Annotated in this window: 56 protein-coding genes (2 of these 56 cut by a window edge); 29 read left to right on the top strand and 27 right to left on the bottom strand. The window is 59.4% G+C overall.

Translation table 11 applies throughout. The annotated features are described in order from the left end of the window. Both ACAM27_RS04565 and ACAM27_RS04560 read left to right on the top strand, forming a co-directional pair. Window positions 1-1006: the 3' portion of a pyridoxal phosphate-dependent aminotransferase gene (locus ACAM27_RS04565; RefSeq protein WP_369612622.1), read on the top strand. 290 nt of this gene lie to the left of the window's left edge; the window shows 1006 of its 1296 coding nt (coding positions 291-1296); its start codon lies off the left edge, out of view; the stop codon is at window positions 1004-1006. 52 nt (window positions 1007-1058) lie between these two features. Further along, the gene (locus ACAM27_RS04560) at window positions 1059-1883 is read left to right on the top strand and encodes an inositol monophosphatase family protein (protein WP_014422779.1); all 825 of its coding nucleotides are present in this window, start codon (window positions 1059-1061) and stop codon (window positions 1881-1883) included. 165 nt (window positions 1884-2048) lie between these two features. Here ACAM27_RS04560 and slmA read toward each other — a convergent pair whose 3' ends face one another. The 9 genes from slmA to ACAM27_RS04515 all read right to left on the bottom strand — a co-directional run bounded on the left by slmA (window position 2049) and on the right by ACAM27_RS04515 (window position 10547). Continuing rightward, window positions 2049-2636, bottom strand: a complete 588-nt coding sequence (gene slmA, locus ACAM27_RS04555; protein ID WP_014422780.1) for a nucleoid occlusion factor SlmA — start codon at window positions 2634-2636, stop codon at window positions 2049-2051. A gap of 69 nt (window positions 2637-2705) precedes the next feature. Continuing rightward, on the bottom strand, window positions 2706-3515 hold the full coding sequence (locus tag ACAM27_RS04550) for a thiazole synthase (protein WP_014422781.1): 810 nt from the start codon (window positions 3513-3515) through the stop codon (window positions 2706-2708). A 59-nt stretch (window positions 3516-3574) separates the two neighbouring features. After that, window positions 3575-3775, bottom strand: coding sequence for a sulfur carrier protein ThiS (gene thiS, locus ACAM27_RS04545; protein WP_041655650.1), 201 nt, complete (start codon window positions 3773-3775; stop codon window positions 3575-3577). Window positions 3776-3792: 17 nt separating this feature from the next. Continuing rightward, window positions 3793-4191 carry a DUF423 domain-containing protein gene (locus tag ACAM27_RS04540; protein WP_014422783.1) on the bottom strand — a complete coding sequence of 133 codons (399 nt, stop codon included), beginning with the start codon at window positions 4189-4191 and terminating at the stop codon, window positions 3793-3795. Beyond that, a complete protein-coding gene (locus ACAM27_RS04535) occupies window positions 4178-4981 on the bottom strand; it encodes a symmetrical bis(5'-nucleosyl)-tetraphosphatase (RefSeq protein ID WP_222198241.1) in 804 nt (267 codons plus the stop codon). Before ACAM27_RS04535 ends, ACAM27_RS04540 begins: the two co-directional genes overlap by 14 nt. Further along, a complete protein-coding gene (gene rsmA, locus ACAM27_RS04530) occupies window positions 4974-5804 on the bottom strand; it encodes a 16S rRNA (adenine(1518)-N(6)/adenine(1519)-N(6))-dimethyltransferase RsmA (RefSeq protein WP_011786918.1) in 831 nt (276 codons plus the stop codon). The genes ACAM27_RS04535 and rsmA overlap by 8 nt, the downstream gene beginning before the upstream one ends. Then, window positions 5801-6811, bottom strand: coding sequence for a 4-hydroxythreonine-4-phosphate dehydrogenase PdxA (gene pdxA / locus ACAM27_RS04525; RefSeq protein ID WP_222534028.1), 1011 nt, complete (start codon window positions 6809-6811; stop codon window positions 5801-5803). The genes rsmA and pdxA overlap by 4 nt, the downstream gene beginning before the upstream one ends. Beyond that, entirely contained in the window at window positions 6808-8151 is a 1344-nt protein-coding gene (locus tag ACAM27_RS04520; protein WP_011786920.1) for a peptidylprolyl isomerase, read from the bottom strand. The genes pdxA and ACAM27_RS04520 overlap by 4 nt, the downstream gene beginning before the upstream one ends. Before the next feature lie 62 nt (window positions 8152-8213). After that, entirely contained in the window at window positions 8214-10547 is a 2334-nt protein-coding gene (locus ACAM27_RS04515) for an LPS-assembly protein LptD (RefSeq protein ID WP_222534074.1), read from the bottom strand. A 238-nt stretch (window positions 10548-10785) separates the two neighbouring features. On the opposite strand from ACAM27_RS04515, the gene ACAM27_RS04510 reads away from it, so the two are divergent. Genes ACAM27_RS04510 through ACAM27_RS04500 form a run of 3 tightly spaced genes read left to right on the top strand, consistent with a single transcriptional unit; the run spans window position 10786 to window position 13267 of the window. After that, window positions 10786-11826, top strand: a complete 1041-nt coding sequence (locus ACAM27_RS04510; RefSeq protein WP_014422789.1) for an aminoglycoside phosphotransferase family protein — start codon at window positions 10786-10788, stop codon at window positions 11824-11826. A gap of 2 nt (window positions 11827-11828) precedes the next feature. Beyond that, complete coding sequence (gene murU / locus ACAM27_RS04505; protein ID WP_222534029.1) at window positions 11829-12515, top strand: N-acetylmuramate alpha-1-phosphate uridylyltransferase MurU; 687 nt, start codon at window positions 11829-11831, stop codon at window positions 12513-12515. Then, a complete protein-coding gene (locus tag ACAM27_RS04500) occupies window positions 12512-13267 on the top strand; it encodes a DnaJ domain-containing protein (RefSeq protein ID WP_011786924.1) in 756 nt (251 codons plus the stop codon). The genes murU and ACAM27_RS04500 overlap by 4 nt, the downstream gene beginning before the upstream one ends. Here ACAM27_RS04500 and ACAM27_RS04495 read toward each other — a convergent pair. Further along, window positions 13264-14229 (bottom strand): DUF3530 family protein, encoded by a 966-nt coding sequence (locus ACAM27_RS04495; protein ID WP_369612621.1) that lies wholly within the window; start codon window positions 14227-14229, stop codon window positions 13264-13266. The genes ACAM27_RS04500 and ACAM27_RS04495 overlap by 4 nt on opposite strands. Before the next feature lie 98 nt (window positions 14230-14327). Here ACAM27_RS04495 and rpe point away from each other — a divergent pair, with 98 nt between their 5' ends. The 13 genes from rpe to ACAM27_RS04430 all read left to right on the top strand — a co-directional run bounded on the left by rpe (window position 14328) and on the right by ACAM27_RS04430 (window position 28620). Next, window positions 14328-15014, top strand: a complete 687-nt coding sequence (gene rpe, locus ACAM27_RS04490) for a ribulose-phosphate 3-epimerase (protein ID WP_011786926.1) — start codon at window positions 14328-14330, stop codon at window positions 15012-15014. Further along, entirely contained in the window at window positions 15011-15700 is a 690-nt protein-coding gene (locus ACAM27_RS04485; RefSeq protein WP_369612620.1) for a phosphoglycolate phosphatase, read from the top strand. Before rpe ends, ACAM27_RS04485 begins: the two co-directional genes overlap by 4 nt. Window positions 15701-15936: 236 nt before the next feature. Next, the gene (trpE, locus tag ACAM27_RS04480) at window positions 15937-17424 is read left to right on the top strand and encodes an anthranilate synthase component I (protein WP_011786928.1); all 1488 of its coding nucleotides are present in this window, start codon (window positions 15937-15939) and stop codon (window positions 17422-17424) included. Between the two features lie 16 nt (window positions 17425-17440). Continuing rightward, complete coding sequence (locus tag ACAM27_RS04475; RefSeq protein WP_153740216.1) at window positions 17441-18019, top strand: aminodeoxychorismate/anthranilate synthase component II; 579 nt, start codon at window positions 17441-17443, stop codon at window positions 18017-18019. Window positions 18020-18037: 18 nt separating this feature from the next. Continuing rightward, the gene (gene trpD, locus ACAM27_RS04470) at window positions 18038-19066 is read left to right on the top strand and encodes an anthranilate phosphoribosyltransferase (protein WP_278802742.1); all 1029 of its coding nucleotides are present in this window, start codon (window positions 18038-18040) and stop codon (window positions 19064-19066) included. A 162-nt stretch (window positions 19067-19228) separates the two neighbouring features. Further along, window positions 19229-20041 (top strand): indole-3-glycerol phosphate synthase TrpC, encoded by an 813-nt coding sequence (gene trpC, locus ACAM27_RS04465; protein WP_222562245.1) that lies wholly within the window; start codon window positions 19229-19231, stop codon window positions 20039-20041. Window positions 20042-20068: 27 nt separating this feature from the next. Further along, a complete protein-coding gene (locus ACAM27_RS04460; RefSeq protein ID WP_222179571.1) occupies window positions 20069-21436 on the top strand; it encodes an MATE family efflux transporter in 1368 nt (455 codons plus the stop codon). Window positions 21437-21517: 81 nt separating this feature from the next. Then, window positions 21518-23350, top strand: coding sequence for an IucA/IucC family siderophore biosynthesis protein (locus ACAM27_RS04455; RefSeq protein ID WP_114433732.1), 1833 nt, complete (start codon window positions 21518-21520; stop codon window positions 23348-23350). A 25-nt stretch (window positions 23351-23375) separates the two neighbouring features. After that, entirely contained in the window at window positions 23376-25139 is a 1764-nt protein-coding gene (locus tag ACAM27_RS04450) for an IucA/IucC family siderophore biosynthesis protein (RefSeq protein ID WP_369612619.1), read from the top strand. Window positions 25140-25173: 34 nt separating this feature from the next. Beyond that, window positions 25174-26475 (top strand): AMP-binding protein, encoded by a 1302-nt coding sequence (locus tag ACAM27_RS04445; RefSeq protein ID WP_369612618.1) that lies wholly within the window; start codon window positions 25174-25176, stop codon window positions 26473-26475. Then, window positions 26472-26741, top strand: a complete 270-nt coding sequence (locus ACAM27_RS04440; protein WP_014422799.1) for a phosphopantetheine-binding protein — start codon at window positions 26472-26474, stop codon at window positions 26739-26741. The genes ACAM27_RS04445 and ACAM27_RS04440 overlap by 4 nt, the downstream gene beginning before the upstream one ends. Further along, entirely contained in the window at window positions 26738-27748 is a 1011-nt protein-coding gene (locus tag ACAM27_RS04435) for a DUF6005 family protein (protein WP_369612617.1), read from the top strand. The genes ACAM27_RS04440 and ACAM27_RS04435 overlap by 4 nt, the downstream gene beginning before the upstream one ends. Next, the gene (locus ACAM27_RS04430) at window positions 27745-28620 is read left to right on the top strand and encodes a sugar phosphate isomerase/epimerase (protein WP_222448579.1); all 876 of its coding nucleotides are present in this window, start codon (window positions 27745-27747) and stop codon (window positions 28618-28620) included. Before ACAM27_RS04435 ends, ACAM27_RS04430 begins: the two co-directional genes overlap by 4 nt. Here the strand turns inward: ACAM27_RS04430 and ACAM27_RS04425 are convergent. The 11 genes from ACAM27_RS04425 to ACAM27_RS04375 form a co-directional block, all read right to left on the bottom strand. Further along, the gene (locus tag ACAM27_RS04425; RefSeq protein ID WP_222448578.1) at window positions 28596-28886 is read right to left on the bottom strand and encodes a DUF2218 domain-containing protein; all 291 of its coding nucleotides are present in this window, start codon (window positions 28884-28886) and stop codon (window positions 28596-28598) included. The genes ACAM27_RS04430 and ACAM27_RS04425 overlap by 25 nt on opposite strands. Window positions 28887-28909: 23 nt before the next feature. Then, window positions 28910-29695: an ABC transporter ATP-binding protein gene (locus tag ACAM27_RS04420; RefSeq protein WP_014422803.1), complete on the bottom strand. Its 786-nt coding sequence runs from the start codon at window positions 29693-29695 to the stop codon at window positions 28910-28912. Further along, entirely contained in the window at window positions 29692-30789 is a 1098-nt protein-coding gene (locus tag ACAM27_RS04415) for an iron ABC transporter permease (protein WP_022993157.1), read from the bottom strand. The genes ACAM27_RS04420 and ACAM27_RS04415 overlap by 4 nt, the downstream gene beginning before the upstream one ends. Beyond that, window positions 30786-31934: an iron ABC transporter substrate-binding protein gene (locus ACAM27_RS04410; protein WP_369612616.1), complete on the bottom strand. Its 1149-nt coding sequence runs from the start codon at window positions 31932-31934 to the stop codon at window positions 30786-30788. The genes ACAM27_RS04415 and ACAM27_RS04410 overlap by 4 nt, the downstream gene beginning before the upstream one ends. A gap of 8 nt (window positions 31935-31942) precedes the next feature. Further along, window positions 31943-33916, bottom strand: a complete 1974-nt coding sequence (locus tag ACAM27_RS04405) for a TonB-dependent receptor domain-containing protein (protein WP_369612615.1) — start codon at window positions 33914-33916, stop codon at window positions 31943-31945. 87 nt (window positions 33917-34003) lie between these two features. Beyond that, the gene (locus tag ACAM27_RS04400) at window positions 34004-35353 is read right to left on the bottom strand and encodes a histidine kinase sensor domain-containing protein (protein WP_222534040.1); all 1350 of its coding nucleotides are present in this window, start codon (window positions 35351-35353) and stop codon (window positions 34004-34006) included. Next, window positions 35350-36054 (bottom strand): response regulator transcription factor, encoded by a 705-nt coding sequence (locus ACAM27_RS04395; protein WP_222534041.1) that lies wholly within the window; start codon window positions 36052-36054, stop codon window positions 35350-35352. The genes ACAM27_RS04400 and ACAM27_RS04395 overlap by 4 nt, the downstream gene beginning before the upstream one ends. A gap of 70 nt (window positions 36055-36124) precedes the next feature. Further along, a complete protein-coding gene (locus ACAM27_RS04390; RefSeq protein ID WP_222534042.1) occupies window positions 36125-36742 on the bottom strand; it encodes a DUF4202 domain-containing protein in 618 nt (205 codons plus the stop codon). 109 nt (window positions 36743-36851) lie between these two features. After that, on the bottom strand, window positions 36852-37469 hold the full coding sequence (locus ACAM27_RS04385; RefSeq protein WP_222534043.1) for a glutathione S-transferase family protein: 618 nt from the start codon (window positions 37467-37469) through the stop codon (window positions 36852-36854). Window positions 37470-37546: 77 nt separating this feature from the next. After that, window positions 37547-38284 (bottom strand): alpha/beta fold hydrolase, encoded by a 738-nt coding sequence (locus ACAM27_RS04380; RefSeq protein WP_222534044.1) that lies wholly within the window; start codon window positions 38282-38284, stop codon window positions 37547-37549. Between the two features lies 1 nt (window position 38285). After that, a complete protein-coding gene (locus ACAM27_RS04375) occupies window positions 38286-39386 on the bottom strand; it encodes a M14 family zinc carboxypeptidase (protein WP_041656518.1) in 1101 nt (366 codons plus the stop codon). A gap of 144 nt (window positions 39387-39530) precedes the next feature. Between ACAM27_RS04375 and ACAM27_RS04370 the strand changes: the two genes are divergently transcribed. After that, entirely contained in the window at window positions 39531-40364 is an 834-nt protein-coding gene (locus ACAM27_RS04370; protein ID WP_011786950.1) for an ABC transporter substrate-binding protein, read from the top strand. On the opposite strand, the gene ACAM27_RS04365 is transcribed toward ACAM27_RS04370, so the two are convergent. Next, a complete protein-coding gene (locus ACAM27_RS04365) occupies window positions 40340-41317 on the bottom strand; it encodes an META domain-containing protein (protein WP_011786951.1) in 978 nt (325 codons plus the stop codon). The genes ACAM27_RS04370 and ACAM27_RS04365 overlap by 25 nt on opposite strands. 129 nt (window positions 41318-41446) lie before the next feature. Further along, window positions 41447-41884: an META domain-containing protein gene (locus ACAM27_RS04360; protein WP_011786952.1), complete on the bottom strand. Its 438-nt coding sequence runs from the start codon at window positions 41882-41884 to the stop codon at window positions 41447-41449. Window positions 41885-41993: 109 nt separating this feature from the next. Between ACAM27_RS04360 and ACAM27_RS04355 the strand changes: the two genes are divergently transcribed. The 7 genes from ACAM27_RS04355 to ACAM27_RS04325 all read left to right on the top strand — a co-directional run bounded on the left by ACAM27_RS04355 (window position 41994) and on the right by ACAM27_RS04325 (window position 48244). Next, complete coding sequence (locus ACAM27_RS04355) at window positions 41994-42731, top strand: glutathione S-transferase family protein (RefSeq protein ID WP_011786953.1); 738 nt, start codon at window positions 41994-41996, stop codon at window positions 42729-42731. 111 nt (window positions 42732-42842) lie between these two features. Continuing rightward, the gene (locus tag ACAM27_RS04350) at window positions 42843-43829 is read left to right on the top strand and encodes a sterol desaturase family protein (protein WP_023009511.1); all 987 of its coding nucleotides are present in this window, start codon (window positions 42843-42845) and stop codon (window positions 43827-43829) included. Continuing rightward, window positions 43795-44757 carry an alpha/beta hydrolase gene (locus ACAM27_RS04345; protein ID WP_226538117.1) on the top strand — a complete coding sequence of 321 codons (963 nt, stop codon included), beginning with the start codon at window positions 43795-43797 and terminating at the stop codon, window positions 44755-44757. The genes ACAM27_RS04350 and ACAM27_RS04345 overlap by 35 nt, the downstream gene beginning before the upstream one ends. Then, a complete protein-coding gene (gene modA, locus ACAM27_RS04340) occupies window positions 44754-45521 on the top strand; it encodes a molybdate ABC transporter substrate-binding protein (protein ID WP_023009509.1) in 768 nt (255 codons plus the stop codon). The genes ACAM27_RS04345 and modA overlap by 4 nt, the downstream gene beginning before the upstream one ends. Beyond that, window positions 45521-46201 (top strand): molybdate ABC transporter permease subunit, encoded by a 681-nt coding sequence (gene modB, locus ACAM27_RS04335; RefSeq protein WP_022993172.1) that lies wholly within the window; start codon window positions 45521-45523, stop codon window positions 46199-46201. The genes modA and modB overlap by 1 nt, the downstream gene beginning before the upstream one ends. Beyond that, complete coding sequence (gene modC, locus ACAM27_RS04330) at window positions 46198-47277, top strand: molybdenum ABC transporter ATP-binding protein (protein ID WP_011786957.1); 1080 nt, start codon at window positions 46198-46200, stop codon at window positions 47275-47277. The genes modB and modC overlap by 4 nt, the downstream gene beginning before the upstream one ends. An 85-nt stretch (window positions 47278-47362) precedes the next feature. Continuing rightward, complete coding sequence (locus ACAM27_RS04325; protein ID WP_011786958.1) at window positions 47363-48244, top strand: alpha/beta fold hydrolase; 882 nt, start codon at window positions 47363-47365, stop codon at window positions 48242-48244. An 89-nt stretch (window positions 48245-48333) separates the two neighbouring features. Here the strand turns inward: ACAM27_RS04325 and ACAM27_RS04320 are convergent, their stop codons facing one another. Beyond that, a complete protein-coding gene (locus tag ACAM27_RS04320; RefSeq protein WP_222534046.1) occupies window positions 48334-49242 on the bottom strand; it encodes a vWA domain-containing protein in 909 nt (302 codons plus the stop codon). Window positions 49243-49511: 269 nt separating this feature from the next. After that, window positions 49512-50153: a cAMP-activated global transcriptional regulator CRP gene (gene crp / locus ACAM27_RS04315; protein WP_007153756.1), complete on the bottom strand. Its 642-nt coding sequence runs from the start codon at window positions 50151-50153 to the stop codon at window positions 49512-49514. A 249-nt stretch (window positions 50154-50402) separates the two neighbouring features. Here crp and ACAM27_RS04310 point away from each other — a divergent pair, with 249 nt between their 5' ends. The 3 genes from ACAM27_RS04310 to ACAM27_RS04300 all read left to right on the top strand — a co-directional run bounded on the left by ACAM27_RS04310 (window position 50403) and on the right by ACAM27_RS04300 (window position 52854). Further along, window positions 50403-50825 carry an OsmC family protein gene (locus ACAM27_RS04310; protein WP_011786961.1) on the top strand — a complete coding sequence of 141 codons (423 nt, stop codon included), beginning with the start codon at window positions 50403-50405 and terminating at the stop codon, window positions 50823-50825. 233 nt (window positions 50826-51058) lie between these two features. Then, window positions 51059-51850, top strand: a complete 792-nt coding sequence (gene speD / locus ACAM27_RS04305) for an adenosylmethionine decarboxylase (protein ID WP_011786962.1) — start codon at window positions 51059-51061, stop codon at window positions 51848-51850. Window positions 51851-51999: 149 nt separating this feature from the next. Next, window positions 52000-52854, top strand: coding sequence for a pirin family protein (locus tag ACAM27_RS04300; RefSeq protein WP_222534075.1), 855 nt, complete (start codon window positions 52000-52002; stop codon window positions 52852-52854). Here the strand turns inward: ACAM27_RS04300 and ACAM27_RS04295 are convergent, their stop codons facing one another. Further along, window positions 52855-53721 carry a phosphoribulokinase gene (locus tag ACAM27_RS04295; protein WP_222534047.1) on the bottom strand — a complete coding sequence of 289 codons (867 nt, stop codon included), beginning with the start codon at window positions 53719-53721 and terminating at the stop codon, window positions 52855-52857. Window positions 53722-53747: 26 nt separating this feature from the next. Further along, window positions 53748-56875 carry the 3' portion of a DUF1631 family protein gene (locus tag ACAM27_RS04290; RefSeq protein ID WP_011786965.1) on the bottom strand. Its footprint extends 622 nt past the window's final position, so the window shows 3128 of its 3750 coding nt (coding positions 623-3750); the start codon falls outside the window, past its right edge — the gene reads right to left on this strand; it ends in the stop codon at window positions 53748-53750.

The raw sequence follows: 56875 nt of genomic DNA, 5'->3' as shown, positions 1-56875 counted from the left end.
AGACGTGCTGATCGGCCCGGGCTCCAAAGAGCTGCTGTTCATGCTGCAGCTGGCCTACTACGGCGACCTGCTGATACCGCGCCCGAGCTGGGTGTCTTATGCGCCCCAGGCCCGCATCATCGGCCGTTCGGTACACTGGCTGCCGACCCACGCCGAGAACAATTGGCAGCTGACCGCCGAGGAACTGGACATCATCTGCCGGGACGACCCGTCACGCCCGCGTATCCTGATTCTCAACTATCCGTCCAACCCGACCGGATGCACCTACACCGACGATCAGCTGCTGGCCATCGCCAACGTGGCCCGCAAGTACAAGCTGATCCTGCTCTCAGACGAGATCTACGGAGAAGTTCACTTTGAGGGCAAGCACAAGTCCATTGCCCGCTACTACCCGGAAGGCACCATCATCAGCACCGGCCTGTCCAAGTGGGCCGGCGCCGGCGGCTGGCGCCTGGGTACCTTTATCTTCCCGCCCGAGCTGAGGCCACTGCAGGACGCCATGGCGATCATCGCCAGCGAAACCTACACGGCGACCAGCGCCCCCATCCAGCACGCTGCCATTGCTGCTTTCAATGGTGGTGAGGATATTGAGGAATATCTGGTTCAGTCGCGCCGGGTGCTGAAAGTGGTGGGTGAATACATGCATCGCCGTCTGACCGACATGGGCGCTGTGGTTCAGAAGCCCGAAGGTGCGTTCTACCTGTTCCCGGACTTCTCCGGTTTCCGCGACCAATTGGCCCGCAAGGACATCAAGACTTCCCAGGCCTTCTGCACCGCCCTGCTGGAGAATACCGGCGTCGCCATCCTACCCTCCAGTGATTTCGGCTTCGTACCGGATCACCTGGGCGCCCGCCTGGCGTTTGTCGATTTCGACGGTGCCGCGGCCCTGAACCTGGCCGGTGGCGATTACGCCGACCAGGAGCTGGATGACAGCTATATCCAGCAGGCCTGCCCAAGACTGGTGCTGGCCATGGATAAAATGGAGAAGTGGCTGAAGAGCCTGTAAGCCTGCCGTGCTAGACTGGCACCCTCACAGTTTCAGAAACCGCGGGGGTGCCATGTCTGACTCAGTTTCTCTCCAGGAAATCGCCGATTTCACCGAAGCCCTGGCCCGCGAAGCCGGCGAATTGATCCGCCACGAGCGGGAAGAAAACACCCTGCGCACCGACTACAAACACCAGACCGAACTGGTCACCCACGCCGACGTGATGGCCGACGAATTCATCACCGGCACCATCCGCGAACGCTTCCCCCACCACCGCATCCTCTCCGAGGAAACCATGCCGGATCTGTCCCAGGCGGAAGAGCTGGAAACGCCATTGTGGATAGTCGACCCCATCGACGGCACGGTGAACTACGCTTACGGCCATCCCCAGGTTGCGGTGTCCATTGCCTACGCCGAGAAGGGCAAAGTGCGGGTGGGCGTTGTGCACGCGCCGTTTCCCGGCGAGACCTTCCGGGCCACCGAGAGCGAAGGCGCAACCCTGAACAACCAGCCTATCCGCCACAGCGGCGCGACCGACCCCAGGCAATCGCTGTTCGCCACCGGTTTTCCGTACACCAAGGACAACCTGGAACCGCTGGTACGCCGCTTGGACGCCATGATTCACCAGTGCCGCGACCTGCGCCGGATCGGCTCAGCCGCTCTGGACATCTGCTGGGTGGCCTGTGGCCGGCTGGACATCTACTACGAAAACGTCAGCCCCTGGGACTTCGCCGCCGCCCGTCTGATCGCCAAAGAAGCTGGCGCTACGGTAGGCCATTTCGGGGAAGTTCCGGAGGGCTATCCGGCGGATCTCTATGGACGGGATATTCTCATCTCGGCGCCGGCCGTGTGGGCGCCAGTGCGCTCAATTCTGCGGACTGCTTCCGGATACGAGTAAGGTTGGATAATATCGCCAACACCTAGCCTGATATTTTGGAGTTAGGCATGGGCTGGGATGGCCGGAGAGAAGCGCACATGGATGTGCTTGTAGCGGTTCTGCGAAGGTAAACCCCAGTCACAACAGGCAGTCCACTGGAAGGCTAGGTGAACGAAACTCCACGGCTCAACCCCAGACCGCCTCAGACACCAGCCCCCAGGCCTCGTCGAAATCACTCGTCGGCAAGCGCGAAAACGAAGAGCGCACAAAGCGCTGAATCCGGCCTTCCACGAACACCATGACAAAGTCCGCACCACGGGCCGCCGTGGTTCTGGGCCGCAGGCCCTGACGGATTTCACCTTCTTTCAGGGCCTGGCGAATCTGGGTTTCCAGCCGCTCGAAAAACTGGGATGCCCGCTTTCTCAGGGATTCATCCTCCCCCATCAGCGCATCGCCAGTCAGCACACAGCACAGGCCCGGATTACGCTCGGCAAACACCAGCACCAGATGCGACAGCTGCTGCAGGCGCACGCGCACATCCTCCTGTTCCTGCAGAATCACCTGGCAACGGGAAAAAACCGCCTCCTCGGCAAATTCGATCAGCGCCTCAAACATTTTGCGCTTGCTGGGAAAATGCCGGTACAAGGCCGCTTCGGTAACGCCCACGGTTTTGGCCAGGCCAGCCGTGGTGATTCGGGCACCGGGATCGCTTTGCAACAGCTCGACTAGCGCCTGGAGAATAGACTCCCGGCGACTGGGTTTCTGGTTGGTCATGACAGGACTACAGCGCTCTGAAATTCTGGTTTTGGTTTTATATGCCCTCCCCGGCAAGGGAGGGACTTTTCAGAAAAAAGTGCCGTCGATCGGTGACGAGGCACTGGCATACAGTTTCTTGGGCATACGGCCGGCGAGGTAGGCTTCACGGCCGGATTCGATGGCCAGACGCATGGCATTGGCCATTCTGATCGGGTCTTTGGCCTGGGCGATCGCGGTGTTCATCAGCACGCCGTCACAGCCCAGCTCCATGGCAATGGTAGCGTCTGAGGCCGTACCGACGCCCGCATCCACCAGCACCGGCACCTTGGCGTTCTCGACAATCAGCCGGATGTTGTAGCGGTTCTGGATACCCAGGCCGGAGCCAATCGGCGCACCCAGAGGCATGATGGCCACGCAACCCATTTCTTCCAGGCGCATGGCCAGCAAAGGGTCGTCCGAGCAGTACACCATCACCTTGAAGCCATCCTCGATCAGCTCTTCAGCCGCGAGCAGGGTTTCCGGCATGTTGGGGTACAGGGTCTTGTGTTCGCCCAGCACTTCCAGTTTGACCAGATCGTGGCCATCCAGCAGCTCCCGGGCCAGCTTGCAGGTACGGACTGCATCTTTGGCGGTGTAGCAGCCGGCGGTATTGGGCAGGATGGTGTAGCTTTCCGGGGAAATCACGTCCAGCAGGTTGGGTTCATCCGGGTTCTGGCCCAGGTTGGTACGGCGTACCGCCACAGTCACGATCTCGGCGCCACTGGCCTCGATAGCATGACCGGTTTCCATCAGATCGTGATATTTGCCAGTGCCCACCAACAAGCGGGACTGGTACACCTTGCCGGCGATTTCCAGGGGTTTGTCTTCGGGGAGCTGAATCTCTGGTGTCTCTGTCATAACCTGCCTGAGTTATCTGGATAAAGTAAGAGCGGGAACCGCCTGGCTCTGATGAGGTATCAACCACCACCGATGGCGTGGACCACTTCCACCCGGTCACCTTCATTCAGGGTGAACTGCGGGTGCTGGCTGCGGGGTACAATGTCTTCGTTTACCTCCACCGCCAGGCGTTTCCCGGTCAGGGTGAGTTGTTCTATCAGGGCGGCAATGGTCGCTCCGCTTGGGAGTTCCATCGGCTCGCCATTCACCTGTACCAACATGGTTACCATTGCCTCCGTTACTTCTTCAGGGCTGCGACAATCAGCAACACCCAGCCCACCATAAAGCAGACGCCGCCCACCGGTGTCACCGGACCCAGCCAGTGGATTCCTGTCAGAACCAGCAGGTAGAGACTGCCACTGAACAGCAACATCCCGGCAAGCCAGAAGCCACAGGACAGGGTCAACAGCTTTCGCGGCAGGCCAAGCGCCGGCATCAGACTCGCGGCCACCAAAGCCAGGGCATGGTACATCTGGTAGCTGACAGCCGTCTGGAATACCTCAAGGCCGCGTTCGGATACCACATGGCGCAGGCCATGAGCACCGAAAGCGCCAGCCATAACGGCCAGCAGGCCGGCGACGGCGCCGGCGACAAGTGCCCAGCGTACAATCCGGGTTCCGGGGTCAGCCGCAGTCACAGTGGATTTTCTCTCCGGTATCGAGATTCATCATGGTCAGGGCGCCGCCCCATACACACCCGGTGTCCAGCCCGATAAACCGGTCGCTGCCGGTGTTGCCTTCCAGAGCAGCCCAGTGGCCAAACACCACTTTTACATCGTCCTGACGGGGATAGGTAAACCAGGGGGCATAGCCCTCAGGCGCCTGATCGGCCGACTCTTTGGTAGCCAGTTCCAGGCGGCCGTCGCTGGCAATAAAACGCATGCGGGTAAAATAATTGGTAATCACTCGCCAGCGATCCATACCGGTGAGGGTATCACACCAGGTTTCAGGCTGATTGCCATACATTTGGCTGAAATATTCGCTCGCCTGGTCGTCCCGGATCACGGCTTCCACTTCCCGGGCACAGGCCACGGCCTGCTCCACACTCCAGATGTGCGGCAGACCGGCATGGGCCATCACCAGGTTTCGGCCGGCGTCGTGCACGCACAGATGCTGCTGGCGCAGCCACTGGATCAGCCGGTCGTGATCCGGTGCGTCCAGAATGTCATGCAACGTATCCTTGCGCTTCGGGCTGTGGCCGCCAAGCGCGACCGCCAGCAGATGCAGGTCGTGGTTGCCCAGTACCACAACGGCGGCATCGCCCAGGCTTTCGATGTAGCGCAGGGTTTCCAGTGATGACGGGCCGCGGTTAATCAGATCACCGGCCACCCAGAGCCGGTCACGGGACGGCGAAAAATCAACCTTCGCCAGCACATCCCGCAGGCGATCGTAGCAACCCTGAATATCGCCGATGGCGTAGTCAGTCATCACTTACCTCGTTGTCATCTGCCTGCAGCTTACCAGTGTCTGCCAGCAAATCCGCAATCCTGACATAGTCGGCCAGGCCCAGGTTTTCCGGGCGCAGGCCATCGTTGATTCCGAGGGACTGCAGCTGTTCTACGGTAACCATGGCCGCCAGCGCCTTGCGCAGGGTTTTTCGGCGGGCATTGAACGCGGTGCGTACCACTGCCTGCAGCGTTTTCAGGTCTTTCGCGGGGTACGGCAGTTCCTTGTGGGGCACCAGGCGGACAATGGCAGAGTCCACTTTCGGGGCCGGACGGAAGGCGCCAGGGCCTACTTCGAACAGCGGCTGCACCTTGCAGAAATACTGGGCCATGATACCCAGGCGGCCGTAATTGTTGTCGCCCGGTACCGCCGCCAGCCGCTGCACCACTTCCTTCTGCAACATGAAATGCATGTCCTGCACCACACCGCTCTGGGACAGCAGATGAAAGATCAGCGGGGTGGAGATGTTGTAAGGCAGGTTGCCGACAATGCGCAAAGGCCGGTCACTCACCAACTGGCTGAAATCGAAACTGAGGGCATCGGCCTCGTGAATCCGGAATTCCGGGTAGTTGAAGAACTTGGTGCGCAGCACCGGAATCAGGTCCCGGTCCAGTTCCACCACCTGCAAACGGGGATTGATGGCAAGGATTTCTTCGGTAATAGCCCCCAGACCGGGGCCGATTTCAACAATCGAGTCTTCCGGCTTGGGATTGATCGCGCGCACGATGCGTTCTATCACACCGGGATCATGCAGGAAGTTCTGGCCAAACCGTTTACGGGCCTGGTGCCCGTGTTTGTTGCTCATGAGAGTTCTCCGGCCCCTGTGGCTTTACGGCACTGGGCCATCTGCTCGCCCACACGGATAGCGGTATGCAGGCTGCCGGCATCGGCCTTGCCCGTGCCAGCCAGATCCAGGGCAGTGCCATGGTCAACCGAGGTACGGACAATGGGCAAGCCCAGGGTGATATTAACGGCCCGGCCAAAGCCCTGGAATTTCAGTACCGGCAGGCCCTGATCGTGATACATGGCCAATACCGCATCGGCATTGTCGAGCCAGTGCGGGGTGAACAGGGTGTCCGCCGGCAACGGCCCGGTCAGTTGAATTCCCTCGGCCCGCAGCTGTTCGAGGGTCGGCTCAATCACCTCAATTTCTTCCCGCCCCAGATGGCCCCCTTCACCGGCGTGGGGATTCAGGCCAGCCACCAGAATGCGCGGCTGATCAATACCAAAAAAGGCTTTCAGGTCCGCATTCAGAATGCGCGTCACCTGAATCAGCCGGTCCGGTGTAATGGCCGCAGAAACGTCTTTCAGGGGTAAGTGGGTGGTTACCAATGCCACCCGGAGTTCTTCCGTGGCCAGCATCATCACCACCCGTTCCACGCCACACAGCTCCTGCAGGAATTCGGTATGGCCACTGAAGACGATGCCGGCTTCGTTAATAACGCCCTTGTGCACAGGCGCGGTCACCATGCCGTCGAAATCGCCATTCAGGCAACCCCGGGCGGCGATGGTCAGGGTGTCCAGGACGTACTGACTGTTACCCTTATCAAGCCGGCCGGCCACCGCGGAACCACAACCTTCAACATGTCGTACCGATAAATGACCCGCCCGGGTTGCTGCCGCTACACCTGGCTGCCAGTCATGCAGCTCAATCTGGAGCCCGAGCTGACTGGCCCTGTCTCGTAGCAGTTCGCGGCTGGCAATCACCACCAGGCCGGCGTCCCGGCTCCCGGTTGCCAGTTGCAGGCACAGTTCCGGGCCGATGCCGGCCGGTTCGCCGGCAGTGAGTGCCAGGATCACCGGTGTGCTCATGACGGGTTTGCTTCCTCGCTCTCCGGGTTCATATCGGCATATTCACCCTTGAACTCAACAAAGGCTTCGTCCCGAATCTCACGCAGCCAGTTCTGCAATTCCAGCTCGAATTTCCGCATATAGATGGCCTGACGAGCCTGGGACTCGCGATTCTGTTCGGTCACGTCCTGGCGCCGGCGCTCCTCCACCTGCAGGATGTGCCAGCCAAACTGGGACCGGAAAGGCCCGAAATATTCGCCCACCTGCGCCTGATTCATGGCTTCTTCAAAAGCGGGCACCATCTGGCCCGGGCTTACCCAGCCAAGATTACCGCCGTCCGAGCCGGAGACCGGATCGTCCGAGCGTTCACGGGCCAGATCGGCAAAGTCGGCGCCATCCTGCAACTGCTGGTAGATCTCGCGAATGCGCTGCTCCGCCTGCACATCGGTCACCGCTTCGGAAGGCCGTACCAGGATATGCCGGACCCGGTGCTGCTGGATGAATTGCTGCTGCTCACCGCCGCGCTTGTCCATCACCATCACCAGATGAAAACCACTGTTGTTTTCCAGCACCTGCGAAGGCTCACCAACTTCCAGATCCGGTACCACCGGTGCGACCAGTGAGGGCAACTGGCTTTCAGATCGCCAGCCCATGTCGCCCCCTTCCAGGGCGTTGCTGGCATCGGATTCGGCAACCGCTACTTCCCGGAAGTCCCGACCGTTGGCAATCTGCTGGCGCAAGGCCTGTGCTGTCTCCCGGGCCTCATCCACCGACGCTTCGCTGGCCGGGTCGTCAACTTCGATAAAGATATAGGCCAGACGGTATTCGGCATCGGTACTGCCGTTGGCTTGCTGGGCCTGGAGATAGTTTTCCACTTCCCGGTCGGTAACGCGTACCCGGTTACCTACGCGACGCTGCTGCACCCGGCTGGTCAGCATTTCATTGCGGATCTGCTCCCGGGCCTGCTGATAGGTCACCCCTTCTTCCGCCAGCTGGCCTTCGAATTCGGCCAGGGTCATGCCGTTGCTGCGGGCAATATTGGCCAGGGTCTCGTTCAGCTCGTTGTCGCTGATGCGCATGCCCATCTGGTCGGCCATCTGCAGCTGCAGGGATTCCTGAATCAGTTGGTCCAGTACCCGCTGCTCAAGCAGTTCCCGGGGCGGCAGACCAGTGCCCTGCGCACTCAGGCGACCGACAATGGTATTGATACGGGCGTCCAGCTCACTCTGGAGGATCACCTCGTCATCCACGATCGCAACCACACGGTCCAGCAGTTTTCGTTCGGCCTGAGCAGTCACTGACAGCACCACCATGGCCAGTGTCAGCAGAATTGTCAGTCCGTGGCGGACAGTCGCCTTCATAATCACCTCTTGGTTTGTAAAATCGTGATCGCAGCCGGGTCGGCCTGCAGATTCGGGTTCGTTCAACGGCGCGGGTTTCCGAACCTCCGGCGCTCGCGCTCGTCGTAGCCGTAGATGGCGTCCGCGATGTTGTCGGATGCACCGCCACTGCCGCCCAGACCTTTCAGTTCAATCCGGAACAGCAAGCGGGTGTCCAGTTCTTCGTCATCAGTCAGGTAGTTCTGGTGCACCACCTGAAAACTCCAGCAGCAGTTGTTATATTCCAGACCGGCAAGGGTGCCCACGGTTCGGTCGAGCTGAGAATCCCAGACCCAGCGACCAATGGCACTGACCTGGTCCGTTACCGGAAAGACCGTTCCAATGTCGGTTTGTTCCAGCTCATCCGGCCGGCTGTAGGTATGTCCGAGTGTCGCCAGGTAACGATAATCCTCGGAGTGGAAAATCAGCTGGCTGCGGCCCTCTTCGGTTTTCCGGGTTTCGTGATCCCACAGCAGGGAAGAACGAAGCTCCAGATTGTCGATGGGGTTCAGCACCAACTCGCCCGCCAGCGGTGAGCGGCTCCGGTCGGATGCGCCCTCGCCAAACAGATCCACTTCACGATCTTCGAAATAGCGCACCTGGCCAACACTCACCCGAGCCCGCTCCGCCCCGGTCAGGAGGTCATTGAAACGACTGGTGAGCGCCACCGTCAACTGGTTGGCGTCACCGACCCGATCCCCGCCGGTAAACCGGTCCCGCCGGAACAGCTGGTCAAAGCGGAAACTGCGGATGCCGGTATCAAAATCCGGGATATAGTTCTGATCGGATTCGGCATCGGCCCAGGCGTAATACAGCCGGGGCTCCAGGGTCTGGTTGTAGGGTACGTCAAACAGGCTGGATCGACGATCAAAGTACAAACCATTGTCCCACTCGAACACCGGCACGGTGCGGTCAAAGCCGGCGTCACCCAGGGTGTAGTCATCCAGCTCGTAGCGGGTGTAGTCGAGGCTGACCGAGGGACGACTGAAGCCCCAGAGCGCCCTCATGGGCAACGCCAGTTCGGGAATCGCCCGTAACCGCTGGCCGTTGGCCTTGTCCAGGCCGGTAAGGTTCTCATTGTCCCGGTAGAACCAGGTGTATTGGCTTTCCAGGCTGGCCTCAAGCCAGCCGGCTTCCAGCGAGCCACCGTAGATCACTTCCGGCAACTGGGCATAGGGCTTATCAACGTCGGCAATACGGTCAGGGATGGTCTGGTAGCCGTTCAGGTACGTTTCAAAGTACTGATTGGCTCCGTAGTAACGAACACCACCCCGACGCTGAAGATGCGTCGCCTGGTCTATTTCGAGACTGCGATTCAGATCGCTCAGATAATCCTCATCTGAAATCACCGAGTAATCGCCGTAGCCGCTCCAGCCTCCGCCAAATGCCGCCCGGGTGGTGAAATCAAGAGCCCAGCGCTCGCCATTTTCACCCGGATTTTCATCCCGAAAAGCAGAATCATTGTCGATATACCCCAGCTGCAGCACCGATTCGCCATACTGACTGAGGTAGCGCCCCTCCAATTCCGTGAACAGGCCGCGACCGTGGATATACTGCGGTGTGAGGGTGGCATCATAATGGGGCGCCAGATTCAGATAGTACGGCAAGGCCAGATAAGCCCCGCTACCAGCGCTGGACGAGCCAAACTGGGGATACAGGAAACCGGTCTTGCGGCGGTCATCAATCGGGAAGGTAATGTAAGGCCAGTAGAATACCGGCGCATCCAACACTTCCAGCCGCACGTGCCGTGCAGTACCAAAACCTTCCGCCTGATCCAGCTCGATGTCCGATGCCACAATCGACCAGTCGTTCTGGCCCGGACCACAGGTAGTGATCATGCCATCGGAGATAACCACCTGGCTTTCACTGACCCTGGACAGGGATGAGGCCTCGCCCCTGAGTTCCGACTCGTGCAGGAGAAACGTGGCCGTGTTGATATCCAGTTGCCCGGACTGGGTAGAATAGTTCGCGTCCTGCCCGGTCAGCAGAAAGCCTTCACCCCGGCTGACCAGCGGTCCTTGCAGTTGCAATTCGCCGGACTGCTGGTTGTACCGTGCCTCCGCGCCGGTCGCCTGGAACGGACCCTGGCGCAGGCGCACATCACCCTGCAGGTAGAGTTCGCTATCCAGTTCATAGCGGGCGTTCAGGGCACTGGCTTCCAGTGGCATGGAACCCTCAATGCCCTCGCCCGGCACCACGGCGCCATCGCCGCCAACCGTGCCAGGCAGATAACCTCCCTCGCAGAATACCGGCAGCCGACCGGCCACCTCTGGCGGCAATTCACTGCGCGGGCGCCAGTCAATCTCAGCGGCGCTGGGGCTGCTACCCGCCCCCTCGGCACGTACACCACTCGCTGCCAATGCCACGATGACGGCCAGGCTTGAAAGCCGGAACCTGGCGCACAACAGGGAAGAGCAATGGCTGGGCACGTTGACGAAATTCCTGTTCCATTTGAATGATGGCTGGGCGTAAGGGCACCTAGTTTACACGCGCCCTCAAGGCTTGTTAACGGAAAGCCCGCTGCAATTCCGTTTTACCCTCTTTATACTCCGGTGCAGAGAGTGCCCGGTTAACGCGCCGGCCATCATCCACCGATCCAGGAATGCTGATCTGACCATGGATAACCGTTTGCAGTTGCTGACCCGCTGGGTCAGGCAAATTCCCGGCTTCTCGGCCGCCAGCCCGACACCGGTTTCCGGCGACGCCAGTTTTCGACGGTACTTCCGGGTCTGGAAAGACGTGCCGGGCGGGCAACCCGCCCCCTTCATTGTGATGGATGCTCCACCGGAGCACGAGGACTGCGTTCCGTTTGTGGCCATCGCCCGGCACTGGCATCAACACGGTATCGCCGTGCCCGCCATTGCCGCCGAGGATCTTGAGCAGGGTTTTCTGTTACTGGAAGACCTGGGCGATCTGCTGATGTTAACGGCCCTGGAACAGGGCGATGTGGACACCCTGTATCGGGCCGCGCTGGACGAACTGGCGCGTATTGCCGGGCTGGACGACCCGGCAGACTACCCACTGCCCGCCTATGACCAAGCCCTGCTCGACCGGGAGATGGCGCTATTCCCGGACTGGCTGCTGGAAAAACACCTGGGGCTGGAACTCGACAACCAGGAACGGGCGCTGCTGGACACCGCCTTCGGCCTGCTCCGGGAGAGTGCCCTGGCGCAGCCGGAAGTCACCGTGCACCGCGATTACCACTCCCGCAATCTTCTGGTCCGTGATAGCCAGACGGTTCCCGGCGTGATCGATTTTCAGGATGCCGTACGCGGCCCCATCACCTATGATGCCGTCTCCCTGCTCAAAGACTGCTACGTGCGCTGGCCGGAACAGCGACTGGCAAGCTGGCTGGAGCATTTTCGTAACGCCAGCCAGCAGGCCGGCTTGCACCGCGCTGATGCAGATACTTTCCGGCAGTGGTTTGAGCTCATGGGCATGCAGCGCCATCTGAAAGCCGCCGGCATTTTTGCCCGCCTCGCCATTCGCGACGGCAAGACCGGCTACCTGGCTGACATTCCCCGCACCGTCAGTTATCTGCGAGATGCCAGCGCCCGGCAACCAGCCTTCCGGCATTTTCACGAGTGGCTCTGCAGCACCGTGATTCCGGCCATCGAACAGCGCATTGGCCCGCTGCCGGAGCCGGGAGTTCGCTGACCATGAAGGCTATGATTCTCTCCGCCGGCAAAGGCGAGCGTATGCGCCCGCTGACCCTGACCACCCCCAAGCCGTTGCTGTCAGCCGGGGGGCAGCCCCTGATCGTTCATCATATCGAGCGCCTGCGCGACGCCGGTTTCAGCGACATTGTGATCAACCATGCCTGGCTGGGGGAACAGATTGAAGCCCGGCTGGGGGATGGCGAGGCCTTTGGTGTCAGCATTCGCTACTCTGCAGAGGGTGAACCGCTGGAAACCGCCGGTGGCATCATCCGGGCCCTGCCTCTGCTGACCGACGCGGGCGACGACTGGTTCCTGGTGGTCAACGGTGACATCTGGAGCGATTTCGATTTCAGCCAGCTCCAGGCCCCGACCAATGCCGATGCCCTGCTGGTGATGGTTTCTAATCCACCCCACCACCCTGAGGGGGATTTTCATCTTCAGGACAACGGCTTTCTGAACCCTGACGGGACCGAAAAACTCACCTTCTCCGGTATCAGCGTGCTGCACCGGCGCCTGTTTGATGAACTGGACGATTCCGCCGGCAAACTTGGCCCTGTGCTGCGCAGGGCCATGGCCCGCAACCGGGTCACCGGCCTGCATCATAACGGCCAGTGGGTGGACGTCGGCACACCAGAACGATTGCAGAGCCTGGACCAGTGGCTGCACGAAAGGGCCCGGACATCATGAGGCAGAGCAATCCACCCGCCCTGCCGGCGAGAATGGAGTCGTCGTTCCAGGAACTGCTGCAGGAACTGTCCAGTTGCGGACATCAGGCCAGCACCCTGCTGGAGCGCGCGCGCCTGCCGCGCTGGTACCGCAAGCCACTGTTCTTTTTTCTGGGTTACATTGCCAAGGCCGATGGCCGGGTCCGGGAACCGGACATTCATTATGCCGAAGCCCTGATGAAAGCCCTGGCCCTGTCGGCCAGGCAACGCCGAAAAGCCATCGATCAGTTTCGCAAGGGCAAGGACACTGACCATCTGCCCCTGCGCCAGGGCCTGATACTGCGCCTGGCCTTGCTGCTGTGGCCGGCACCGGCCCTGAAAACCGCTATCTGCCTGTGCCATGGCGCACAAATCCTGGGCCAGCCCGGCAAGGCCCGGCGCTACCGCTGCGAAGACGCCATCAGCCATATGGGGTTGCCCGTTGTCATCAGCGATGACATTTTCGAAAGCTACGCCAGCAAAGTGTGGATTCGCACTGCCGCGCCGCCGCAAAAGCCGGCGACCTACGAGCAGGCTTGCCAGATTCTGGGCGTAACCCGGCGAGATTCGCTGGAGACCATCAAACGCGCTTACCGCAAACAGGTTTCCGCCTGCCACCCGGACAAACTGGCGCAACAGAAACTGGCGCCCTCGGAAGTGGCGATGGCAAAAGACCGGTTGTTACGTTATCAACAGGCCTGGGAACTGATTCGCCAGAGACATCGGGCACTTTAATCCCCGCTGGCCGACAGGTTTTTCAGCCAGGCACTGACCCGGCTGGCAACCCGCCTCGCATCTTCAGCCCGGAGTGGTCGATTGAGGGCCACGGGCTGACGGTCGTAACCGGCCACATCCGCGCGAGCAAACGCCGCCGCCCGCGCCCGGCCCTCTGCGCCGGAAGGCCCAGCGGAATCATGCAGATCCAGCACCGGCCATCCCTGTCCTCCGTTTCGCTCCTTCAACAACGAGGGCAAGGTAACGGCCTGCCGGGCCGGAAACCGGGGGGCCAGCCAGACCACCGCAGACACGGCAGCGGCGTCCGCCGCCCAGTCCGTGACATAGTCGGCAGACCAGCCCATGCCCAGCACGCCCACACGTTCATAGCCACGCTGCTGCAATACGGCTACCCCGGCGGACAGAATTGTACGAACCGAATTTCGAAAATCTGCGGTCAGGTCATCAAAAGGCGGTTCCTCAGCCACATCAATCATGACCGAATCCGATGTATTCCCGCCCTGATCCGGGTTCTGTCCGGCGTCATCATCCAGGCCAGGCGCCATGACATCCATGCGATGTCGCCGTATCGCCTCCGGCGGCAGCCCAAGGCCAACCGTCATCACCGCAAGACCCCGCTCCGCCAGCGCCACCCGCAACGATCCCAGCACACCCTCATCGGCCGTCTGGCCTTCGTCGGCCAGTATCAGTAAAGCCCCGGTTGCCGGCGTAACGTATTCGGGCAGGAACAGCCCCAGCGCCCGGCCTTCCTCGTCAAGATCCAGCCAGACAGCCTGCTCCGGGTAACGCCGTGCCAGCGCCCATTCGCCCAACCCCGTTGAAAAACCCGATCTTGACGCCGGATTAACCTTGGTCGCGGGTTCCGCTTCCTCACCCCCCTTCGCCTCATCCTGGGCCACAACGGCGTTCAGCCAGCCGCTGATCAAGAACAGACAGAGTAACCTGATTGCTTTCAACCCCATGAGCCAATGCACCTATCCCGCTGCGAAAATCACCGGCAAACTGATAGACTAGCAGGGTTGCCCAGAGGCTGATAATTCACCACACCGAGAGAGCCCCGATGAATCCATATCTGATTGCCCCATCCATCCTCTCCGCCGATTTCGCCCGCCTGGGAGAAGAAGTCGATAACGTTCTGGCTGCTGGTGCCGACGTGGTGCACTTCGATGTGATGGACAATCATTATGTGCCCAATCTCACCATTGGGCCCATGGTGTGCGAGGCCCTGCGCAAGCACGGCGTTACCGCCCCCATCGACGTGCACCTGATGGTGTCTCCGGTGGATGACCTGATCCGCATGTTTATTGACGCCGGCGCCAGCTACATCACCTTCCACCCGGAGGCCAGCAACCACATTGACCGTTCCCTGCAATTGATCCGCGACGGCGGCTGCAAGGCCGGGCTGGTGTTTAACCCCGCCACCCCGCTGAGCTACATGGACTACGTCATGGACAAGCTCGACATGGTGCTGCTGATGTCAGTGAACCCGGGCTTCGGTGGCCAGAAGTTCATCCCGGGCACCCTCGACAAGCTCAAGGAAGCCCGCAAGAAAATTGATGCCAGCAACTACAACATTCGCCTGGAAATCGATGGTGGTGTGAAAACCGACAACATCCGGGAAATCGCCGAGGCCGGCGCCGACACCTTCGTGGCCGGCTCTGCCATATTCAACACTCCGGATTACAAGGCCACCATCGATGCCATGCGAGAGGAACTTGAGCAGGCCCGCAAGGTGATCGGCGGATGAGCCTGAAAGGCCTGTTCAACGCCCGCTGGCCGGGAGTCGCCCTGTTTGATCTGGACGGCACGCTGGTAGACAGCGCACCGGATCTGGCCGCCGCCGTGGATCAGATGCTGGAGCACCTGGGGCGTAGCCCGGCAGGCCTGGACAAGGTGCGCACCTGGGTTGGCAACGGCGCCCAGATTCTGGTGCGCCGGGCCCTGGCCGGAAAAACCGATTGGGAACCCGCCACCGCTAAAGATGAGGCGCTGTTCAACGACGCCCTGACCATTTTCTATCATGCCTACGGCCAGCTGAATGGCCGGCATTCCGAGGTATTTCCCGGCGTCCATGACTGCCTGGACCACCTGAGGCAACTGGGCTGCCGGATGGCCGTGGTCACTAACAAACCTGACCAGTTTGTTCAGCCCCTGCTGGAAAAAACCGGTCTGGATCAGTGGTTCGACCTCTCGGTCGGTGGCGATACCCTGCCAGTGAAAAAACCGGACCCGGCGCCCTTGCTGCACGCCATGGAAAAACTGGGCGGCACACGGGGCACCACGGTGATGATCGGGGACTCCGAAGCTGACGTCAATGCAGCCCTGGCAGCAGGCATCCCCTGCGTCGCCGTCAGGTATGGCTATAACTTTGGCGGCTCCGTTGACAGTCTCGGTGCAGATGCTGTTGTTGATTCGCTGGCCGAGCTTTTGTAATCTCGCAAGGACGTTTTATTTTGAACACATCAATTCGGGAGATTCCTGCCGTGCAGGGACTGAATCTGACTGCAGCGCGAGGCATCCTGACAACCCGCGCAACACGATGGTGGCGATGGCGCACCGGCTGAGCAAGCCCCGGGGCTGATGGCGCATGCCTGCTTGCCCGCACCACCGGTCACAGCGGTGTAACACCGTTCTGACAAAACGCAGATCAGATTTCAGGAAACCGAACCATGACACCCGAGCAATTCCACGAGCTCGCTGAAGCCGGCTATAACCGTATCCCTGTGTACCGCGAAGTTCTGGCGGATCTCGACACTCCCCTCAGCACCTATCTGAAACTGGCCAGCGGGCCATACTCCTACCTGTTCGAATCGGTACAGGGTGGCGAGAAATGGGGTCGCTATTCAATCATTGGCTTACCCAGCCAGGAAGTTCTGAAAGTCTTCGACCACCGCATCGAAGTCAGCCGCAACGGCGAAGTGGTCGAACAGGCAGAGGTCGATGACCCTCTGGCTTTCGTGGACGACTACCAGAAGCGATTCAACGCCCCGGACCTGCCCGAACTGCCCCGGTTCAACGGTGGCCTGGTGGGCTATTTCGGCTACGACACCGTGCGCTACATCGAAAAGCGCCTGCGCAACAGCTGCCCGCCCGACCAGATCGGCACGCCGGATATTCTGTTGATGGTGTCCAATGAAATCGTGGTGTTCGACAACCTGCGCGGCAAGTTGCATCTGATTGTGCACGTGGACCCGTCTATTGAAGGCGCCTACGAAGCGGCGCAACGCCGCATCGACGAGCTGGAAAGCCAACTGCACCGCCAGACCGCCAACGCCCCCCGCACGCCGGAACATCTACGCGGCAAGGTGGTGGACGAGAGCGACTTTATTTCCGGCTTTACCCAGGACAGATTCGAAGCGGCGGTGGACAAGATCAAAGGCTACGTGCTGGATGGCGATGTCATGCAAACCGTCATTTCCCAGCGCATGTCGATTCCGTTCGAGGCACCACCCCTGAACCTCTACCGTTCGCTGCGCGTGCTCAACCCGTCACCGTATATGTACTTCCTGGATCTGGAAGACTTCCACATTGTCGGCTCATCTCCGGAAATCCTGGCGCGTGTGGAAGATGAGGAAGTCACCGTCCGGCCCATCGCCGGCACCCGCAAGCGTGGCGCCACCGATGCCGAGGACAAAGCCCTGGAAAAGGAACTCTTGGCCGACCCGAAAGAGATCGCCGAGCACCTGATGTTGATCGATCTGGGCCGCAACGACGCCGGCCGGGTGTCGGAAACCGGCACAGTGAAGCTGACCGACAAGATGATCGTGGAGCGCTATTCCCACGTGATGCACATTGTCTCTAACGTGACCGGTCGACTGAAAGAAAACACCAGCTGCCTGGACGTGCTGCGCGCCACCCTGCCCGCAGGCACCCTCAGCGGCGCGCCGAAAATCCGCGCCATGGAGATTATCGACGAGCTGGAACCGGTAAAGCGCGGTGTGTACGGCGGTGCGGTTGGCTATCTGTCGTTCAACGGCAACATGGACACCGCCATCGCCATCCGCACCGCGGTCATCAAGGACAATACTCTGCACATCCAGGCCGGCGCCGGCGTGGTGGCAGACTCCATTCCCCGCCTCGAATGGAAAGAAACCATGAACAAGGGCCGCGCAATTTTCCGTGCCGTGGCCATGACCTACAACGACTACGACCATTGAGGCGGAGGAACAGATTATGTTGCTGATGATCGATAACTACGATTCCTTCACCTACAACGTGGTGCAGTACCTGGCTGAGCTGGGTGCCGACGTACAGGTATACCGGAACGACGAAATCACCATTGAACAAATCGAAGCTCTGAACCCCGAGCGACTGGTGATTTCCCCGGGGCCCTGCACGCCCAACGAGGCGGGGATCTCCATGGACGCCATTCGTCATTTCGCCGGCAAACTGCCTATCCTGGGTATCTGCCTGGGCCACCAGTCCATCGGCCAGGTATACGGCGGCGACGTCATCCGGGCAGGCAAGGTAATGCATGGCAAAGTGTCAGCGGTATATCACAATGATGCAGGTGTGTTTCGCGGCCTGAACAACCCCTTGCAGGCTACCCGTTACCACAGCCTGGTGATCGACAAGAACACCCTGCCCGATTGCCTGGAAGTGACCGCCTGGACCCGCAACGACGACGGCTCCGTTGAAGAAATCATGGGCGTACGCCACAAGACCCTGCCCATCGAAGGCGTGCAGTTCCACCCCGAGTCGATCATGACCGAACAGGGCCATGAACTGCTGCGCAACTTCCTGAGAACATAACAAGAGGCCGACGACCCCATGGACATGAAACAAGCACTGAACCGCATCGCCTCCAACCTGGACCTGTCCCGGGACGAAATGAAGGATGTGATGCGTATTGTGATGAACGGCGAAGCCACCGACGCCCAGATCGGTGCCTTCCTGATGGGCCTGCGCCTGAAGAGCGAAACCATCGACGAAATCACCGGCGCCACCGAAGTGATGCGTGAACTGGCCACCAAGGTCAGCATCAACGCCAGCCCGCTGGTGGATATCGTCGGCACCGGGGGCGATGGTGCCAATCTGTTCAACGTCTCCTCGGCCTCTTCCTTTGTGGTGGCCGCAGCCGGCGGCTTCGTCGCCAAGCACGGCAACCGGGGCGTATCGTCCAAGAGCGGCAGCGCCGACCTGATCGAAAAGGCCGGCATCAACCTGGACATGAAGCCGGAGGAAGTGGCCCGCTGCGTCGAACAGATCGGCGTCGGCTTCATGTTTGCGCCGGCCCACCACGGCGCCATGAAACACGCCATCGGTCCGCGCCGGGAGCTGGGTTGCCGGACGATTTTTAATATTCTTGGCCCGATGACCAATCCGGCCGGCGTCACTCGCCAGCTTATCGGCGTGTTCACCAGGGAACTGTGCCGCCCGATGGCAGAAGTCATGCAGCGCCTGGGCGCAGAACACATCATGGTGGTCTGCTCGAAGGATGGCCTGGATGAAATCAGTCTGGCCACGGTCACTCATGTTGCCGAACTGAAAGATGGCGAAATCACCGAATACGACCTGACGCCGGAAGACCTGGGCATCAAGAGCCAGTCGCTGGTGGGCCTGACGGTGGATTCCTCCGACGAATCCCTGAAGCTGATCAAGGCCGCTTTCGGCCGCAACCACGACGAGACAACCGAAAAAGCCCGCGACATGATCGCGCTGAACGCCGGCGCGGCCATCTATGTCGCCGGCCTGGCCAAGACCGCCAAAGAAGGCGTCGACATGGCACTGGATGCCATGGGTTCCGGTTTGGCGGCTGGCAAGATGTCGGAGCTGGCTGATTTTTCTCAGTGCTTTTAATTCCGGCCTTTTTTTGATGGAGCCGGACGAGCTAGTGAGGGAGCCTTTCCAAAACACGCCCACGAGTACGTCCCTGTAGGGCTTGACTTCAGCCATCCATGGCTGAAGACAGTTTTGGAAAGGCTCCCTCACCAGCTCTCGCAAACTTTATACGGGCCAGCTATGACTGACAGACATTTGGATAAGACTCCCACCATCCTGCGTAAAATCGTTGATCGGAAATGGGAGGAAATTGATGAACGTAAGCCCAAGGTTTCGATTGCAGACTTGAAAGCCATGGCCGGCGATCAAGCTCCAGCGCGTGGATTCGCCAATGCCCTGCGCACCCGCATCGAAACTCAGCGGCCGGCGGTCATCGCCGAGATCAAGAAGGCCTCTCCCAGCAAAGGCATCCTGCGTGATCCGTTTGAACCGGCACGCATTGCCGAGAGCTACGAACAGGGCGGTGCAGCTTGCTTGTCAGTGCTGACTGACCGAGATTTCTTCCAGGGGCACGAAGACTACCTGAAAGCCGCCCGCGCGGCCTGCAGCCTGCCGGTGATCCGCAAGGACTTCATGGTGGCGCCCTATCAGGTGTATGAAAGCCGGGCCATTGGCGCCGACTGCATTCTGCTGATTGCCGCCTGCCTGACCAAAGACCAGATGCAGGAACTGGAGGGCATCGCCCACGAGATTGGCCTGGATGTGCTGGTGGAGGTGCATGATGGCGAGGAATTGGACGATGCACTTACCCTGAGCACGCCGCTGGTAGGCATCAACAACCGAAATCTGCACAATTTTGAGGTGTCGCTGGACACCACCTTTGAACTGCACCACCGGATTGCCGAAAACCGACTGACCATTACCGAGAGCGGGATCATGACCCGTTCAGATGTTGAGGCCATGACCAGCCGGGGCATTTACGGGTTTCTGGTGGGTGAGTCGTTCATGCGCGCGCCAGATCCGGGTGAGAAACTGCAGGAGCTGTTCGGCTGATTCACAGGATAAACGGGTGAGGCAAGTATGGACGCAGAGACCGGCAAGGATTCCGACAACCCGATACTGACCGGCCCCTTCTGGCCGGTTTTCTTCCGCTATGCCCTGCCTTCCGTGGCGGGGTTGCTGGCACTGACCACCGCCAATATCGTTGACGGCGTCTTCATTGGCAACTTCGCCGGCGCAGATGCCCTGGCGGCCCTGAACCTGCTGATTCCCTGGTTTACCCTGCTATTCGGCATGGCGCTGGCCCTGGCCATTGGCGGTACAGTTCGGGCTGGCCGCTATCTCGGCGAAGGCAGGACCGACGCCGCATCTGCCATCTTCAGCAAGTGCCTGATGGCCACTCTGGCCCTGGCTTTGACCGGCGCACTGGTGGGTTTTTTGTTCCATGATGGGATCTATCGTGTGCTGGGTGCTTCGCCCGACATCTACCCGCTGATGTCCGAGTATTTTCTGGTGATCATCTGGGTGCTGGTGGCCCAGCTTGTCACCATGGTGTTGTACTACTTCGTGCGGGTGGACGGCTTTCCGGGGCTGGCAACCATGGCCCTGGTCGCAGGAGCCGCCGCCAATATCCTGCTGGACGCCCTGCTGGTGGGCTATCTGGATCAAGGTTTGCGTGGCGCCGCCATCGCCACCGGCCTGGCCCAGGTACTGCAATTCGCGGTTCTGGCCCGTTACTTTCTCAAGCCGGAACGCAAGCTTCACTTCCAGCTTCAGCAAAAACACTGGCAGGAGATTCCCCAGGCGTTCGCCAATGGCGTTTCGGAGTGGATCAACGAGCTCTCGGTGGGGCTGGTTATGCTGTTGATCAACTGGCTGTTGATGACCACTCAGGGCGTGGCGGGGGTAGCCGCCTTTACCGTGGTGAATTATCTGATCTTCCTCAGCCTGATGGTGTTCTATGGTATTTCGGACGCCATGCACGTGCTGATCAGCCACAACCTGGGGGCCGGCAATGCCGAACGTATACGCCGTTTTATGGGCTGTGGGGCCACCGTCATTCTGAGCCTGGCACTGGCGCTGGTGGTCACGGTCTGGCTGTTTGGGAATCAGGTGGTCCGCCTGTTTCTGGACACCACGGCAGACCCGGCCACCGCAGCCCTGGCAGACCGTTTTCTGACCATCCTTTGGCCGCTGTTTCTGGTTAACGGCATCAACGTGCTGCTGTCGGTGTATCTGACGGCCATGCATAAAGCCCTGCCTTCAGCCCTTGTCGCCTTTTCCAGAAGCCTGGTGCTGCCCGCGTTGCTGCTGGTCGGCATTGCCCGCTTTGCGCCGGAATGGCCGCTACTGCTGGCACTGCCACTGGCGGAATGGCTCACCTTTGGCCTCGCAATAGCCCTGTTTTTACGCTTCCGGCCGCAGCGGGTGATCACCGCTCCCGGCTAATTGTAAAAAATGTAAAACCATTTCACATGCAACAGATTCTCATTTAGATTTACTCCAAATTCAGGAATTTGGAGCGTCGACATGGGACCGTCTGCCCGGGCAATTGCCGAACAGGCAAGTTTTCAGGCTTTCCTGCATGGTTACCTTCAGGAAGTTGATCCCGGCGACTGGCAGACCGCCAGCCAGCGCACCCAGGATCCGACAGGCCGATTTTCGGGGCCCTGGGTATGCGAACTGACTCTGAACAGCCAGCGCTCCCGCCTGGCCATCGACATTCTCTACCGCTCGGCTCTGGGCCGACACCGCTACGGCAAGGTACGTCAGTGGCTCAGCGGTCGTCATTGCTGGGCCGACATCGACCCTTTTCAGGCAATGTGTCTGTTGGCCCGTGAACTCTATGCATTATCCGGCGGCATGGTGCCCGAGCTCCGAAAACTCCGGGAACTGGAATTCCTGCATCGGCTCACTGACAGCTACGGGGTCATGGTCCGTTACGTCGAACACAGACGCAACGATTCGCGGCTTCTGGCCAACCGGTTTATCGATTCAGAACAGTCTCTGTTGTTCGGACACACTGCCCATCCCACCCCCAAGAGCCGCCAGGGGATGTCGGAATGGCAGCAGCATGCCTACGCGCCGGAGCTGACCGGGCGCTTTCAGCTGCACTACTTTCTGGTTCATCGGAATTGCGTTCTGGAGGATTCTGATGGGCCTTTACCAGCCAGTGCCATGGCCGAATCTCTGTTGCAAGACAGTCAAGCCTCCCTGAACCTGCCGGACAACCATGCCCTGATTCCGGCCCACCCTCTGCAGGCTCAGTGGTTGATGACGCAACCCGGGGTGCTGGACGCCATCGCCCAGGGGTTGATTCACCCCCTGGGTGCGCTTGGTCCGGAATTTTCCGCGACGTCATCGGTACGCACTGTCTACTGCGAGCAAGCCGAATGGATGCTGAAGTTCTCCATTCCAGTCAAGGTGACCAACTCGCTGCGGGTCAACAAGGCCCACGAGCTGAAAGCGGGGGTGGTTATGTCCCGGCTGCTCCGGCAAACCGGTTTTGGCGAGGCGGAGCCCGGCTTCCGGATCCTTCAGGACCCGGCCTATCTGACCGTCATGCTACCCGGGCTGACCGAAAGCGGCTTTGAAGTGATTTTCCGGAACAACCCTTTCCCGCCGGGGCAGGACCAGGGGGTGATCAGCATTGCCGCCCTGACCCAGGATCCCCTGCCGGGCCGGAATTCCCGGTTACTGGATCTGATCGAGGGCCTGGCATTGAACGAGAACCGCAGCCTCACAGCCGTCAGCCGGGACTGGTTCCAGCAGTATCTATCATGCGCGATTGGCCCGGCACTGCGGCTTTATGATGAGCACGGCATTGCCCTGGAAGCCCATCAGCAGAACAGTCTGCTGGATGTCAGCGGGGGCTATCCACGCTGTTACTACTACCGGGACAATCAGGGTTACTACCTCTCGGAGAGCTTGCGCGGGCCACTCACAGAGCAATGCACCAACCTTAAAGAAACCCCGGAGTTGTTCTACCGGGACGCCATGATCCGCGACAGGTTCTGCTACTACCTGATCGTAAATCAGCTGTTTTCAGTAATTGCCCGCTTTGGCATTGACGACCTGATACCGGAAACCCTGTTGATCCAGCAATTCCGACATTTTCTACATGCCGAGCACAGCCGGCTTCATGGCCCGGCACAGGCGCTCGTCAAGTCGTTACTGGAAGACAGCCGTCTACCCTACAAAGGCAATCTGCTGACCCGGGTCAACGATGTTGACGAGCTGAATGCAGAGCTGGAGATGGCAGTCTACACCAGTATTGCCAACCCACTCCGCGGCGATACCCGGGCAACACCGAAAGGCAGCACCGCCGTCCCGGCAGTCGAGGTAAGCCATGGTGTTGCCTGAACCGAGAGCCTTATCCAAAGCCCCCATGGCAGGACTGCAACCGGTGAACGCCCTGAGCGAGTTACCGGCCCAACGGGTGCTGCGGCAGCTGCTTGAAGCCCTGATGTTTGAAGGGGTGATTGCGTACCATCCGGGCGATTGCAACCGCACCGGATGGCAATGGCTGAGCTTCCAGGCTGGCAATCTGCACGGACGTTGCCGAGCCCGCATTCGGGGCTTTGGCCGACTGAGACTGGACACCAGTTCCCTGACCCTGGAGCGGCACCAGAAACCGGTGTCGCTCTCGCTGACCACGCTGATTGCACAGCTTCCGGCAACGAACTCACAACAGCAATCTCTGTTAACGGAGCTGCTGGCCACGATCAGCAACAGTGAACGGCTGGACGCCCTGCGCAAGGCCCGGCATTCCGGAGACCGCCGGAACCTGCATGGCGAAGCTCTGGACAGCGCCCTGCACGAAGGCCACCCCTACCATCCCTGTTTCAAGAGCCGACTCGGATTCCAGGGCGATGATCTGGTGCACTATAGCCCGGAAACCAGCACCGGATTCAGACTCCATTGGGTGGCAGTTCCCCGACACAATCTGGATTCCCAGTTACCGTCTTCAGACATGGCTTTCTGGCAATCAGAACTGGGCCAGGAACAGGCTTATCTGCTGCGGGCAGCATTCCACCGGGCGGGCGTTGACTGGCAACAATATGGCGCGCTGCCAACCCACCCATGGCACTGGCAGAAACTCAGTCAGGGTCCCGAGGCCGCCCGGCTTGAGGCACTGGGCATCAAATGCCTGGGGCCTCTGGGAGACCGTTACCATCCAGGGCAGTCGCTCAGGTCTCTATTCAATGCCAGCCGGCCAGCGAAAGCCTGCGTAAAACTGCCTTTGGGTATTCACAATACCTCGTCACGCCGGAATCTGGAGCCCCATTCCGTGCCATCGGCTCCTGTCATCAGTCGTTGGCTCGAGTCCATTGTCGGCGACGATCCACTGTTTGATACCACCTACCCGCTACGGCTGATGCCCGAATACGCCAGCCTGGGCGTTGCCGCGGGCGATGAGCAGGGAGCAGATAATTCGGGGCTTGCAGGGGAACTGGCCGCCATCTGGCGCGCCAGCATCGGCTCCCGGCTTCATGAGGGTGAGCAGGCCATCCCCTTAAATGCCCTGTTCCAGTGGCAGCCAGACGGCATGCCCTTTATTCACCCCTGGGTGGAGCACTATGGTCTGGTTCCCTGGCTGGAGGCCACGCTCAAGGCTGTCATTCTGCCAGTCTGGCATATGCTCGCTGCCCACGGCGTCGGTCTTGAGGCTCATGCCCAGAACAGCCTTCTGGTGGCGCGCAGCGGCTGGCCGAGAGCACTGATGCTTCGGGATTTCCACGACAGCGTCGAGTACGCCCGGGACTATCTGCCTCAGACTACCCCCGAACCGGACTTCGGCCCCCGGCAGGCATTCTACGATCAGGCACCGGATAACCAGTATTACCGCATGAGCAACCCGGAAGCCCTGCGCGAGCTGGTGATGGATACCCTGTTTATCTTCAATCTCAGTGAGCTCGCGCTGGTTCTGGAAGAGGCCTACGGATTTAACGAGGCGCGGTTCTGGGATCGAGTCCGGACAATCCTGACCAACTATGCACGACAACACCCGGAGCAGAGGTCCCGCCTGGATCGCCTGGGATGGGATCAACCCAACCCGCTCACCGAGTCGCTGCTGCGCAGCAAACTTCAGCCAGACATCGAGCAGCCCCGCCACCGGGTGCCTAATCCCCTGGCCCCAACGACACCCTGATGCCCTTCATTGATCACCATCACAAGAGGTTACCGTGACTGCACCTTTGTTCTATGTCGACAACATGCCTTACACGCAACCGGACTGCGACCAGATAGTCCAGTGCCTGGAGGAGCGCCCTGAATTTCAGGAGCCGGCCGGTTGCCGATTTGCGGTCTGCCTGCAGGACACCGCCCACTGGCTGGCCCTGTGCCTCTGGCTGAAACCCCTTGGCGCCAGTGTGCTGCCCATTCATTCCGGCACCCCCTATGCTGCGGCCCGAACCCTGGCCGAGAGCACGGGCTGCACCTACCTGCTGTTTGGCGAGCAACTCCAGGAAGTCACGCCCGAAGTCATTCGCGAGAAAGCGAAGACGGCCTGCGCCGAAGGCGGTGAGCTGATTCAGCTCAGCTCCGGCACCACGGGCAACCCCAAAACCATCACACGACCCTGGCACGACATAGAACGGGAGCTGGCCGCCTATGTTGCCCAATTCACTGAGGCCATGAGCTTGACACCGGTGGTCGCATGCCCGGTGACGCACTCCTACGGTCTGATCTGTGGTGTGCTGGCAGCCCTGCAGCGGGGGATTGCCCCCCAGGTGATCACCAATCTCAATCCACGTTCTATTCTTGCAAGGCTGCGCGCAGTACCCGAGCATCTGCTCTATGCCTCTCCGACCCTGGTCAGCTTGCTGATACGGATGCTGCCTGAAAACCAAAGTCTGCACAGCGTCATGCTGTCCGGGGCGCCCCTGCCCGCCCCCGTGCTGGACCAGCTTCGAAACCGCTGCCTGCGCGTTTGCCAGCAATATGGCTGTTCGGAAGCCGGCTGCGTGGCGCTGAGCCCGGACGTGACTGAGCCTGGCCAACTCGGCCTGCCGTTATCGCATGTGTCAGTGCAGGCCGGGGGCTCCCCAGGGCAACCGGATGAAATCCTGATCACGGTTAAAGCCACCGGACAGCGCATTCACAGCAGGGATCTGGGCTATTTCGACCAGCAGGGTCAGCTGCATTTCCTGGCCCGTTCCGATGACACCATCAACGTTGCCGGCATCAATGTCTATCCGGGGGCCGTGGAAGACGTGTTTCTTGGCTATCCCGGGATTCGAGAGGCGGTGGCCTTCAAGCAACCGGATACCTTTGCCGGTGAGCGGGTTTGCCTGCGCTTTGTAGCAGACTCAGAAATAGACACCGACCAGCTGCGGCAATGGAGCCGGGGCCAACTGTCACCGCACCAGGTGCCATCACTGATCGAACAGGTGGAAAGCATCAGCCGGTTCCCGAACGGCAAGGTCAGTCGCCGGCTGTTAACTGAATCCCTCAACCACAAAGATCAGCGGGAGGTGCCGGCATGAGTTCAGCCACTCCCACCCGCGAAGCCATTGAAGCGGTGATTCGAAGCCATCTGCCCAACGCCCGGCTTTCGGCGTTCTCAGCGACTGCCCGCCTCAACGCCGATCTGGCTATTGACTCGATTATGCTGTTGCAGCTGATCGTACACCTGGAACTGGAATACGGCCTGCATATACCTGAAGAAGCGCTGCTGACCCATCAGCTCGAGACCGTTGAGGACCTGGAAGCGCTATTGGTCGCCACAGGCAACCCGGAGGTTTCCCTGTGATCAAAGTGCACTGTTTTGTCAGCTGTGTCTGCGAGATCATCAAACGCACCCCCGGTGTGGACCACCGCCCCTTCTACTTTGGCGTATGGGATGCGGACTTCTCGGTCAATGAGGAGCAGGTTCTGTCCTACCACTCGCCCCATACCCGGCACGACCAGTTCCGGGAGTGGTACCGGCTACTGTACGGCGTCACCATTGAATCCTGGTATAACCACCAGCAATCGAAAGAGGCCAACATCGACCGGCTGATTGAACTGCTGGAAACGCGCCCTTCCGATCGTCAGGTCATGGTCATGCTGGACCTTTACCGACTTCCAGAACGGGAAAACAAATTCCACCAGAACCCGTTTCCCCACTACGTGATGTTGGAAGCCACGGAAGATCCGGAGCAGTGGTTCATGTCGGACCCGGATTTTCGCTGGGAGGGTGTGCTGCCCAAAGACCGGATTCTGGAATCGGTCCGCTCCCCGGCCGCTGCCGGTGGCTTCTGTTTCGATGGCCTGGACATCCGGCATACGCCCGCGGAGACGGTAGCCGCTTATTTCGCCCAGTGCATGAAAGCGGAGACCAATCCGTTTACCGATGCCTTGCGGCAGATTCTGCACGCCCATATCGGTCCCGACGCCAGGCAACCACTGGCAAACCTGCCCCGGGCATTCAGGGAGATTCCAGTAATGGCGATTCGCAAGTACGCCTACGAGCACGCCTTTGCCTGGCTGCTGGAGGATCAGGGCCGCACCGCCGAGGGCGATCCGTGGTTCGAAGCGCTGTGCGAGGACATTGACCGGCTGGTGAAAACTTACACCCAGATCCAGTACCGGGCGCTGAAACTGGTGATGTCCGGTAACGCTGCCCTGCTGTCCGGGATCGAGCAGTTGCTGGACGAGCAGGATCAGCGAGAGTTCGCCATCAAGGACAGCCTGCAGGGCCTGTTTGCAGAATGGCAGCAGCAACACCCCGACCTCACGGTCAACACCCGGACGTCCGCCCTGGAGGTATTGCCATGATTCGCTTCCACCTGTGCACCATCTCGTTCCGCCACCAGTTGGTGTCGTTACCGGAACTCGCCACCTGGGCTGGCGCCACCGGCTTTGACGGTATTGAACTCTGGGGTGTGCATGCCCGGCACCTGTTACAGCAGCCCGGACTGGATGGCCGCTGGCTGAAAAGCCAGGGACTGGCCATTCCCATGGTCAGCGACTATCTGCCGCTGGACGGTAGTGAACAGGAGGCCATCCACTACACCCGCGAACTCTGCCGGCTGGCCCGACACTGGCAGGCACCCAAACTGCGAACGTTTGCCGGCCATCAGGGCAGCGCCGAGCTCGACCAGAGACAGCGCCAGGCCCGGACCCGACGTCTGCAGACGCTGACCCGTTGCGTCGCAGATGAAGGCCTGACCCTGGTGGTGGAAACACACCCCGGTACACTGGCCGATACGGTCGACTCCACGCTGACGTTGCTGACCGACGTTGATCACCCGGCCCTGGGTATCAACTTCGACGTCTTGCATGTCTGGGAAGCCGGAGCAGACCCAAAGCTGGCGTTGCAACAAATGGCGCCCTGGGTCAGACATTTTCACTTCAAGAATATCCGTCATCGGGATCAGCTCGGCGTATTTGCTCCGGCTAATGTCTACTCACCGGCCGGTTCCCGGCAGGGAATGGTGCCTGTGCTGGACGGTGCCTGTGACTACCGGCCGCTACTGGACACCCTGGCCGGCTGGCAGCAGTCGCAAACCCATCCGGCCCCACTGGACATTTCCCTGGAGTGGTTCGGCCCGGACAGCTACCGGGTGCTATGCAGCGATCTTCACCAGTTGCGGCAAAACGTTCGCCAGAACCACCCGCAATCTCAGGCGCTGGCCGTCTGCCAGTGAACCTCATCCACCTCATCGCCGGCAAAGCGAATGAGGTGGGAAGCCACCACCTGGCCCAACTCCTCCAGCTCCGTTCCGGTGGGTGACTGGCAGCGCATCAGCAGCTCCCGGTTTGCGGCTTCGAGCCAGCATTCACCAATGGAGAAAGCCAGCCTGCCATCGGTTGCGGTCCACTCAGCCTCAATCTTGTGGCGAAAGTGTTTGCAGAGGCGATTGATCAGGCGACCGGGATCGGTGGTGGCGACTCGGGCATTCATGGTTGGCATGGCAGACTCCTTACCTTAATGGGTCAGTTAACACTGGCAGATAGCGGACGATCCGCCAGCACAATGGGGTGTCCCCGGGAGCATCGCTCGATGCGGGCCTCGATACCATAGGTTCTGGCCAACAATTCCGGCGTCAGCACCTGTGCCGGTGTGCCCAGCACGGCCTGGCCCCCCGGGGACAGAACCAGAATCTGGTCGCAATAGCGCAGGGCCAGATTGAGATCATGGCTGGCCACCAGAGCAATGGCGCCGGTCCGGCTGGTGGCATCACGTACCGCGTTGAGCACATTCAGCTGCCAGTGCAAGTCCAGGGCACTGGTGGGCTCATCCAGCAGCATCAATGGCGTCTGACGTACCAGTACCTGAGCCAGCCCCACCATCTGGCGCTGACCACCAGACATTTCCGACAGCCGCCGAAGCGCCAGTTGCCGGATACCCAGGGTGTCGAAAACCTCTTCAATCGCCAGCTCGGTTTCTTCCCGGGACCAGTCACCGCGGGCGGAGCGACAGGCACTGAATACGGTTTCATAGGCCACCAACGGAATGGCCTGGGGCAGTGGTTGCGGCAGGTAACCGACACGACGAATACGATGGTGGGCCGTCATCGCCGCAAGGTTTTCCCCGGCAAAGGTCATGGTGCCGGCAATCGGCAGCAGGCCAGCAATGGATTTCAGCAGCGTGGATTTACCCACGGCGTTAGGGCCAACCACGGCCACCAGTGAGCCCGCGGGTATCTCCGGCAGGGTAAGCCCTGTGAACACGGATCGATTCCGGTAACCGGCGGTGACGGATTGCAGCTTCAGGGTCACAATGCGGCCCTCCTGCTGCGGCCGATGATCAGGGTAATGAACAGCGGGATACCTACCAGGGCGGTCACAATCCCCACCGGCAATACCACTCCCGGCACCAGTAACTTGCTGGCGATAGATGACAACGACAGCAGAACGGCCCCGGCCAGGGCACTGCCCGGCAACAGAAAGCGATGATCTTCACCCAGCATCAAACGGGCGATGTGGGGCGCCACCAAGCCGATAAACCCGATTTCGCCAACGAAACACATGGCCGCCGCGGTCAAAAGGCTCACCCGCATCAGCACCACCAGGCGCATGCGCTCCACCCGGATACCCAGGCTTCGGGCCTGCTCCTCACCACTGCGCAACAAGGTCATGGCCCAGGCATTGCGAAGGGAAAACGGCAGGCACAGCGCAAGCACCAGGGCGACAATGGCCACTTTGTCCAGACTGGCCCGAGCCAGGCTACCCATGGTCCAGAACACAATCTGCTGAACCGACTCGGCATCGGCCATGAACTGGATCAGGCCCACCACTGCGTTGATGCCGAATAACAGGGCAATCCCAAACAGCACCACCGCATGCACCGAGGCCCCCAGAGTGCGTGACAATACCAGAATCAGCAGCGAGGCGGCTGCGGCAAATACAAACGCAGACAGGGGCAGCAATACATGGGCCGCCAATCCCAATACCGAGATATTGAAGGCAATCACCAGGGACGCCCCCAGAGTGGCAGCCGCACCGACGCCCAGGGTAAACGGGCTGGCCAGCGGATTATTCAGTACCGTCTGCATCTCCGCCCCGGCAAGGCCAAGGCAAGCGCCGACCACCACCGCCATCAACGCGTATGGCAGTCGGATATCCTCAATGATCACGCGGGTGCCGGCATCGATACCCTCAGGGTTGAGTAGTCCTCTGAACACATCCATCAATCCCAACATCGACGGCCCGCTGGCAATATCCACCAGCAGTGCCGTCATCGCCGCGAGGGTCAACCCTCCCAGGCATAACACCCGGCGCCAGACAAAACGCCGATAGTCATCGGCCAGCGAGGACGCCCTGGTGTCAGACGATTTCAGCCCTGCATCTTGCCTATACTGCACAGGCGTCATTTCTGGGCCTCCCCGGCTGTCACCCAATAGACTCCGTCAAGCGGCACTGGCTGGAATCGCCGGTAGAATTCCGCCAGGGTCGCATCTGGATCCAGCTCACCAAACGCTGCCGGATGGAACCACCGGGCCAGAGCCTGGACCGCCACCACATTCATGGGCGTGTTGTAGAAGTGGTGCCAGATAGCCATGGCCCTCCCCTCTCGAATGGGTTTTACCGCTCGCAGCCCCGGACGATCGGTGGCCCGGAGAAGGGATGCCCTGGCCGTCTGCTCATCAATACCGGCCCCGAGCATCACGTATGCGTGGTCGGTTTCGGACGCCTGATACCGTCGGGAGCCAATGGCCGTGGCTACGTAACGCCGGGGCGGCTCACTGATCAGATATTCCAGATTGAGCACACCACTGACCCCGGGAACCCGGCCTTGCGCCACATTCTTACCGCCAGCAGCCTCGATGAAGTGCCCCATCATCCCCTCCACCATGGTCTCACAGCAGTTGTCATGCCGACCCAGACGACTGTGCAGGAACACGCTGGGCCAGTCGCTTCGCGGAATCTCGGCCACCACGCCGGTAACCCGGGCAAGCTGTTGCTGGTAGAACCGGTTGAAGACCTCGGCCTCATCCTGACGCCCGAGAACTTCGCCCAGAACAGCCATGCTCCTGGGTGTATTGACCAGAGGATCCTGCCGAAAATCGATAAACACCACTGCCACGCCCGCTCGCTGAAGGCTATCAATCAGTGCCCGGTTATGGGCACCGGGACCGTGGCCCGCGAGACTGAAGATGGCCAGGTCGGCCCCCATGGCAAGCACACTTTCCAGACTGAAACTGTCAGCCGAGGTGTGCCCCACCCGGGGAATATCCGCCAGTGACGGGAAAGCTTTCAGATACTGCGCATAGCCGCCCGGATCCGTCATTTCGAAATCCGGTAACAGCCCCGCAAGACGGTCAGGCAGGTGCTCTCCCTCCAGTATGGCAAGCGCGGGAATGTAGCGACTCTCTCCCAGGATCACTCGCTCGACACGGTCCGGCAGCTTTACCGTCCGCCCCGCCAGATCGGTAACCGTGTCCGCCGCCAGGGAGAGCTCAGCCAGTAAACAGAAAACGCCGCCCATCAGGGCGGCTGTGATTTGGTAACGCAACATCACGGGCCTCAGAACCGCATGGCCAGGCCAACACGGATGTCCCGCCCCGGCTCCGGCATGCCAACGATTCCCTCATAGTCCTCAATATGCTGGTAATCGGCATTGCTGGCATGAGCCAGGTACTGCTTGTCGCCGACGTTCTTGATGGTCAGACTCAGCCGCAGATCCTCATTGCCGGTGGGTAACCAGTGCAGATACAGGTCGTGCACACCGTATCCGGGCTTGTCGATGTTGCCAACAGAGGTGTCCAGATTATCGATACCCTCAACAAACCGGCCCTGCCAGCCAAACTCCAGGTTTCGATCCCAGCGGTACGCCAGGTCGGCAATCCAGGTATCTCCCATGGTGTTACCCAGCAGATTGTGCTCGTACACCGTCAACGGCTGGCCATCCACTTCGGCATCGTTACTGTGGAAGCTCAGTCCGGCGGAAAGTGCCTGCCATTGATAACCGGCCGAGATCAGGTAGCCGTCAGACTCGAGATCTCCGATGTTCTTGTAGATGGATTCCCGGAACGGCAGCAACGGATCAGCAATGGCGTCCTTGATTTCAGAACGGTATACCTCGGCCGACAGTCGGAAAGTTTCGTAGCGGTAATCAAAACCGACCTCGGTATTCCGGGCTTTTTCGCCTTCCAGATCCGGATCGTTTTCAGAACCTTCCAGCTTGAAGGAGTCCTGAGTGGTTGGCCCCCGGAAGGCTTCGGCATAACCAGCTTTCAGGGTGAGACCGTCCACCACCTCCCAGGCCAGGTTGGCATTCGGGCTGACCTCGTCTTCACTGAAGCGCTGATCATCGTTGTCCTTGAGCCGGTAGTCGTCATAACGGGCGCCGGCACTGAACAGCAGACGGCTGGTGAGCCATAGATCGCCCTGCAGGTAAACGCCCAGCACTTCACCGGTCTGTTGCTCGGCCCGCTTGTCCTCCTGATACCCCGCGTTCACCTTGTCCTCACGATAATCAACACCGTAGGTCAGGCTGTGCCCGCCAAAACGACTGGTATTACGAAGGTCGCCGCCGATGTTCCGGCTAAACCCGAAGTAACGACCCCAGCGATCCTCAACGTTCTGTTCGATGTCAGACTCGGTGTGGTATACGGTTGCCTCAAGATCCACCAGGGCATTGCCTGCAGGAGCGTATCCGTAGTTGAGGGTAGTGGTGTCCCGTCGGCCATCCAGTTCGTAAAGGCGATTGAAACTACTGACAACCCATTGTGGACGCTGGGGCCGCTCCCCCTCATCGGTACGTACTTCATGACTGAGCTTGATAGTCTGATCGGCCGGCAACTGGCCCACCAGTTTCGCAAACCCCAGCTGCTGACGGGCATCACTGCCGGCAATACGGTCGCCACTGCCATCCTTGAACGGCTCGTGGTCACTCTGGCTGACAGACACCAGAGTGCTCCAGTTATCACTCAGCCGACCAAAGGCCGTGCCACTGGCCTTGTAGCCATCGGTGTTGGAGAAAGAGCCGAATTTAACCAGGGCCCCGGCGCTTTCGCCTGGCCGCAACAAATCGTCCGGATCCTTGGTAACAAAGCGGATTGATCCGCCCAGGGCGCCTGCTCCTTCGGTGGCCCGGCCAGCCCCGGCATTGACTTCAACCTGCTTGAGCAACTCCGGCTCCACCGACAGTCGACCGGAGTGATGGAACAGTGCCCCAGCCTGGGTGGCACCATCCACGGATACGTTCAAAAGCGGGTCTTCAAAGCCTCGGACATAAACTTTCTGGGCGATGCTGTTGGACCCACCAACGCTCACGTCTGGCTGGCCCGCAAAGACGTCTTCCAGATCGTCCGCCTGGAAACGCTCTATGGTCTCTGCATCGACCACAGTATCGGCGTCCGCCTCACGGTCTGCGGTTACCTGAATAGGATCCAGGGAAACCGGCTGTGCATGAGCCAGAGGTGCTGCCATCAGCGCCAGCCAGAGGGTGTTGCGACGAAAGCGCCGGGGTTGTTTCATCGGTGAGGAATTTGCCATCACGACCGCACTCCATTATGCAAATGATTCGTATTTGGAGTGCATTCTCGATAACTTGTGTCGCGAAGTGAACCAGTTTTACATTTGTTACATCCGGACTGCAGGCAACCACAAATGCATCGCCAGACCACCGTTCCCCGCAAGATTACAGGCCCGGATTCGCCCCCCTATGGCATCCAGATGCCGGCTTGCCAGCGCTAACCCCAGGCCATGGCCAGACGGCACACTTTCCCGGATCCGTGTGGCACGGAAAAACGGCCGGAAGATCGCCTCCAGTTGCTCGGCCGGAACCCCCGGCCCGTCGTCCTCCACCGACAGCCGGTACCCACCGGCTTCCTCCTGCAGCCGTATCATTACCGTGCCACCGGCCGGCGTATACTTGCAGGCATTACGGACCACATTTTCAATGGCCTGTGCCAACGCCCGATGACTGGTACCCCGAATCTCCGCCTGTTCCGGAAGCTCGATCCTGATATGATGCTCCGGGTACTCGTAGCGGGCGTCTTCCGCAATGGTATCCACCAGATCGGTCAGATCCAGATCCTCCTGGTTGAGCTCCGGCTGCTCGTTCTCCAGCCAGGCCAGGGTCAGGGTGTCCTCCACCAGGGCGCGCATCAGATCGCACTCCCGCCGTATCCGGGGCAGGAAATGCTGGGTATCGATCCCTTCCTCTACGCAACTGATGGCCATATCAATCCGGGTCAGGGGCGTTCGCAGCTCATGGGAGAGATCGGAGATCAACCGGCGCTGGGACTGGATCAGATCGCCGATCCGCTCAGCCATCTGGTCAAAGGTCTCTGCCAGCGCCGTCAGTTCGTCATTTCTGTTACCTAGCAGAGCCCTGGCTCTGGCGCCCAGATTACCCTCACTGAACTGACGGGTTGCCAGTTCCAGCTGGCGAACGGGATTCATCAGGTGCCGGTAAATCACCAGACACAATGCCAGCAGCACCGTCAGTGGCAGGGCAGCTTTCAGGAATAGCCGCGCCTCCGGCAGGTAAGCGCCCGGCCGCATACGCTGAGGCAGGGTAATCAGGAAATGGGTATGGCCATCGGCGAAGGTAAGATCCATGATCGGGTTTTCGGTGAAATACAGATGGATCTTCCATTCCACGTTGCGTCCAAGCCGAAAACCCTCCTGAAACTGTGATGACAGTTCACTGCCAGCCAGCGGCTGTATCTCGGACCGAACCACCGCCGCCCAGGTGTTTTCGTCCTGTTGCAGTTGCTCCAGCCAACGGGCAAGGGCCTGTTCGTCGCCGGCCAGGTACAGACGCTCTGCTGTGTGCCCCCAGTCCTTCATGGTCTCCTGATGCTTGCGGGCAATAAAACTCATCTGCTGTTCAGTAGTGGTCCCCAGAAAGGAGATCACCCAGAACAACACCAGCGTTCCCAGCGCCAGGGTGCCTGACAGCTTCCACCACAAACGACGATTCACTGGAAGCAATACCCCTTGCCGTGCACTGTCTGCAGTCGGTCACCGGCAACGCCGGCCTCCACCAACTTGCGACGCACCCGGCTCAGGTGCATGTCCAGGCTCCGATCGTAGCGACTGAACTCTTTCTCCAGCACCACCTGGTAGAGATAGGGTTTGCTCAACGCTTCGCTCTGATGCAACACCAGAGTCCAGAGCAGGCGAAACTGGATGGGAGTCAGCGAGACCGGATTACCCTGAAAGCTGGCGGTCATGGCATGACGATCAAGCTTCAACTCACCGGCAGCCAGTGCGGCAGGGTCTGCGCGCTGATCGGTTTCGCCCAGGGTGCGTCGCAGCAACGCCTCAATTCGCAACAGCAATTCGGTGAAACTGAAAGGTTTTGGCACATAGTCATCGGCCCCCTGCTGATACCCCATAATGCGCTCTTGCTCGGCACCACAGGCGGTCAGCATCATGACCGGGGTCTGGCGGGTTTTACGGAGCTTCTCCAGGAATTCGAACCCGTTCATCCGTGGCAGCAGCACATCCAGAAGAATCAGATCCAGTCGCTGCCCCATGGCGGTGATCAGTGCCTGATCGCCCTCGTAGCTCTGCACCACCTGGTAGCCCCGGGACGCCAGTAATCCGGACAGCTGATCACTGAGGGACTGATCGTCTTCGACAATCAGGATTTTCGGATTTCGGTCGGCCAGTGTCGCCATGGTTTGCCATCCATTGCCAAATGATAATGCATATCATATGCAACGAATGGCAGTAGCTCAAGTGCAGGATTCACTCAGCGGGTGCGGCAAGAGCCTCCTGCAGCAACGCCAACAGGTGAGCGGGCATGCCCTCGGCCAGCTTCAGAGCGGCACTGTGGCCACGAGGTGTCATTTTTCCCCAGGTCCGGCGCACAATGCGCAGCCATTTTTCTTTGTCGTAATCCGGGTTGTCTTCAAAGAATTGTGCAAAATAGCGCTCCAGAAACACCATACACGCCACATCTTCCAGCAACTGGGTGTCTTCGTCTTCCCGCAGTTTACGCTTGGTCAGAATGGTTTCGACCCGTTCGCACTCCGCTTTCGGGTAGCCGCAAGCCGCCATGATCTCCGCTGCCCGGCGACCATGCATGCGGCCGCAGGCCTGACGCCATTGATAGTAATTCTTGCGGCCCTCACCATAGTCACTACGGGGCATGGTCCAGCGCTCGATATGCTGGGCCCGACAGGCAATCTGCATGCGTTCGGAAGGTTCCGGCTCCAGCTCAAACAGCCAGCGGGTCATGTGCAGACTGTATGCGAATTCCCTGGGAAGGGATTCACCATCTATTTCCTCGCGGTTGGGATCCTGCTGGTTTGCCTGGTCGATGGCATTAATCGCACATTCCAGATTGGCACTGTTGCTCATCATTCAATCCTTCAAGTCGCACGGCTCGCTCCTGGCGCCCCCGTGTGAACAGGGCGCGCCGTTCCATCAAGCGATACTATCAGCCGGCCGGACTTCAGGTCACCGGCAAACTTCAGACCTGCGCCGAAGGCCGCGACTTGATCCGGTCGAACCAGGCTTGCAGATGCTCCTGTTCCGGCTTGATACGGATATTGACCACCCGGGCAAAGGCTACGGTGGTGAAAGCGTTGATGTCGGCGGCGGTGAACCGGTCACAGCACAGGTATTCCTTGCCCTCGAGCTGCTTGTTCAGGAAATGCATGAATTTCTCGACGCCCAGGCCGCACTCCTCCCCCCACTCCTTGATGGGATTCATCCGATCCTTGAAATAGCCGGTGGTGTGCTGAAAGCACATGCCGGTGGGCATCATGAAATAGAATTCGATCCAGCGCAGCCACTGCTCCACCTGGGCTTTCTCCAGCGGCGATTCACCCAACAGACTGGGCGTGTCCGGATAGCTTTCCTCAAAATAGCGGCAGATGGCCATGGTTTCGGCAATGCAGATGCCGTCATCCAGTTCCAGCACCGGCACTTTCTTCATCGGGTTGCGGGCAACAAAGTCCGGGCTCAGGTTCTCCCCTTTTTCAATATCCACCTGCACCAGTTCAACCTGGTCCAGCAAGCCTTTCTCGGCCAGGAACATGCGCACTCGGCGTGGGTTGGGGGCGGTTCGGGTTTCGAAGAGTTTCATCTTGTTATTGGCTCCGTTCACTCGTTGAATTGACGCCAATGAGCGTGACCGCAAAAAACAGTTGCGTCAAGCAACCGCTATTGACCAGGCAACCACTGCTCCATCTGCCGGATGATCCACCCGGGTTCATCCAGCGGCAGGTCGTGCCCGGCATCCGGATGCAGCCGAAGCGTCCAGCACCAACGCCGTTCCAGTTCGGCGCTGCAATGCCAGTGCACAATACGGTCATCCTTGCTCGCCAGCAGCAGGGCATCTGCCATGGGCCGCTGCGGCAAGGGCTGAAACCGGGCTGCCGCCCGCAACTGATTGAACGCCGTACGATAGTTGACAGGACGCTGGCGCTGGATGCTGTACCAGGCTTTGCACAAAGACAGTGGAATCTCTCGATTGGACGTCAGGCGCAGAATATCCCGCTCCCGGTGAAACAGCTCTCGACGGGCCAGTAGCTGAGTCACGCGCGGCCAGGCCAGCGGGCGCATGCGTTTCCAGAACGGGCTGAAACCGGAACTGGTGTTGACCAGAACCAGGTGCTGCAGCTCCCCGGGTTCGGCATGCTGGGCCCAGTCAAGGGCCACCATACCGCCCATGGACAGCGCCAACAGGCTGAAAGGCCTGGGTATATGATTGACCTGTTCACAGACGCGCCTGCGAATCTCAGGGATAGTGTCAGGAGAATCCTCGCGGAACAGTGTGCCGGTACCCGGCAGATCAACGGTGTGGAACCGGTGTTCCGGAAAGGCCGAGCGAAGCTGTGCCGGGAAATCGCCCCAATGGCCCTGCTCCCGGGTAAGGCCTCTCAGAAGGATCCAGTGCATGTCATCGGCTATCCCTGTACCAGTGCATAATGGCAGCTTCCCTCAGCATGGACTCTTCATCCGCCCCCGGCAACCAGTTCTCATGACTGGCAGCGGCGTTCAACAGGAAATCAATCCACGGCATGTGACTGCGCAACACCCGTTGGTGTCGGTGCGGAACCAGTGGGTTGAAGAAGCCTTCCAGCCTAAACAGCTGACGCGGGCGTTTACGAATCCAGCGCCAGGATCCCATTTCCAGGGTGAGCGGCAGAAAAACACCCGCGCTGGTTCGGTTAACCTGTTTGTAAAAGTAGTCCCATAGATCACCATGGGTCAGATAGTGGGCAGATTGCGGCTCAAACCGGTACGTGTGATTGGGGTAAGCCTGTTCCCAGATCAGTTTGAGCGCCATGACCGAGCCAATGCGGCGCATGGGCCGGCGGCGGTAAGCGTAGGGAAACCAGATCTGATCCTGCCAGCCAAACCCGGAGTGGCAATCCAGCGCCAGACTGAATGGACGGCCCGGCAGCAGTTCCCGGATCACCGACTCGAGGGCCAGGTTCTCGGCTTCCATCCCCTGTTCGGGATCACCGGTATACCAGGGCAAGCGTGGTGAAAGCCGCTGCCCTCCCAACAGGAAGGCACTGCGATCCTGGGCCGTGATCGGCGCATTACGCATCAGATCAACCCCGTTCGGATTGCTGCGCTGGTTCAGGTACATGCCGCCCGGGTTCAGCATGGGCAGAAGCGTGATGTGCACCCGCTCCAGAAGCGCCTGTACGCTGTCATCCCAGGCCAGGCGGGCCAGAAAAGAAGACAGCCACGCCATCACCACCTGCGTGCCGATACGCTCAAGCCCATGAACTCCGCCAATCAGCATAACAACGGGCGCATCCTTGCGGTCGGTGCCCAGGTCGACCCGATAGACCGGCAGTTCAAGGTCGCGAACGTTCACCCGGGACAGTACCGAACTGGAGACACCTTCCGGCGCCTCCGCCAGTAGCCGCTCGAGCTGGATCAGCTCCGGCAGGAAAGTGCGAAGCCTTCGTTTCTGGCCTCTGTCCCGACGGGCTTGCTCCGCTGGTATCACAGCGTGGGGCGTCAATGCTTTCAGTTCGGTCATTTCAGGCTCTCTGGCAACGGCTGCTGACAGTGTGCGCCAGGAATGCTTCAGTCCGTTGACAGTGTCGAACCTGTTATTGCAAATAGTATGCAAGGGTATACTATGAAAATGCACATTCGCAGATTACCGTGACCCAGTCCGCTCATGCCCAGATTCCCGTTACTCATCCTGGCCCTGTTGATGGCCGCCTGCTCACCCGATGAGGCTACAGAACCAGGACGGCATGAAGTCACGGAAAGCGCCACGCGCCAGCAACCTGCCCCCCATCCTGATCAACACCGGATCATTCTCGCCGCCGACCCCTGGTGCCCCCATAACTGCCGGGCTGGTGCGCCGGAGGAAGGTTATATGGTGGATATTGCGCGGGAGATTTTTGCCGCATCCGGCTTTGACGTTGAGTACAGAAACTATGGCTGGGCCCGTTCCCTGAGCCTGGCCCGGGAGAACCGGATTGATGGCGTTATCGGCGCCCTGAAAGGCGACGCCCCGGACTTTGTCTTTCCGGAGCGCCCCATGGGCACCGCCCGTATCGGCTTGTACACGCATCCGGAGAGTCAATGGCAATACCGGGGGCTGGAGTCGCTTAACGGAAAAACCCTGCTGGTGATCAACGGTTACTCCTACTCTCCGGAGCTGGATCGTTATATTGCAGACTATACCGATGATCCCGAACGAGTGTGGGTCCTCTCCGGAGCAGCGCCCCTCGGGCGAGCCCTCAGACTACTGGCACAGGAACGTACCGATACCTTCGCCGAAGACCAGGCGGTCATGAGCTGGTTTTTGCGGGAGCATTCAGGATATCCACCTCCAAGACTGGCCGGGATCGCCCACCAGGCCCCCGTCTACATCGCCTTCTCGGCCGGGAATCCAAGATCGGAGGAACTGGCCAGACTACTGGATGCAGGTCTGGCCAGGCTGGCTGAAACTGGCCGTCTGGACGTGATCAAGGCGTCCTACGGGCTTTCCACCTCGGACTGAAAAGCCTTTATGGTATCGCCAGCGGGTGTTTGCAGCAGCAATTCACCATGCCGGCCGATCCGGCCATCCGTTACCTCTTCCAGCAGCTCCAGGAAACGCCTTTCCTGATTCATCAACGCCGGCGCACAGGCCATCATGGTGGTGGCCTGAAGACTGAAGGACAGCCCTTCTCCCGTCAGGTTATTACTTCCCATATAGCGATTACAGGAAGCCCGGCCAGCTACCCGGTTGTCCGCCAGAAACCTCAGGGTCATTCTGGAGCGGTCAATAATGCCAGCACCGGCAAGGTCTTCCACCACCCATTCGGCACCCCGGAACAGCCGCTGACGATCCCCGCCACAACCCTCAAACGTCTCATCGCCGAGTGTCAGACGCACCTGAGCCGGATACTGAGCACCGGCCATCTGGTCTTCACACAACTGATGAGCGATCCGCACTTCCATCCGCTCGTCACCCAGCGTGGCTTCATAGGCGCGACCATGACGATTGGCAAGAATCTCGTTCAGGCGGATATCTTCGGTGACTTGCTGGTCGTAAGGACGGGTCAGCCGCATCTGGCCATTCTCGATGACAACAGACCAGAACGGTTCCGTGCCTATCCCACGAAACGAGGATTCAATGGCGCCCGGCTCCAGGCACTCGGGAAGCGTCTCGCCACGCAGGCTCAGCGTTGCCCGCTCCCCCTTGCTCCAGAACCGGGTATCCGGGTCGCCGGGCGCGACAAACAAGGCGCCGGAGGCGCTCTCGGCCGGCTTGAGCAGAACCCGGCGATTCAGGTATTCCAGCCCTACCAGTTCGTCGTCACCGGAGCTGGTGACCGTAACTTCGAGCTGGCCACACTGGTAACGGCCAAACTCCGACAGGCCCGTTTTCGTCGGGCTGGAGGCACAGGCACTGATCAGGGCGCCGGCAAGAACCACGACAGACAGCGATACACCTTGTCGCAAAAACATGAACACATCCTCTGTTGTTCCAGACTACAAGTCGCCATTGTAGAGATTCCATCCTGGATTCACCACGATCGAGGCAAAGCGCTGAGGCAGAAGCGTATCTGTGTCACGTCATCGCCAAGGCGACCGGAACTACTCCTGTTCAGCGGCTGGCGAGGCCAGGATGGTAACGCCCTGCCCGGTCTCAAGCACCAGACGGCCATCTGCGGCGAACTGATACCCGTGAACGTCGCCCAGCAGTTTCAGAAACCGGTTTTCCTGCTGCATCAGGGTCTCGGGGCAGGCCATTCGCGTCGCGGCCATCTGGGAAAACACCAGTTCTTGACCCTGAATGTGCCAGCCTCCGTTGTAACGGTTGCAGGACGATGAGCCAAACACCCGCCCTTCATCGGTGAACCCGATGGTAACCTCACTACCCTCAAGCACCGGCTCACCATCAATCTCTTCCACCAACCACTGGCTACCGGCCAGCGACCCGGGCTTTCCACCCTCTTTCTCGGCATTGAGGGAGCAGCCCCAGAGCGACCCGGTAATCAGCAACATCGCCATTACATTCTTTGCAAGACTCATATAACCCCCTGATAGATAGTGAGATAACCGATACATTCTACGCCTGCCGTCTTGGGAATTCGCATACAGAAAGGTTAATCTTGAGTTACCAGACATCCGGAGCAACACCATGGCGATCAAACTCTATCAGTTCTGCATTTCGCACTACTGCGAAAAGGCGCGTTGGGCCCTGGACTACAAGGGCATCAACTATCAGACCGTCAACCTGCTCCCGGGCCAGCATGTAAACACCATTCGCAAACTGACCAGGGCCGAGTCGTCTGTACCGGTACTCGAACACGACGGCCAGATCATCCAGGGCTCCGGACATATCCTGGATTACCTCGACAAGGTCTTTCCAGACAAGCCCTTATTGCCGGCGGATCCAGACCTTCAGGCCAGGGTTCTTGAATGGGAACAGAAGCTGGACGAACAGGTCGGCCCCGCTCTGCGCACCTGGGTGTACCACTATTTTCTGCAACGCCCGAGAGTCGTGGTACCCATGCTGGCAGCGGGCACACCATTCTATGGTCGTATCCTGCTCAGCCTGGCCTTCAGCCGGGTTGATGAGATCATGCGCAAGTGGATGAAGATCAACCAGAAAACCGCCGATACCTCACAGGCAACCCTCGAGGCTCTGGTTAAAGAACTGGCCGAGATCTATCAGCAACGTCCGTTCCTGGTAGGCGATCAGTTTACCCGCGCCGATCTCACTGCCTGCTCGCTGCTGGCGCCGTTGTTCCAGCCGCCCGAGTACCCGGTGCCATGGCCAAAGCCGGGCAGGGTTCCGAAGCCTGTGCAGGCCTGGCTATCCGAATGGCAGACTGCCATCGATCCCATCGCCGCGGTGTATCGTCAGAACCGGTGACGCTGGCCAGGCGGTGGCGGAATAGGCCAGCAACCCTGGCGCAATAGGACATCGCCTTTAGCCGACGCTGTGCGATGATGACTCCCAACAAAAATAATTTGGGGAGCAGCCATGGTGTTGATCGACATGATGCGGACAGTGCTGGAAGACAGCGGGCTGATCAGCCTCTGGCAGTTCCTGGCCCCCTGGCTGGCTCTTGACGAACGACAGCTGATTTTCGTCATCGCCACCCCCGTGTTCATTGCAGTTACCTTGTGGGAATACCTGAAGATACGGCATGACCCACGGTTGATGAACGTGCCGGAGGCTATTCGCAACTTCGCCCTCGGTGCCGGCTACCAGGTTACGGAGCTACTTTTTGCCGGCCTGATCGCCTTTCCCGTCTACGCGCTCTGCTATCACTATCGCTTGCTGGAACTGGAGCTGAACTGGGCGACCGGATTTCTGACCTTTCTCGGCGTGGATTTCTGTTTCTACTGGATGCACCGTGCCAGCCACCGCATGCGCTGGTTCTGGGCCGCCCATGTAGTCCATCATTCGTCCGAACGCATGAATTTCTCCACCGCCATGCGCCAGAATGCCACCAACATTTTCAACGGCATGTGGATTTTCTATTTGCCCATGGCGCTGATCGGTTTCAACCCGGTGTGGATCGGCATCGCCTATGCTTTCTCCCTGGTGTACCAGTTTTTCGTGCATACCACGCTGGTGAGGCACCTGCCGGTCTGGGTCGAATTCCTTTTCAACACCCCGAGCCATCACCGGGTACACCATGGCCGCAATCCGGAATACATCGACCGCAATTACGGTGGCACACTGATTATCTGGGATCGCCTGTTCGGAACCTTTGTCCCGGAGAGCGACAGCAACCCACCGGAATACGGCATTACCCGGCAGATTCATTCCAATAACCTGATTGTGCTCTGGACCCACGAATATGTGGACATGTTCCGCGACATGGCCCGCCCCGGCAGCTTATTGTCCCGTTTTCAGCATTTATGGAATCCGCCGGAGTGGCAGCGCCCGGCACCTCAGAACAACAACAAGGATGCGGGCCGAAACCATGACCGAACACCCTCTGACGCTGAATACCCCTGATGGCCACACCATTGCCGGACAGCAATATCTGCCGGCACAGCCAGTCGCCATTCTGGTGATCAGCCATGGCATGGCGGAGCACGGTGATCGCTATCAGGAGCTGGCCCGCTGGCTCGGGGCTCACAACATTCTTGTCATCACCTATCACCACCGGGGCCATGGCCCCCACTGCCCGGCCGAACTCCAGGGGCATTATGCTGACCAGAACGGATGGCAACGGGTGGTGGACGACCTGGCGCAAGTGGTAGAGACTGCCCGCAAGCAGCATCCAGGCCTGCCGGTAAATCTGCTCGGCCACAGCATGGGATCCTTCATCGCTCAGAGCTATGCCCAGCAATACGGCGACCGTATCAACGCCCTGATACTCAGTGCCACCAACCGCATCCACCGGCCCCAACTGCTGGCCTCGCGGCTGCTGGTCAACCTGATTGCCGGCGTCCGTGGCCGGCGCCATCGCAGCCGGCTCATCGGCAAGATGACCTTTGGCCAGTTCAATCGTGCTTTCCGCCCCAACCGTACCGGCAGCGACTGGCTGAGCCGTGATGCCGAGCAGGTAGACCACTACGAAGCCGATCCTTGCTGTGGTTTTGATTGCTCCGTGGGGCTCTGGCAGGACTTCATTGCCGGCATGCTGAGCATCCGACCGGCAACCTGGCATCGGGATCTGCCGGTACACTTGCTGTCCGGCACCGCGGATGCCGTGGGCGAGATGGGGAAAGGCGTCCGCCAGCATTTTCAGACCATCCGGGAGTCGGGCATCGAGCAGGTAACGCTGCGGTTGTTCGACGGCGGGCGCCATGAGATGCTCAATGAAACCAATCGCATGGAAGTGTGGCAATACGTGCTAACCTTATGCCGTATTCAGTCGCCCGCTCGGAGGCCCGCGACCTGCCACTGGCCCAGTCACTACCATAAGGAATCACTATGAGCCGCCGTACCTGCTGGCGTTTCTTCCCTTTGCTGGCAATCTGGCTGCTTCTGCCCCTGAGCAACGCCTATGCGGGGAATCTGACCCTCGCCGTCGCTGCCAATTTCACCGACACCACCGCCAGTCTGGTGGAGACATTCAAGGCCTCAACCGGTCACCGGGTCATCGCCAGCTTCGGCTCCACGGGCAAACTCTACGCCCAGATTCGCAACGGTGCTCCATTTGATGTGTTCATGGCGGCCGATGCTCAACGCCCCCGGTTACTGGAATCCGACGGGATGGCCGTTCCCGATTCTCGCTTTACCTATGCCAGGGGCAAGCTGGTGCTCTGGAGCCCTGAGACCGCGGCCTTTATCTCTCCCATCGCCTACCTGAGCGAACAGTCGTTCTCGCGGCTGGCCATCGCGAATCCTAAAACTGCCCCCTATGGCTTGGCCGCACAGCAGGTTCTGGAACACCTGGAACTCTGGTCACCGCTACAGCCCAAACTGGTCCGTGGCGACTCCATCGCCCAGACTTTCCAGTTCATTGCCAGCGGCAATGCCCAGGCCGGGCTGGTGGCGCTGGCTCAAGTCAAAGCCTGGCCGAATCAGGACGGAACACTCTGGCGGATTCCGCAAGCCTATTACGCCCCCATCGACCAGCAGGCGATTCTTCTGAAGCGCGGTGCCGACAATGCCGCCGCCAGAGACTGGCTCGCCTTCCTGCAATCTCCGGAGGCTGCTGCGATTATTCAGGACTACGGATACGACACGGCGGACTGATGCTGGAAACCTATTGGCAGCCGGTCTGGCTGACGCTGAAGCTGGCTTCACTGACAACCCTGGTACTGCTGCTGGTAGGAACCCCGATCGCCTGGTGGCTGGCCCGGTCCCGCCACTGGCTGCGCCAGCCGATTGCTGCGGTCGTCGCCTTGCCATTGGTCCTGCCGCCCACGGTGCTCGGATTCTATCTTCTGCTACTGCTTGGCCCGAATGGCTGGGTCGGCCAACTGACAGAACGTCTTGGCCTTGGTTTACTACCGTTCACCTTTGAGGGCCTGGTAGTGGCCTCGGTTATCTATTCCCTGCCCTTTACCGTGCAACCCCTGCAGAATGCTTTCGAAAGTATCCGTGAAGGCTTTCTGGAGACCGCCGCCACCCTCCGGGCGGGGCCCTGGGACCGGTTTTTCTTTGTGGTGATTCCGCTGGCCCGCAACGGCTTCATCACCGCCAGCGTGTTGACCTTCGCCCATACAATCGGCGAGTTCGGCGTCATCCTGATGATTGGCGGCAATATCCCGGGCGAGACCAAAGTGCTGTCGGTGGCCATCTACGATCACGTGGAATCCCTGGAGTACACCCAGGCCCACTGGTTGGCTGCGGGCATGGTGGCGTTTTCCTTCATCGTCCTGGTGACCCTGTACGTCCTCAATGGCAGGGCCCGGGCGGGGGCCCTGCGATGAATCCCACAGCCATCGAGGCACGTTTTATCTGCCGCTTTCCCGGATTTGAACTGGATGTCGACCTGAAGCTACCCGGCAACGGGATTACCGCTTTATTCGGTCACTCCGGATGCGGCAAAACCACGCTGCTCCGCTGCATCGCCGGGCTGCAGCAGGCCCAGGGACAGCTTTCCGTATTCGGCACGCCCTGGCAGACAGACACCCTGTTCAGGCCGGTTCATCAAAGGCCCCTGGCCTATGTGTTCCAGGAGACGCATCTGTTTCCTCACCTGTCGGTGCGCCGGAACCTGACGTTCGGGCAACGCCGGGTTCCAGCCGAGCAACGCCAGATCCGGTTTGACGATGCCGTCTCCTGGCTCGGGCTGGCCCACCTTCTGGAGCGTATGCCTGCCAGACTGTCCGGGGGCGAACGACAACGGGTTGCCATTGCCCGGGCCATTCTCACCAGCCCGCGACTGCTGCTGATGGATGAACCTCTGTCGGCACTGGATCAGAGCTCAAAGCAGGAGATACTGCCCTACCTTGAGCGGCTGCGCGACCATCTGGCCATTCCGATGATCTACGTTTCCCACTCCACCAGCGAAGTGGCGCGCCTGGCCAACCACATTGTAATGATGGACAACGGGCGTGTTATCGCACAGGGACCGCTGCAAGAGACTCTGGCCCGTGTGGACCAGCCGTTTCGGCTGGAGGAAGACGCAGGCGTACTGGTTCAGGCAACACTGGATGCGCTGGATGAGCCATGGCATCTCGCCCGCTTCAGCTTTGATGGTGGCAGCTTGTGGCTACGACAGGATCCGCGCTTCCGGCACGGTGACCAGGCCCGCATACAGGTACTGGCAAGAGATGTGAGTATCGCGTTGACGGAGCATCGCGACCAGAGTATCCAGAATTTGCTGCCGGCGCGGGTGGACCACGTCGAGACTGACGTCACCCCCGGCACCACCCTGGTGCGCCTGCTGGCTGGCAATACTCCGTTTCTGTCCCGGCTCACCAGCCGCTCCGCGGCCCAGCTGGCACTCACCCCTGGCCAGCCGGTGTGGCTCCAGATCAAATCGGTTGCCCTGGTGGACTGAACGACTTCTGGCCCCTTTGGCCACAGAGTGTGACCAGTGATATCGCTACTCTGGCGTTTAAACACACTATGCCGGGAGCGGACTGATGCCGACCAAACATGAACACTGGGTGACCAGTGGAGACCTTCTTCTCTACGCCGTTGCGGAGGGCAACCCGGAAGCAACGCCCATTGTTCTGGTACACGGCTACCCCGACAACCACAGTGTCTGGGACAAGGTCACGGCCACACTCAGCCAGGAGTATCTGGTGATTCGTTACGATGTCCGCGGTGCTGGCCGCTCCGACAAGCCAGCCCGGACCTGGGACTATCGCCTGTCTTTGCTGGCAAAAGATCTGCAAGCAGTCGTCAACGCCATTATCCCCGACCGGCCATTTCATCTGGTTGCCCACGACTGGGGCTCCATTCAGAGCTGGGAATCGGTCACCGACCCCGACCTCCAGCAGCGTATTCGGTCCTACACGTCCATTTCCGGCCCCTGCCTGGATCATGTCGGCTTCTGGATTCGCAATCAGATCGGCTCACCAGCAAACGGCGGTACTACCAAGGTACTGCGGCAGCTAGCGAGTTCCTGGTACGTGTTTCTTTTCCAGCTGCCGCTACTTCCGGAAATAATCTGGAAAGCCGGGCTGGACAAAGCCTGGCCCGGCTACCTCAAGAAACAGGAACAGGTCGCTGATGCCCGCTTCAGCCCCTTGCAGAAGGCAGACGGGCAATATGGCGTAAAACTCTACCGGGCAAACTTTCTGCCCAGACTGCTACGCCCCAGGCCACGGCACACCCGCTGCCCCGTTCAGGTGATCATTCCTACCCGGGATGCCTACGTTGGCCGTCAACTCACCGAATGCCTGGTGCAATGGACCGGTAAACTCACGCTGCAGGAACTGGATGCCCCGCACTGGGCGCCACTGACCGAGCCTGACGCCATCTGTCAGTCTGTATCAACCTTTGTTGGAAATAACGCTTAGCGGACCTCAAAGCCCCTGATGACAACGGTCACAAAAACAACAAGGGCGCCCCGAAGGCGCCCTTGTTACTGCAAGCCTCGATCGAACGATCAGGCTTTCTTGCGGCGGAATGCCAGGCCAGTCAGACCCAGACCCAGCAGGGCCAGGGTACCGGGCTCCGGCACAGAAACCGGAGGCTGCTCGGTAATTTCCTGTACCTTGGTGTCAACAAACGATGCGGTGAACGAATCTGCGTTAGTACCACCGGAACGGAGAATGTTCAGGTTCCAGGCGGCACCGCCGGAATTCAGGGCCAGATCGACGTAGTCGCTGCCAGTGGTTCCGTAACCACTACCGATGTTGCCAGCGCCTTCACACTTGGTGAAACCACCGGAACCATCGGCCTGGAAACCGTTATCATCGCTGTCGATACCAATGGCATTGGTAGAGGACGCATCACAACCAAAGCTGTTGTTTACTACCACGTTCAGCAGCGCGTTCTTCCTGAACAATCCTGACAACAGGCTCTCCTTGTTCAGGGCAGCATTCGTGTTGTCACGATCCTCGTCGGTAACCAGCACAAAGTTAACCGCGGCATCCGCGCGATAGCTCAGATTATTCAGTGCCCAGTCCAGCGCACTCCAGCCGTCTTCCGTGCCACCGTTGGTAACCAGCGTCGACGTTGCAGCAGCAAAATCGGTGGAACTACCCCACTCCTGAGTGCCCGCAGTAACGGCATCCATATCATGGGCATGGGGATCCAGATGGTTGCTGAATGACGAACCACCGAAACCAACCAGCGAATACCGGTTGCTTACCGAAGAGCCAACGCCCTCACCGACCAGACCACTCTCAAGGCTTGCAATCATATTGCTGAGCCAGGCGTGCTCTCCACCCATGGAGCCGGATTCATCGACCAGAAACACAACATCTGCCGTAATCGGCGCGGCAACAGAAGCGGAACTCATCAGGGCGGCTGCGGCCAGGCCAGCAGTGCCGGCAATCCATTTTCTTTTCATGGTTAAACTCCTTTTTGTGAGTCAATGTGTGACTCAACCTTCCCTGCGCGATTCCTGCCAGAATTGAAAAGATCTTTAATTTTCAGTTTGTTATAAAACACTCAGTTAATGTGCCTAAACACAACTGTAAAGTGCTTCGACACCATCAAAGCTGAGAAGGTAACGGAGCGGGAAATGGCGAATATACCGACGGAGATACCGAGAAAGACCGGTGCCCGTCAAAAGCAGAGCACCGTTTTATGCAGCGATTACAGGGAGGGAGAGAGCAATCAACGGGTACCGTAAACCACCATGGTCTTACCCTTGACCCGCACCAGACCTTGATCTTCAAGAGTTTTCAGAACCCGACCGACCATCTCCCGGGAGCAACCAACAATGCGTCCAATTTCCTGACGGGTAATCTTGATCTGCATGCCGTCCGGGTGAGTCATGGCATCCGGCTCTTTGCACAGATCCAGCAGTGTTCTGGCAACCCGGCCAGTGACATCAAGGAACGCCAGGTCCCCTACCTTACGGGTAGTCTGGCGCAGGCGCGAGGCCATCTGTTCACCAATAAAGTACAACACCCGCGGATCCTGCTGAGCGATTTCCCGGAACTTGGTGTAGCTGATTTCTGCCACTTCGCACTCAGTCTTGGCCTTGACCCAGGCACTCCGGGAATCCATGTTGTCGAACAGCCCCATCTCACCGAAGAAATCACCGGCATTAAGGTACGCCATGATCATTTCACGACCATCGTCGTCTTCAATAATGACAGTGACCGAGCCCTTGACGATGTAGAACAGGGAATCGCTTTTATCACCCGCATAGATGATGGTGCTTTTGGCTGGGTAACGCCGGCGATGGCATTGGGAAAGGAAGTAATCCAGGTGTTTGGTCTTCTGCTCAACCGGCTTGACAATGGTAGCCATAATGCGAGACATGCCTCCTCAGAGTCTGGCGATTCCTGATCGTTTTTATATCCCCGCCTGTCCGTGCGGGTTAGGGGTTTTACTGATATGCCACGCAACTTATAACAAGAAGGTAACTTCTGGGCAACTCAAAAGCGGATACAGGATGTATCTGAAGGCAATACCGCTTTGGTCGCAACCACATCATGCCGCAGGGAGTTAACTGTGCTAGCATCCTGCCCATTCATTCAGGCACCAGGGGTAACTCCGATGAAAGCAACCGTCGACTGGACCGGCAATGCCAGCTTCAAAGCAACCAGTGGCAGTGGCCACAGTGTTCAACTGGACGGCCCCCCGGATCACGGTGGCGAGAATCTGGGTCCGCGCCCAATGGAGTTGCTGCTGATGGGCGTGGGCGGCTGCTCCTCCTTCGATGTGATGAGCATCCTGAAGAAAAGCCGCCAGGACGTGACCGCCTGTCACTGTGAGCTTGATGCGGAGCGCGCTGATGAGGTGCCGGCTGTGTTCACCCGCATTCATCTTCATTTTGTGGTTAGCGGAAACAACCTGAAGGAAAAGCAGGTGGAGCGCGCAGTCAGCCTGTCTGCCGACAAGTACTGTTCAGCCTCGATCATGCTGGGCAAAGCCGGTGTCGAGATCACGCACAGCTTCGAAATCCAGGCCGCCAGCTAGAACGGCAGGGCAGATTCCGGCCAGCGCCCTGCAACCGCGGCTTTCCGTTATAAAAAATGTCATTGCAAATACTATTCAATGACACCTGCGGTATGCATAATACGCAACTTTCTCCGCCGGTCTGCGCAAAAGGTGAACAGTTCCATTCACCCGGTCAGTAGTCGGTGGCGGCCTCGGCAGGGAGAGTTCCTCTCCCTGTGATCATTCATCTCCATTTCCCGGAGGGGCTGAGCATGGAAACCAAACTCCAGCTGCACGGTTTCAACAACCTGACCAAATCCCTGAGCTTCAACATCTACGACATCTGTTACGCGCAGACCGAAGAACAACGCGAAGCCTATATTGATTACATCGACGAGATGTACAACGCCGAGCGTCTGACCCAGATTCTGACCGACGTGGTCAAGATCATCGGTGCCAATGTTCTCAACATTGCCCGCCAGGATTACGAGCCTCATGGTGCGTCCGTCACCATGCTGATCGCCGAGCACGAACTGTCCGACAGCGAAGCCAATAACGAAGAGTCCCCTGGTCCGCTGCCGGATACCATTGTGGCGCATCTGGACAAGAGCCACGTGACGGTGCACACCTATCCGGAAAGCCATCCCCATGACGGCGTGAGCACCTTCCGGGCCGATATCGACGTGTCCACCTGCGGTCTGATTTCACCGCTGAAGGTACTGAACTACCTGATTCACAGCTTCGACTCGGATGTGGTTACCGTTGACTACCGTGTACGCGGTTTCACCCGTGACGTGGACGGTACCAAGCATTACATCGATCACGACATCAACTCGATCCAGAACTACCTGACCGAGGATACCCAGAACGCGTATCAGATGATCGACGTCAACGTGTATCAGGAAAACCTGTTCCACACCAAGATGATGCTCAAGGAGTTCAATCTGGACAACTATGTGTTCGGAGTGAACGCCGGCGACCTGGACCCGGCAGAAGCCCAGTCCATCGAGGATCGCCTGCGCCGGGAAATGCTGGAAATCTTCTACTCCCGCAACGTGGAATAATCGCTCCGGGGGTGACGACGGGGCTCCCGTCGTCACCTTTTGATGCCTTCGTCAGTTTTTTTGACTTCCCCCGCCAGAATTCTGCGATTTCATCCCTTCCACCATCCCGGTTAAATAGCCCCATGACTAACCGAGAGGAGGACGGGATCATGCTACGCTCCCTGAAACAAACCATTCCCGCACTGGCCACATCCGATGGCGCCGGGGTTCGTATCAAACGCTCATTGGGCCAGCGTCAATCCGTGCGCATGGATCCGTTCCTGATGCTGGATGAATTCGGTTCTTACCAGCCCCAGGACTATATTGCCGGCTTTCCGGCCCACCCGCACCGGGGCTTTGAAACCGTCACCTATATGATTGAAGGCCACATGCTGCATGAAGACCACCTGGGGAATCGCGGCAACCTCCGCAACGGTGGGGTGCAATGGATGACGGCAGGCCGGGGCATCGTGCACTCGGAGATGCCGCAGCAGGAATCCGGGGTCATGCGGGGATTCCAGCTCTGGCTCAACCTGCCGGCCGCTGAAAAAATGAAGCCCGCCGGTTACCGGGACATTCAGCCTGAAGAAATTCCAATAGCGCGTCAGCCGGGTGTTTCAGTCCGGGTAATTGCCGGTGAACTGGAAATCGGTGGCGGTGCCGTCACCGGTGCAGTCACCGGCGGCAGCACTGAGCCTGTGTACGCCGACGTCCATCTGGAACCCGGAGCGAGAGTATCTTTACCGGTACCTCAGGCGCTCAATGCTCTGGTCTACCTGTACGAAGGCGTCGCAAGTCTGGTGAGCGAAGACCGGAACCAGGCTCTGGTACCATCCTCGGCAAACATTCTGGACCAGGGAGATGAAGTTCTGATTGAAGGCGGAGAGGCCGGCGCAAAACTGCTGCTGATTGCCGGCCGCCCCATCGGCGAGCCAGTTGTCCAGTATGGTCCATTTGTGATGAACACAACGGCCGAGATTGAGCAGGCGCTGGCCGACTACCGCGATGGCACCCTGACGGTCTGATCAGGCAAAGGTTCTGCCAGCCATCAGGCTCTGGACCATGGGCCGGATAATCAGATCCATGGCCAGGGCCATTTTCGGCCCCGGGATCACCAGGGTGTCGTGGCGGGACAGACTGCTTTGGGGAATGGCCTGCAGTAACCAGGGAAAATCCACTTCCGCCGTTTCCCTGAAATGAATGACCACCATGCTTTCGTCCTCACTGGGCACATCCCGGGCAACGAACGGGTTGGACGTATCCACCAGCGGAATTCGCTGGAAGTTGATGTGGGTATGAGAGAACTGCGGCACGATGTCGTGCACGTAATCGTCCATCCGATTGATGATGGTCTGAACCACGGCATCCTGGCTGTAGCCGCGCTGATGAGTGTCCCGATGGATTTTCTGAATCCACTCCAGATTGACAATGGGTACCACACCAATCAGCAAGTCAACGTACTGGGCAATGTTGTAGTTGTCGCTCACCACCCCGCCATGGAGCCCCTCGTAGAACAGGGCATCGGTATCCGCAGGTAACGGGCCCCAGGGGGTAAAGGTGCCGGGTTTATGGCCTTCGGCCACCAGGTCGCGATCTTCGTCATGAACGTACTGTCGGTAACGGCCATTGCCGGTATGGCTGTAGTCATAGAACAGAGCTTCCAGCCTATCGATATGATTGGCTGCCAGGGCAAAATGGTTGCGTTCACCAAACTGCCCTTTAACGGCGAGCCGTGCCATTTGTTCCCGGGTATACCGATGAAAGCTGTCGCCACTGACCATGGCGGCAGCAATGCCCTCACTGGCAAACATGCGGCTGAAGATCTGCCCGGTTGTGGTGGTGCCCGCCCCGGAAGACCCGGTAACGGCGATAATCGGATGGCGTCTGGACATAAAAAGCTCAGGTTCCCGGATGTGCGTCAGACAAGGCTGGTCAGCAGTCGGGGCTTCTCGACCACAAACCCTTGAGCGTAATCCACGCCCAGTTGTCTCAGCATATCCAGAACCTCACGGGATTCAACCTGAGAGGCAATCACTTCCCGTTCCATGTAGTGAGCCATATCAACCATGGACCTGACCATCGCCTGGTCCGTCTGGTTGGCTGCCAACTGACCGGTAAAGGCACTGTCGATCTTGATCAGATCTACCGGCAACGATCGCATGAACTGGAAGGAACTGGGGCCGCTGCCAAAGTTACCCAGGCAGAACCGGCAGCCGAGCTCTTTCATTTCCAGCATGAAATCCGCCACCGATTGCAGATCATGAATGGCAGAGGCTTCCGTCAGCTCGAACCAGAGACGCTCAATAGGCGCATCCTTCTCACTGAGCTTTTCGTAAATGAATTCCAGCAGTGACTGGTCGTTCAACGAATAGCCGGACAGATTTATGCAGACACCGCCTACATGGCGCGGATCCGGTGACTGATCCCTTAGCCAATCCAGCATGTGCCCCACGACCCAGCGATCCACCGCCTGCATACGGTCATAGCGCTCGGCCATGCGGACGAAATCCTGGCCGGTAATCAGCTGCCCGCTGTCGTCGTACATACTGATCAGAATTTCATACTGCGCCCCCATGCGGGTGCTGCCGTGCAGAGGGATGATCTTCTGGCAACGCAGCAGCATGCGTTCTTCATCCGGGTTGCTCAGGCCAGCCACACGGGCTGCAATCTGCTCTTGCCGGGCCTGGTCGTCTGCGTCGAGAGTGTATATAGAGAAACGGCCAGGGCCCTTGTCACGGGCAGAATTGAGCGCCTGTTCGGCGGCTTTCAGCCATTTTTCGGCGCTGATCAACGCGGGCAGTTCCGGCGCCAGACCAACATTGGCATTTAACGTGTAACACCGTCCGCCATACTCGAAGGGCTCATCTGCAATGGCTTCCAGGAGCGCCTTGGCAATTTCCGGCCCCTGTTCTTCAGGCACCAGCATGGCAAATTCATTGCCTCCGGGACGAGCCACCGGCATGCCATCGCCCACATGCCGACAGATGACCTCCGCCACCCGTTTCAGGGTTTCATCTCCGGCCTGGTAGCCCGCCGTATCATTCAGCAATCGGAACCCGCGCAGATCCAGTTGCAATAAAGTCCGGCTATCTTCCCGGCGGGCAAGTTGCTGTTCCAGCATACGCTCGAATTCCCGACGGTTAAGCAGCCGGGTCAGTTCATCATGGGTGGATGCCCAGGACAGCTGGTCATAGACGTTGCGAACCATGCGGTCGATGCTCTCATCTACCAGCGGTCGATCATACTGATTATCCGGTACGATGATGCCTTTGCGCATTTGTCTGGCCAGAGCTTCCAGCTCCAGCTCAACCACCCGCATACCCTGGTGATTAACGAATACAAACCGGCTGAAACCACGGGCAATCCACACCAGGCGGATATACTGGGGATCTTCCGCCTTGGTTTGATCCCGCAGCCAGTCACCGGTGCGCAATTGCTGGGCCCGGTTGATCCAGCGTTGCAGGCTGCGTTGTTCCCGCTCACTGAGCACCTGTTTGTCCGGGCGGACACCACTGACCGCAGGCATTTCAACCATTTCCGGCGCCTTGTCAGGCCGACGCACCAAAAACTGCTTCAACTCATCCCGGATCTGGGAGGACGGCATATGGTTGCTGGAGATCGACGCCAGACCATCCTGAATCAGCCGTAACAGTTCGGGCAGGTTAATGCTGCTGTCCGGGTCCTCGGCAAAAGCCATCAGCGAATCGATCACCGCCAGGTAGTCCTGCCATAACTGACTGTCTGGTCCCTGGCGAATCCAGGTCAGCGACAATAAATCCCGCCAGCCGCCGTCAAGCAAGCTGACCAGGGCCCTGGGAACCTTGCGGCCAGCCAGTTTGCTTTCCAGCGCGCTGGCCACGGCGGTTTTGGATTCGGCAACCTTCTGGGCACCCTCTGCGGCAGCAGTCACCCGCTCAACGTTGCGGCGATACACGAGGTTCTGCCGGTCAATCAGCGTGTCCAGCTCACCTACGGTCTGCTCAAACACACCGGTATCCTGTTCGAACTCGGTAGCAATGCGGTGAATCAGCTCATCCACCCGGCGCTGCACCACCGGGTTCAGCCGGCCACCCTTAACGCCCAGTTGTGCCAGGCGGTTCATCACACCACGAACCGGGCTGTCCTGGTCCTCAAAGAATTCGGGATCACGCATCACAACCTTCAGCACCGGCACTTCCAGCTGACGCATTCGGCTCTGGGCGTAGTCACTGAGCTTGGGGCTATCGACCACGCTCCGGAAAAACCGATCGACAACGTCCAGAGTGTCCTGCTGCTCAGCATTGAGCCGGGTGTCACCGGTTTCACGTATCTTTTCAACCACCCGGTCCCGCAAGGGCACGGCCGGCTCTTCCGGAGCCGCAGCGCGTAGCTGCAGCTCCTGCAATTCCCGGTGCAGTTCACCCTGAGACAGCGGACGGGCATTGGCCGCAAACGGCTCTGGCGTCGCCTCTCCATTCTCCACACGACTGGCCTGCAGTGTTGTCAGCAGATTCCTCACCGTGGCAAAAGCAGTCTGGGCTGCGCGGGCATACCCCCGGAACTCTCCAGCTACCCGGTTTTTCAGCCCGCGGGCCGTTTGCCCGGGTTTGCTTTCCGGCGCCTCAGGCTGCGGCTTTTCCAGAGGTGTTTCGGGCTCCCGCTTCAGCACCTCGGTCGGCGGTTCCTTCCTGGCCGGCGCCTGTTCGCTCAGATAACGGGACAGGTCCAGATCCGGCAACACACCATGCCGGATCAGGATATTGTTCAACTCCCGATACAGCGGCTCCAGCTGTTTGATCACCGTCTGCTCAAACGTCTTCAGGCAGACCTTTTCAACCTCCCGGCTGACTTTCAGTTGGGCAAGCGCGTTATGGAAGGCTTCGCACACAAGAGCGGGACCGAGGGGATTATGATGGCCGGTGCGATTGGCGATACCTAACTTGTCCAGCCTCAGCTTGAGCTGTAGCAGGTCGCCACGGTACTGGGTATCAGCACGGGTAACCATCACCCGAATTGCCAGCCAGTCCTCAAACTCGTTTTTGTCTACCACCGACAACACTGAACCGG

The organism is Marinobacter sp. RI1 (genome assembly GCF_041155085.1).
GTDB classification, from domain to species: domain Bacteria; phylum Pseudomonadota; class Gammaproteobacteria; order Pseudomonadales; family Oleiphilaceae; genus Marinobacter; species Marinobacter nauticus.
Note: the sequence above shows the minus strand (reverse complement) of the source record. Positions and strands in the feature narration are given on the sequence as shown.

Coding starts and splice junctions, on each gene's coding strand:
- ACAM27_RS04560 (WP_014422779.1), top strand. CDS start 1,059: ATGTCTGACTCAGTTTCTCTCCAGGAAATCGCCGATTTCACCGAAGCC.
- slmA (WP_014422780.1), bottom strand. CDS start 2,636: ATGACCAACCAGAAACCCAGTCGCCGGGAGTCTATTCTCCAGGCGCTA.
- ACAM27_RS04550 (WP_014422781.1), bottom strand. CDS start 3,515: ATGACAGAGACACCAGAGATTCAGCTCCCCGAAGACAAACCCCTGGAA.
- thiS (WP_041655650.1), bottom strand. CDS start 3,775: ATGTTGGTACAGGTGAATGGCGAGCCGATGGAACTCCCAAGCGGAGCG.
- ACAM27_RS04535 (WP_222198241.1), bottom strand. CDS start 4,981: ATGACTGACTACGCCATCGGCGATATTCAGGGTTGCTACGATCGCCTG.
- rsmA (WP_011786918.1), bottom strand. CDS start 5,804: ATGAGCAACAAACACGGGCACCAGGCCCGTAAACGGTTTGGCCAGAAC.
- pdxA (WP_222534028.1), bottom strand. CDS start 6,811: ATGAGCACACCGGTGATCCTGGCACTCACTGCCGGCGAACCGGCCGGC.
- ACAM27_RS04520 (WP_011786920.1), bottom strand. CDS start 8,151: ATGAAGGCGACTGTCCGCCACGGACTGACAATTCTGCTGACACTGGCC.
- ACAM27_RS04510 (WP_014422789.1), top strand. CDS start 10,786: ATGGATAACCGTTTGCAGTTGCTGACCCGCTGGGTCAGGCAAATTCCC.
- murU (WP_222534029.1), top strand. CDS start 11,829: ATGAAGGCTATGATTCTCTCCGCCGGCAAAGGCGAGCGTATGCGCCCG.
- ACAM27_RS04500 (WP_011786924.1), top strand. CDS start 12,512: ATGAGGCAGAGCAATCCACCCGCCCTGCCGGCGAGAATGGAGTCGTCG.
- ACAM27_RS04495 (WP_369612621.1), bottom strand. CDS start 14,229: ATGGGGTTGAAAGCAATCAGGTTACTCTGTCTGTTCTTGATCAGCGGC.
- rpe (WP_011786926.1), top strand. CDS start 14,328: ATGAATCCATATCTGATTGCCCCATCCATCCTCTCCGCCGATTTCGCC.
- ACAM27_RS04485 (WP_369612620.1), top strand. CDS start 15,011: ATGAGCCTGAAAGGCCTGTTCAACGCCCGCTGGCCGGGAGTCGCCCTG.
- trpE (WP_011786928.1), top strand. CDS start 15,937: ATGACACCCGAGCAATTCCACGAGCTCGCTGAAGCCGGCTATAACCGT.
- ACAM27_RS04475 (WP_153740216.1), top strand. CDS start 17,441: ATGTTGCTGATGATCGATAACTACGATTCCTTCACCTACAACGTGGTG.
- trpD (WP_278802742.1), top strand. CDS start 18,038: ATGGACATGAAACAAGCACTGAACCGCATCGCCTCCAACCTGGACCTG.
- trpC (WP_222562245.1), top strand. CDS start 19,229: ATGACTGACAGACATTTGGATAAGACTCCCACCATCCTGCGTAAAATC.
- ACAM27_RS04460 (WP_222179571.1), top strand. CDS start 20,069: ATGGACGCAGAGACCGGCAAGGATTCCGACAACCCGATACTGACCGGC.
- ACAM27_RS04455 (WP_114433732.1), top strand. CDS start 21,518: ATGGGACCGTCTGCCCGGGCAATTGCCGAACAGGCAAGTTTTCAGGCT.
- ACAM27_RS04450 (WP_369612619.1), top strand. CDS start 23,376: ATGGCAGGACTGCAACCGGTGAACGCCCTGAGCGAGTTACCGGCCCAA.
- ACAM27_RS04440 (WP_014422799.1), top strand. CDS start 26,472: ATGAGTTCAGCCACTCCCACCCGCGAAGCCATTGAAGCGGTGATTCGA.
- ACAM27_RS04430 (WP_222448579.1), top strand. CDS start 27,745: ATGATTCGCTTCCACCTGTGCACCATCTCGTTCCGCCACCAGTTGGTG.
- ACAM27_RS04425 (WP_222448578.1), bottom strand. CDS start 28,886: ATGCCAACCATGAATGCCCGAGTCGCCACCACCGATCCCGGTCGCCTG.
- ACAM27_RS04415 (WP_022993157.1), bottom strand. CDS start 30,789: ATGACGCCTGTGCAGTATAGGCAAGATGCAGGGCTGAAATCGTCTGAC.
- ACAM27_RS04410 (WP_369612616.1), bottom strand. CDS start 31,934: ATGTTGCGTTACCAAATCACAGCCGCCCTGATGGGCGGCGTTTTCTGT.
- ACAM27_RS04405 (WP_369612615.1), bottom strand. CDS start 33,916: ATGGCAAATTCCTCACCGATGAAACAACCCCGGCGCTTTCGTCGCAAC.
- ACAM27_RS04395 (WP_222534041.1), bottom strand. CDS start 36,054: ATGGCGACACTGGCCGACCGAAATCCGAAAATCCTGATTGTCGAAGAC.
- ACAM27_RS04390 (WP_222534042.1), bottom strand. CDS start 36,742: ATGATGAGCAACAGTGCCAATCTGGAATGTGCGATTAATGCCATCGAC.
- ACAM27_RS04385 (WP_222534043.1), bottom strand. CDS start 37,469: ATGAAACTCTTCGAAACCCGAACCGCCCCCAACCCACGCCGAGTGCGC.
- ACAM27_RS04380 (WP_222534044.1), bottom strand. CDS start 38,284: ATGCACTGGATCCTTCTGAGAGGCCTTACCCGGGAGCAGGGCCATTGG.
- ACAM27_RS04375 (WP_041656518.1), bottom strand. CDS start 39,386: ATGACCGAACTGAAAGCATTGACGCCCCACGCTGTGATACCAGCGGAG.
- ACAM27_RS04370 (WP_011786950.1), top strand. CDS start 39,531: ATGCCCAGATTCCCGTTACTCATCCTGGCCCTGTTGATGGCCGCCTGC.
- ACAM27_RS04365 (WP_011786951.1), bottom strand. CDS start 41,317: ATGTTTTTGCGACAAGGTGTATCGCTGTCTGTCGTGGTTCTTGCCGGC.
- ACAM27_RS04360 (WP_011786952.1), bottom strand. CDS start 41,884: ATGAGTCTTGCAAAGAATGTAATGGCGATGTTGCTGATTACCGGGTCG.
- ACAM27_RS04355 (WP_011786953.1), top strand. CDS start 41,994: ATGGCGATCAAACTCTATCAGTTCTGCATTTCGCACTACTGCGAAAAG.
- ACAM27_RS04350 (WP_023009511.1), top strand. CDS start 42,843: ATGGTGTTGATCGACATGATGCGGACAGTGCTGGAAGACAGCGGGCTG.
- ACAM27_RS04345 (WP_226538117.1), top strand. CDS start 43,795: ATGACCGAACACCCTCTGACGCTGAATACCCCTGATGGCCACACCATT.
- modA (WP_023009509.1), top strand. CDS start 44,754: ATGAGCCGCCGTACCTGCTGGCGTTTCTTCCCTTTGCTGGCAATCTGG.
- modB (WP_022993172.1), top strand. CDS start 45,521: ATGCTGGAAACCTATTGGCAGCCGGTCTGGCTGACGCTGAAGCTGGCT.
- modC (WP_011786957.1), top strand. CDS start 46,198: ATGAATCCCACAGCCATCGAGGCACGTTTTATCTGCCGCTTTCCCGGA.
- ACAM27_RS04325 (WP_011786958.1), top strand. CDS start 47,363: ATGCCGACCAAACATGAACACTGGGTGACCAGTGGAGACCTTCTTCTC.
- ACAM27_RS04320 (WP_222534046.1), bottom strand. CDS start 49,242: ATGAAAAGAAAATGGATTGCCGGCACTGCTGGCCTGGCCGCAGCCGCC.
- crp (WP_007153756.1), bottom strand. CDS start 50,153: ATGGCTACCATTGTCAAGCCGGTTGAGCAGAAGACCAAACACCTGGAT.
- ACAM27_RS04310 (WP_011786961.1), top strand. CDS start 50,403: ATGAAAGCAACCGTCGACTGGACCGGCAATGCCAGCTTCAAAGCAACC.
- speD (WP_011786962.1), top strand. CDS start 51,059: ATGGAAACCAAACTCCAGCTGCACGGTTTCAACAACCTGACCAAATCC.
- ACAM27_RS04300 (WP_222534075.1), top strand. CDS start 52,000: ATGCTACGCTCCCTGAAACAAACCATTCCCGCACTGGCCACATCCGAT.
- ACAM27_RS04295 (WP_222534047.1), bottom strand. CDS start 53,721: ATGTCCAGACGCCATCCGATTATCGCCGTTACCGGGTCTTCCGGGGCG.